Origin of the sequence: Bradyrhizobium sp. (assembly GCF_035935975.1) — a bacterium.
Classification (GTDB): domain Bacteria; phylum Pseudomonadota; class Alphaproteobacteria; order Rhizobiales; family Xanthobacteraceae; genus Bradyrhizobium.
Genome location: NZ_DASYWN010000063.1, coordinates 54,922 through 102,240 on the forward strand (window position 1 = coordinate 54,922; position 47,319 = coordinate 102,240).

A 47,319-nucleotide genomic window follows, 5' to 3' on the forward strand; every position below is an offset into this window, starting at 1 on the left:
TCGGATGCCATGATCGTGCTCGAGCACGACCGCGCGATGGACGCCAATGATGCCGACGCGCGGGGTGGGACGCTGCTCGCTCATCTGGTCGGCCCCGCGATCGCGCTGAACGCGCCGCAACCAGCCCGTCTGTCGCGGCTGCGGCAGCGGCGCGTGCTGCGTCTCGAGGTGCCCGATGCCTCCCTCGCCGCACAGCAAGCCGCGGCCCTGCAGGGCCTGCCCCGCGAACAGGCGACGGCCCTCGCAGCCGCACTGCGTCCGGCGCTGCGGCAATTCAATGTACCCCCGGCCGAGCTGCGCCTTGTGGTCACCAAAGCCCTGGCCGAGACGCGAGGTCAGCCGGCCCTGGTCGGCCCTGCTGTATGGCGGCTCTGCCGCGCCGCGGTGCGTGGCGGTCTCGACGCACTGGCGCAGCGGATCGACAGCCGCGTCGACTTCGACGATCTGGTCGCTCCGCCGGTCGTGATTGCGCAGCTCCGGGCCATCGCCGGCGAGTTGCAGCACCGTCCGCGTGTCCATGGCGACTGGGGCTTTGCCGCGCATAACGGCCGGGGCCTCGGTGCCGCAGCGCTGTTCGCCGGGGAATCCGGCACCGGCAAAACCTATGCCGCCGAGGCGATCGCCGGCGCCGCCGGGCTCGATCTCTATCGCATCGACCTTGCCAGCGTCGTCAGCAAATATATCGGCGAGACCGAGAAGAATTTGAGCCGCCTGTTCGAGGCCGCCGAGACCAGCGGCGCGATCCTGCTGTTCGACGAGGCCGACGCGCTGTTCGGCAAGCGCAGCGAGGTGCGCGACAGCCACGATCGCTTTGCCAATATCGAGATCGCCTATCTGTTGCAGCGGATCGAGACCTATCGCGGGCTCGTCATTCTCACCACCAACATGAAGAGCGCACTCGACCGCGCCTTCCTGCGCCGGATCCGCCATGTGATCCAGTTCCCCTACCCCGACGCCGTCGCGCGCGAAAAGCTGTGGCGGCTGCAGTTCCCGGCCGACGCGCCGCTCGGCGAGGTCGACTTTGCGGGTCTCGCCCGACTGCAACTGACCGGGGGCAACATCCGCGCGATCGCGCTCAACGCCGCCTTCCAGGCCGCGGCCGAGGGCGGACCGATCGGGCAGGATGCCATCAATGCCGCGGTGCGCGCCGAATTCTCCAAGCTGGAACGGCCCTGGGCGGGAGCCGCGCCATGAAACATGCCGGCATCGAGATCCGGATCGGACGGCTCGTCGTCGATGCGTCGCGACGCGCTGAAGTCGCGGGACTCTCCGACGCCATCGGTCAGGCGTTGCAGCATCGGCTCGCCGGGGCCGCCGACCAGGCTGGCGCGGCGCCCGGTGATGCCCCACGCATGGTAGCCGATAGCATTGCGACACGACTGACCACAACACCCGGTGCTGGACGTTCGCGAGGTCGGCCATGAACACACGGGCTGCTCCGACGGTGCTCCCGAAACACCCCTCGCCCGCGTGGGGGCCTTCGCTCGAGCTTCGTCCGGCCCGCGATCGTTTCGAGACCGAAGCCGAGCACGCGGCCGAAACCGCCATGCGACCCGCGAAGACCGCGGGGCCCGCTCCAGCGCTGTCACCTCTTCCGCGCACCACGCACACGGGTGGGCAAGCCGCGCCCGCCGCCGTCTCCGACGTGGTCGGATCGGCCGGCACTTCGCTCGGCGCTCCGACGCGACAGGCAATGGAGCGACAGTTCCGCTCCGACTTCAGCCGGGTGCGTATCCACACCGGCGCAGAGGCCGCTGCGTCAGCCCGCTCAATCCGCGCGACCGCCTATACCGCCGGCTCCCACATCGTGTTCGGCGACGGCGCCTACGATCCGCAAACCCCGCGCGGCCGCCACATTCTTGCGCACGAACTCGCCCATGTCGTGCAGCAGCGCGGCACGACCACGCCACCCGCCGCGGTGCAGCGGCTGGCCTGGTACGAATCGATCGCCGTTTTCTTCGGCGCCGAGGGCAATTTCAGCGACAAGGAATTGCTCAGCTATCTCGAGAAGATCGCCACGGCCAACGCATACGAAGGCAGCTTCGACAGCGACAACAAGGCGCGCGCGATCGTTCGGCGGTGGAAGGCGGGCCAGGCCGAGTTCAAGCTTGCCCCTCTGCAGAAGGCATTGTTGATCCAGGAGATGCAGGACGGCCCGACGCTCGATGACGACGAGAACGCCATCCTCGACCTGCTCGAACTCAGCGACATCGCGGCGCTGCGGATCATGTTCGGTGCAGGCAAACTCAGCGTCACCGATCTTGAATCCGATCTCGACGGCGACGAGTACAAGAGATTGAAGCGCTTCTTCGCCGCCCGCTTCCGGGGCGGACGCGACGCGCTTGCCAAGGGCGACGTGGAGCCACAAGGCGAGACTGGCAAGGGAGCGCCAACCTTCGCTTACGATGCCACGGATCTCAAGCTACGGCTTGCACTCGCCAGCAGCGACGAGGAACTCGACAACATCGCCGCGGAGCTGTTCGCGCTCGAAACGACCGTGCGCGAAACCGCGACGCAGGACCTCGGCCGCGAGCGCGCCAAGCTCGCGAGTCAGATCGATGATCTTGGCGAGCAGCTTGCCGCCGAATCGGATGCGAAAAACAAGACCGCGCTGAAAACGAAAATCAGCGCGACCAAGCATACGCTCCGCAAGTACGACGTCGTGCTACAGCAGGTGCTGCGCGATGTGACCCTCACGACCAACGCCGGCGACTTGTCGAAGACGACAGCACCGGACGCTGCGAAGAAGGCCGACATCGCCAAGGCGTTGAAGCCCGACGTCAAGGTCGATTCCAGCGGCATTGCATTGCCGTTCGATACCTCCGACGCGGGCAAGAAAGCCTATGACGACGCCATCCGCGCCATGATGCCGGATCTGATTCAGGGCTATTGGGACGCAATGGTCAAGGACAAGGGCCCCGCCGAACACGGCGATCCGGCCAAGGTGCATGAACTCGCCGAATTCGAGCGGATCGGCAAGGCCAGCAAGGATGAAACCGACAAGGTGTTCGGCGCTTACTACGATAAATCGAAACATCCCGAATTGAAGGCCGACACCGTCGCGAAGCGCGGCAGCATCCACGACCTGTTCGCCGACACCGAGGCGGACCTGGCGGGCATGGATAGCACCGCAAAGCGGAAAATGGCTAAGGCCCTCGTGCTCTATTTCTTCCAGTCCGACGACGACATACGCGCGGCCAACCGGAAATTCAACGCCTCGCCGAAGTTCGACTCGAGCAACAATCCTGTGGGCGACGAGGCGACCATCCTCGACACGATCGCAGACGACTTCACCAGTACGGATGCGCAGGTCGACAAGCTGAACGAGATCGATCGGGGCTGGGACGCGTCTGCAGGCTTCGGCGACATCAACATCCAGATCTTCAAGAAGGATGATCCCGACGAAGATCGGGATTTCCTGTGGGACATGTTCCAGACCTTGATCCACGAATACATTCACACGCTCCGGACCAAGGCCTACGACGACTTCGCCAACACGTTTGGCGACGGCTCCAACGAGAACAACACGCTGATCGAGGGTGTCGATTCGCTGTTTGACGAAATCGTCTGGGAGAACGTCGCGCCGAGGGCCAACGATTCGGAGCTCCGCGAGGCGGTCGAAGGCCCCGCCTACGCAAAACTGAAGCCCATCACGGTGAAGCCGGCCTCGCGCCGACGCTACCCCTCCTATGCCGAGGCCGTGAAGCTGGTCAACGTCGTCGGTATCCGCAACCTCTACGCCGCCTATTTCCAGGGCGACGTCGCGAAGATCGGGGGCTGAATCATGCATGCCAGCCCTACATCGACAGCCGCCCTGACAGCGCTACGGTCCTTCGCAAGCCGCGATCTGCGTGCGTTCACCGGCCTCTCCGAGCGGACGTCGCTCGACGACGTCGCAGTCCTGTTCGATCTCGATCGATCCTCGCCTGGCCTGGGCGTTCTCGGCAGTGCCATGCATCGGACCAACTGGTTCAATGCTGCTGCCGCAGGCTTCTCGCGCGGCATGCGGGTATGGGCCGACGGCGAGGTCGTCATGCTGATCGACGCAACCCACGTTGAACTCGTCGATTCGCTGTCCTCGCTGCTTGACGAGCTCGGTGAGCCGGAGGCGAGGCTCAACTCGTTTCAGGGAACGTTCGAGGTCGAGAGCAACGAATATGTCTACGCTGGGCGGGGGCTGACGCTGTATGTCGACCACGCAGCCGAAACGCCGCTTCGGATCGCGGCATTCGCGCCGTGCGAACTGCAACGCTATCAACGCGACCTTCGGCTCGATCTCCGTCAGAGGCGGTTGCCGCCATCGCGCAGTCCATCGCAGGACGATTCCCCATGACCGGCCTCACCGACTCTCCGAAACTCATCAAAGGCGGCCTCGTGGTGCTGGCGCCGGGCGGCGGCACGGTGCGGCGGCAGATCGCACTCCAGTACAATCCTGACACACTGAGCCGCAGCTACCAGGTTCAGGGCACGGGCGGCGACGGCACGGCCGGCGGGCGCGCGCAGCCGTTCCGGCTGAAGGGTCCGGCGATCGAGACCATCAAGCTCGACGCCGAGATCGATGCCACCGACCAGCTCGCCGATCCCGACGCGCATGCCAATGCGGTTGCCTTCGGCATCGCGCCGCAGCTCGCCGTGCTCGAGGCACTCGTCAATCCCAGCGTCGACGATCTGCTCGGGGTCGCGAACCAGGCCGACGGCGGCACGCTGGAGATCCTGCCGCCGGAAGCGCCGCTTACCTTGTTCGTCTGGAGCAAGAATCGCGTCGCGCCGGTGCGCGTCGCCGAATTCTCCATCGTCGAGGAAGCCTTCGACCCCGGGCTCAATCCGATCCGCGCAAAGGTCTCGCTCGGCCTTCACGTGATGAGCACCGACGATCTCGGCTTCTCGCATCGAGGCGGAACGATCTTCCTCAGCTACTTGCGAACCCGCGAAGCGCTCGCCGGCCTCACCGGCGGCGCCTCGCTGGCCTCGCTCGGCCTTACCAGCCTGCCCTGACGGAGCGCATGATGTCCTCGGATCCCGTCCAGATGCTGATCGATGCCGGAGCGTTTCCGGACAATACGTTTGCGCCGAACAGCCGCTACCACGGCGTGGCGATCGGCCGGTTGAAGCGCAGTGCCGACGATCCCGGCCTCGCCTATGTGCTGCGCCGCTTCATCCCGCAAGGCCGCGACATAGGTATCGCCGGCGAGCACATCGTCAATGCCGGCGAACGGCCCGACACGCTTGCGTCCAACACCCTCGGCGATCCCGAGCTGTACTGGCGTATCGCCGACGCCAATGTCGTGACCGATCCGTTCGATCTCACCGACACACCCGGCGAGCGCGTGCAGATCCCGCGTCCGAGCGGGACGTAAGGAGGCAACCGGCAATGATGCAAGGCGGCGTCCAGCTCTCGCTCCAGATCGGCCCGGCCCCCGTGCCGGCGCCGCGCGAGGTGCTGGAGACGCTGACCCACGCCAAGATCGAGATCGGATCGGGCGATGCACAGAGCGGCTTCGAGCTGACCTTCGACCTGCCGGTCCGCTCGCCGCTGCGCACGATCTTCCTGCTCGCCGGCGGCGGTGCGCTGCCGCCGCTGCTTCGTGTGGTGCTGATCGTCACCATCAACGGCACGGCAGAAAGCGTCATCGACGGCATGGTCACCAATGTCGAGACCCAGCCCGGCACCGGCGGGGTCGGCAAGCTCGTGATCAAGGGCAAGGACATGTCGGCGCTGATGGACATCATCGAGCTGCCCGGCCTGCCCTTCCCGGCGATGCCGCCGTCGGTGCGGGTGCTCGCGATCCTCGCCAAATACGCAGCCCTCGGCGTGATCCCGATGGTGATCCCGAGCGTGCTCGACATCCCGCCGATCCCGATCCAGCAGATCCCGCAGCAGACGGGCAGCGACTACGCCTACGTCAAGAAGCTCGCGGGCGAAGCCGGCTACGTCTTCTATCTCGAGGCCGGCCCGGCACCCGGTGCCTCGAAGGCCTATTGGGGACCGGAGATCCGCTTCGGCGCGCCGCAGCCGGCGCTCACCACCAACATGGATGCGCTCACCAATGTCGAGGAGATCTCGTTCAACTTCGACAAGGAACGCAAGATCATGCCGATCGTGTTCTTCCAGGAGAGCAACAGCAAGGCGCCGATTCCGGTTCCGATCCCCGACATCACACCGATGAGCCCGCCGCTTGGCCTGGTGCCGCCGCTGCCGCCGAAGATCGAGAAGCTCGCCAACACCGCGCATCTGTCCGCGCCGCAGGCGCTGATGGCGGGGCTCGCTTATGCCAGCCAGCACAGCGACAGCGTGTTCGGCAATGGCAAGCTTGACGTTGCCCGATATGGGCGTGTGCTGAAGTCGCGGCAACTGGTCGGCGTGCGCGGCGCGGGCCTGCCCTATGACGGGCTCTATTACGTCAAGAACGTCACCCACGAGATCGAACGCGGCTCCTACAAGCAGTCGTTCTCGCTCGCGCGCAACGCGCTGATCTCGACCGTTCCGCAGGTGCCGACATGAGCGATGCGCCCCTTTACGGAAAATATCGCGCGGTGGTGGTCAACAATGTCGACCCGCTGCAGATCGGCCGGATCCAGGTGATGGTGCCCGACGTCGGCGCCGTCATACCGACGAGCTGGGCGATGCCGTGCGTACCGACCGCAGGCATCAATGCCGGCTTCTTCACGGTGCCGATCATCGGTGCCGGCGTCTGGATCGAGTTCGAGCGCGGCGATCCGGACTATCCGATCTGGGTCGGGTGCTACTGGGGCAGCGCGGCCGAAGTACCGGTGCTGGCGCATGCGGTGCCGCCCGGCGTGCCCGGCATCACCCTGCAAACCCCGCTGAAGAACGGCCTCACCATCAGCGACGTGCCGGGACCGACCGGCGGCATCCTGATGCAGACCACCACCGGCGCGATGATCTCGGTCAGCGATGTCGGCATCACCATTTCCAACGGCAAGGGCGCGGTCATCACGATGACGGGGCCGACCGTCGACGTGAATCTCGGCGCACTCACGGTGATCTAGGAGGAACACATGCCCGCTCCCGTGCTGCATCTTGGCGCCACCGTGCTGTGCAGCCACGCCGGACAGGCGATGCCGATGTCGCCGTTCCCGCGCGTGATGCTGTCGGGCCAGCCCGCGGTCAATCTCACCAGTCCCTATGCGATCGCAGGCTGTTCGCTGACGGGCTCGGCGCCGCCCTGTGTGACTGGCCAGATGGTGATGGGCGCGGCGCGGGTGATGATCGGAGGCGCACCGGCCGCGACCATGATGGGGCAATCGGTCTGCACGCCCACGGGCACGCCGATGCTCCCGGTGGTCGCGCAGATGCGCGTCATGGCAACGTGAGGGGAGGACGATGTGAGCAACGAGCTCGATTTCCCCTATCATTTCGACGACCAGGGCCGCACGGCCACCACCGATCGCCTCGACCATATTCGCGACCTGATCGAGCAGGTGCTGTTCACCATGCAGGGCGAGCGGGTGATGCGGCCGGATTTCGGCGCCGGGCTGCTGTCGCTGGTGTTCGAGCCCAATTCGGTGACGCTCGCCGCGACCACGCAGATGCTGGCGCAGGCCGCGCTGCATCAGCATCTGTCGCATCTGATCGCCGTCACCTCGGTCGAGGTGATCAATGACGATGCGGTGCTGCGCGCCGAGATCCGCTACGTCGTGCTGGCGGACCGGACCAGCCAGCTTGCCAGCATCGCGCTTCCGGGAGGCGGGGCATGAAGCAACATTGCTGCGATCCGCGCCGGCTCGACGTGCTCAAGGCCAAGGGCAGCGCCAACGCCATCGAGTTCATCGAGGTGCTCGACCTCGCCTCTCCGCCCGGCGCGCCGCGGCAACAGACCCTGCTGGTTCGGCTGCTGCATTCCGGCTCCACGCTGTCGCCGGACAATCTGCGCATCACCGGCGGCGAGCGGATCGCGACCGTCGGCGTGGTCTGGTGCGCGCCGGCCGATGCGCTGCCTGCCGAAGCCGAGCCCGGTCTCGTCGACACCGTCGACGATCTTCCCCGTACCCTGGTGGTGCGCACCGACAGCAGCGGCGATTATTCGATCTATACGTTTGGCATCTTCGCCAATTCCGGCTCGCCCCTGCCGCCGGCGGGTTTCGATCCGAAGCTGTCGCTGATCGATTTCACCTTCAAGATCGAATGCCCCTCGGACTATGACTGCGCGGACACCACACCCTGCCCGCCGGTGCCGCGCCCGCGGCCCGATATCGACTATCTCGCGCGCGACTATCAAGGTTTTCGCCGGCTGATGCTGGACCGGCTGAGCCTGCTCGTGCCTGGATGGCAGGAGCGCTCGGCGGCCGATCTCGGCGTCACCCTGGTCGAACTGCTCGCCTATGCCGCCGACAATCTCGCCTACCGCCAGGATGCGATCGCCAACGAGGCCTATCTCGCCACCGCGCGCCAGCGCATCTCGGTGCGGCGCCACACGAGACTGGTGGACTATCACCTGCATGAAGGCTGCAACGCGCGCGCCTTCGTGCATTTCGACGTGAACGGGCAGGACATCGCTCTGGACAAGGGCACGCAATTGCTGACCCGCGTCCCCGGGCTCGACATGGTGCTGACGCCTGGCTCGCACGCCTTGACCGATGCGATCGATAGCGGCGCCGAGATGTTCGAGACCGTCGCGCCAGCCGTGCTCGACCAGCAACAGAACAGTCTCGCCTTCTATGCCTGGGGCAACAACGGCTGCTGCCTGCCGCGCGGCACCACGCGCGCGACCCTGCGCGGCCACATCGACACGCTTGCCGTCGGCGACATCCTGATCTTCGAGGAGGTCATCAGCCCGACGACCTTGTCCGCGGATGATGCAGACCCCAGGCATCGCTGGGCCGTGCGGCTGACCGAGGTCTCGCTCACGAACGATCCGTCCGGCGGGCTATTCGATGAGCCGGCGGTCGACGGCCCTGTCGACGTCACCGAGATCGCCTGGAGCGACGCGGACGCGCTGCCCTTCCCGCTCTGCCTCACGGTGGAAGATCGCCCTGAGCTTCCGATCAGCGTCGCCCGCGGCAACATCGTGCTGGTCGATCACGGCCGCACGCTGGCGCCCGAGCAGCTTGGCACGATGCCCCGCTCCAGGCTGAAGCAGGCATCATCCGCGCCGGGCAATTGCTGCACCTCGCCCCCCGAATTGATGCTGCCGCCGCGCTTCCGTCCGGTGCTGGCGAACAGCCCCTTGACGCAATCGTTCGATCTTGGCGCGCTGCTGGCCGTTCCCGTCAGCAAGGATCAGCCGTGGTGGGCGGCGAGTGCGCTCAGCCTGTTGTCGCCGCGCGATGCCACTCCCGCCATTGCCGATCTGATCGGACAGGTCGCCGGCATCACCGAGCACTGGCTGCCGCGGCGCGATCTCACGGGCAGTGCGGGCAACGCTCCGCATGTCGTGGTCGAGATCGACAATCACAACCGCGCTTTGCTGCGGTTCGGCGACGGCCTGCTCGGCAAGCGTCCGGCCGAGGACACCGCCTTCACGGTGACCTACCGGACCGGCAACGGCACGTCAGGCAATGTCGGCGCCGAAGCCATCGCGCATATCGTCAGCACGACGAACGGCGTGTTCACCGACATCCGCAATCCGCTGCCCGCATCCGGCGGCATCGAGCCCGAAGACATCGAGGCGGCCCGGCGCGACGCGCCACAGGCGTTCCGCACCCAGGAGCGCGCGGTGACCGCGGCCGACTATGCGGCCGCCGCCGAGCGGCGCGCGGACGTGCAGCGCGCCGCCGCAACCTTCCGCTGGACCGGAAGCTGGTACACCGTCTTCGTGACGCCAGACCGTTTTGGCGGCGGCGCGGTCGACGCCGCCTTCGCCGCGCAGCTCCGCAACCATCTCGAGCGGTTCAGGATGGCCGGCTACGATCTCGACGTGCGGCCGCCACGCTACGTGCCGCTCGACATCACGCTCCATGTCTGCGTCAAGCCGGACTATTTCCGCGCCGAGGTCGCGCAGGCGGTTCGCGCCGTGCTGTCGAGCTCGGTGCTGCCCGACGGTACGCTCGGCCTGTTCCATCCCGACAATTTCTCGTTCGGCGATCCCGTCTATCTCAGCCGCATCATCGCGGCTGCCCAAGCGGTCGAAGGCGTCGAGGCGGTGCAGGCGGAAAAATTCCAGCGGTTCATTTCGCCGCTGGCGACATCGCTGGATGACGAGGTGATCCCGATCGGCAGCCTCGAGATCGCGCAGCTCGCCAACAATCCGAGCTTCCGCGAGCGCGGCCGGCTCATCATCGAAGCGGGAGGCGGCAAATGACGCTACCAGTCCCGGTGATCAAGCCCACCGCCCTGCCCGCCGGCAGCGAGACCTGCGGCTGCTGCGCCGGTGTCGAAACCGAGACGCCGCAAGGCATTTTCAACCGCTACGGCCTCTCCGCCATCGCCTACCGGATCGGCGACTACGGCCAGTTCCGAGACAGCCTGCATGCCGCGCTGTCCTCCGCTTCATTCGCCCCGCTCGGCAAGCTGCAAAGCCGGAGCGACGACGATTTCACCATCGGACTGATCGACGCCTTCGCCTGCGCCGCCGACGTGCTCACCTTCTACCAGGAGCGCATCGCCAACGAATCCTATCTTCGCACCGCGCTGGAGCGCGTCTCGCTGCAGGAGATGGGCCGGCTGATCGGCTACCGCCTGCGGCCGGGCGTCGCCGCCGAGACCTGGCTCGCCTTCACGCTGGAAACGCCGCCTGCACCGCCGCCAAAGCTGTCGCCTGAACCGGGCAGCTTCGTCACCGGCGTACCCGCGCAGGTGTCGATCGAGATCGGCACCAGAGTGCAGAGCGTGCCGGGGCCGGACGAGAAGCCGCAGACCTTCGAGACCGTCGAGCGGCTCGACGCCGCGCGGCCGGCCTGGAATGCGATCCGCCCCTGGATGGCGGAGACGCGGCGGCCCGGCAAGGACGACACCGTCATGTATCTCGCCGGTCAGCGCAACAATCTGAAGCCGGGCGATGCGCTGCTGATCGCCGGCGATGCCTTCAATCCCGGCACGAACGACAGCAATTGCGATTTCCGCTTCATCGACAGCGTGGAGCTGCAATCGGATTTCGACCGCACCAAGGTCACCTGGCAGCTCGGTCTGTCCGGCGTCTCCTCCGCCCAGACGTCGAAGGTCTATGCCTTGCGCAAACGCGCGGCTCCTTTCGGCCACAACGCGCCGATGTGGGCGTCGATGTCGAGCGATTTCAGGAGCAACTATCCTGGCGGTTCCAGTGCGACGGACTGGCCCGATTACACGATTTCGCCGGCGGGTGCGACGCTAACCGGCGGCTTCATCGATCTCGACACCGTCTATTCCGAGGTCCGCGCCGGCGGCTACGTCGTGCTTACGATGGCGGCGATCCCTGCCATCGTGATCATCCTCGACGCGATCAAAAAGTCGGACGGCGTCTTCGATTTTGGCGCGCATCTCGACATCTTCAAGGTCACCGATGCGGACGAAATATCACGCGCGGAGTTCGCGCTCAGCGGCAAGGTCACACGGCTGCAATTGCAGGGCTCGAATTACAATCGCTATGCAGACCAGGTTCGCCGCTGTACCGCGTTCGTACAGTCGGAGGAACTCGCACTCGCCTCATATCCCGTCGACGACGCTGTGACCGGCGACAGCATCCCGGCGGCCATCAGCGTCGATGGCCTCATTCCCGGACGGCGGCTGATCCTGCGCGGCAATCAGGCTTCCGGCGGCCCGGCCGTCGCCGTGCAGGCACGGCTTGTGTCCGCCCAAGCGGTCGATGCCGGCCGCTGCATGCTTCAGATCGACCCACCGCTTGCCGGCGGTCTCGACCGCGGCAGCGTTGTCGTTCACGCAAACATCGTGCCGGCCTCGCACGGCGAGACGGTGACGCAGATTCTCGGCTCGGGCGACGCCGCCCAACCATTCCAACAATTCGAGCTGAAGCAGCTGCCGCTGACCTATCGGGCCGCCGGCAATGAGAGCGGTGCGGCCAGCGAGTTGACGCTGCGGATCGGCGAGATCGCATGGCATGAGCGCGCGACGCTGTATGGTGCAGCCGCGACCGAGCACGCCTTCACGCTCGACGTCGACGAACAGGGCCGCAATTTCGCGAAATTCGGCGACGGCGCCAGCGGCGCACGGCTGCCGAGCGGGCTCAACAACGTTCGCGCCACCTACCGCAAGGGAATCGGTGTCGCCGGAAACGTCCGCGCCGAGACGCTGAGCCAGCTCCTGTCGCGCCCGCTCGGACTCAAGGGCGTGAGCAACCCGCTGGCCGCCGAAGGCGGCAACGACCCGGAGCCGGCCGATGCGGCACGGCGCAGCATTCCGCTCGGCGCCCGGACGCTCGGACGCGTCGTATCCGTGCTCGACTATGAGGATTTTGCCCGTGCCTTCTCCGGCATTGCCAAGGCGCAGGCGCAGGTGCTGCAACTGCCGCGGGGCAAGACCGTCGCGATCACGATTGCGGGGCCGCCCGAAGCTCCCGTCAATTCCGCAAGTCCGGTGTGGACCAATCTGCTCGCGGCGCTCAAGGCCGGCGGCGATCCGCATGTCGCAGTGATGCTGTTGCCCTACCAGCCCTCCACGTTCCGGATCGGATTGAGGGTCAAGCGCGATCCCGACTTCGACGCCAAGACCGTGCTCGCCGCAGTCGAGGCAGCACTGCGCGCGCACTTCGCCTTCGACGCGCGCGAGCTCGGCCAGCCGGTGCAGCAGTCCGACGTGATCGCAGCCGCGCAGTCGGTGCCCGGCGTCGTCGCCGTCGACCTCGTCAAGCTCTATGGCGGCACGACGCCTTATGCCCAGACCATTCCCTCTCGCCAGGTCCGGCTGCTGGCGTCGCGGATGCATGTCGAGCAGGGCATGGCGAAGCCGAGCGAGCTCTTGACCCTGAACCCGGCGCCGTTCGCCTTGCTGGAGGAGATGGCATGAACAGCCTCACCCCGGAACGGCTCTACGCCCTGTTGCCGGCACTGCACCGGCTGCGCGACGCCGCGATTGCGGGCGATCCTGCCAAGGCCGGCCCGCTGCAAGCCCTGCTTGCAGCCTTCGCCCGCGAGTTCGCCACGCTGGAAGAGTCAATCGACCAGCTCTATGACGACCAGTTCATCGAGACCTGCGCCGAGTGGGTCACACCCTACATCGGCGACCTCATCGGCTACCGGCCACTGCGCGGGCTCGGAGGCGAGCTGGCCTCGCCGCGCGCGGAAGTCGCCGACACCATCGCCTTCCGCCGCCGCAAGGGCACCGCGCTGATGCTGGAGGAGCTCGCGCATGACGTGACCGGCTGGCCGGCCCATGCGGTCGAGTATTTCGAGCAGCTCACCACCACCCAATACATGAAGCATATCCGGCTGCACGCGCCGGCGACCTGCAATCTGCGCGACACCGCGGCGCTGTTCCGGCGCGACGGCGCCTTCAACAGCATCGCGCACACCGCGGAGATGCGGCGGCCGGAACACGGTGCCGGACGCTACAACATTCCCAACATCGGCATCTTCCTGTGGCGGCTATTGTCGCTGTCGCTCACCGCCGTACCGTTGACGCCGGATGCAGGCGACGCAAGTGGCCGGAAATTCCGTCTCAATCCGCTCGGCGCGGACATGCAGCTGTTCCGCTTCGCCCAGTCCGAGGCCGACATCTCGCATCTTGCCGAGCCCATCAACGTGCCGGAGCCGCTGTCGATACGGCTGATGGCGATGGCCGTGCGCGCGGCGCAAGCGACAGCCCAGCCTGACACGCAGCGCGAGGACGATTACGGCGATGGCGAGAGCCTGGTGTTCTTCACCCCGGGCAATCCGCCCGTCCCGGTGCCCACAGCCAAGGTGCGCGTCTGCGACCTCCGCGACATCCTCGACGGCGGCGGCAACGTGATCGGCTGGGCGCATGAGGCCCAGGTGATTGCGGGCACGATCGGCTTCGATCCCGAGCGCGGCCGCGTGCTGCTCGGCTCCGCCGCCGACGGGCCGCTGCTCGCAACCTTCCACTACGGCACGGCGCGCCAGATCGGCGGCGGCGAATATCCGCGCGTCCCAGCCGAGGGCGATATCGGCAATGAGCAAGCCGTCGACGCCGGTGGCGTGTTGCAGGGCAAACTTGATCTGATCAGAACCGGCGGTCGTCTCACGATCGGCGACAGCCTGACCTACTCGGAAACACCGATCTTCAAAGTCGACGACGTCCTCGGCAATGCCACGCCGCACCACGTCGTCGTCGCCGCGCATGACCAGACCCGCCCGCTGCTGGCGGCGAGCGGCGACATCACGCTCGATATCGGCGCGCGCGGCCGGCTCACGCTCGACGGACTCGTTATCTCCGGCGGCGCGCTCCGGCTCGCGGCCTTTGCCGATGTCGAGCCGCGGGAGCTGGTGCTGCGCGACTGCACGCTGGTGCCGGGCCTCGCATTGAACGGTGACGGCAGTCCGGTCTCGCCGGGCGTGCCGAGCCTGATCGTCGAGCATCCCTTCGCCAAGGTGACCCTGGAGCGCTGCATCACCGGCCCGATCCAGGCCGTCACCGACGCCGAGGTGACGCTGACCGTCTGCATCATCGATGCCGGCGCGCCGGAGAGCGTCGCCTTCGCCGCTGATGACGCGGGCGGCCCCGGCGCCGAATTGACCCTCGCCCAATGCACCGTGATCGGCAAGGTCCACACAAAACTGTTGAAGCTCGCCTCCAACACCATCTTCTTCGCCGGGCTCGGAACAAAGCCCGCGGAAAAATGGATCGCGCCCCTGCTGGTCCAGCGCCGCCAGGAAGGCTGCGTCCGCTTCTGCTACGTACCGCCGGGCTCGATCACGCCGCGCAAATTCCATTGCGTCCCAAATGATACTGCGCTCACGGCGCTGCCGCTGTTCACATCGCTCCATTACGGCGATCCCGGCTATGCGCAGCTGCGCCGCACCACCAGCCTCGCGATCCGCGCCGGCGGCGACAATGACAGCGAGATCGGCGTGCTCAACGCATTATTCCAGCCGCAGCGCGAGGCCAATCTCAGGCTGCGTCTCGACGAATATCTACGTTTCGGGCTGCACGCGGGCCTGTTCTTCGCGAGTTGACCGAGTGCATCGGAGGCTATCATGGGTGCCGACTTCTCACGCGTTCGTCTCGACCCGCTGCTCGACTTCGCCGGCCTGGAGCTGAAGCAAGGTGCCGTTCTGCTCGACGGCGACGCCAACGAGCTGATGGCGATCCTCGATCGCAGGCTGCGGGCACTCGCCAGCGACGTGCTCGGCCGTGCCACGGTGTCCGCGACCACGCCGGATGCATTCAAGCTCGGCGTTGCCGGCAGTACGCTGGAGATCGGCAAGGGGCGGCTCTATGTCGACGGCCTGCTCGCGGAGAATCACGGCCTTGCCGATCTCGACAAGCGCCTCTTCGACGACCTGATGGCCGAGACCGTCTTCACCGACAAGCTCACCTACGAGACGCAACCCTACCTGCCGGCCAAGGTGCGGCCGCCGTTGCCGACCGCAGGCCGCCATCTCGTCTATCTCGACGTCTGGAATCGCGAGCTGACCTATTTGGAGCGTCCCGAGCTGGTCGAGATCGCCGTCGGCGTCGAGACCAGTTCGCGGCTCCAGACGGTGTGGCAGGTCCGCGTGCTCGACACCGATGCCGGCGACAACACCGATTGCGCGACGCCGGACGAGGATATGCCGGGCTGGAATGCGGTGATCGCACCGTCGACCGGCGTGCTCACGACAGGCACGTTCGACGCAGCGCCGACCACCGACCCTTGCGAGCTGCCGCCGACCGGCGGCTTCCGCGGCCTCGAGAACCAGCTCTACCGGGTCGAGATTCAGGACCCCGGCCAACCCGGCGGCAACGCGACCTTCAAATGGTCGCGCGAGAACGCCAGCATCGGCTCGCGCGTCGCCAGCATAATCTCGGCCAGCGAGCTCGAGCTCGACAGCCTCGGTCGTGATGACGTGCTTCGCTTCAACACCGGCGACTGGGTCGAGATCGTCGACGACGCCAGGGAGTTTTCACAAGCCGCCGGCGAGATGCGCCGCATCACCGTCACCGAGGCAACCCGCCGCATCACCTTCACACCGGCGCTTCCGGCCCCGATGCTGCCGCCGAACTTCCCCAACAGCGACTGGCCGAAGCAGACCAATTTGCGGGTGCGGCGCTGGGACCAGAAGGGAAAGGTGTTTCGGACCGATGCCAGCGGCACGCCGGTGCAGATCGGCGATCTCGACGCCGCCGGATCAACCGGTGTGATCAAGGTGCCCGCCGCTGGCACGACCATCCTGCTCGAGGACGGCGTCACCGTGAGCTTCGATTCGACGGGACCTGCGGGCTTTCGCGCCGGCGACTGGTGGGCCTTCGCCGCGCGCACGGCGGATGCCAGCGTCGAGTTGCTCGACCGCGCGCCGCCGCGCGGCATCCACCACCATTATGCAAGGCTCGGCATCTGGGATGTCGGTGCCAAGAGCGTCACCGACTGCCGTCACCCGTGGCCACCGGAAGGCGGAGGCCACGACTGCGCCTGCACGGCCTGCGTCACGGTCGAGCAGCACGAGAGCGGCAGCTTCACGATCCAGGACGCCGTCAACAAGCTGCGCGAGACCGGCGGCACGATCTGCCTCGGACCGGGCCAATATGTGCTGCGGGCGGCCGTCACGATCAACCAGGCGAAATCGATCCGTATCGTCGGCAAGGGCCCGGCGACGCTGCTGGTGGCGCCGGCCGGCGCCTTCGCGATCCAGGACTCCTTTGCAATCGCGATCGAAGACCTCGCGATCATCTCGCTGGCGCGCGATCCGACCATCGACGTCTCGACCTGCATCGGCCTCGGCCTGACCCGGCTCGCCATCGCGGCCCTCGGCACCGAGAACGCGCAGCTCCCGGCGGTGGTGCTGCGCGGCCTGGTTGCCGCTGCGAAGCTCTCCGAGAACGCGATCTTCGCGCCGGTTGCGATTGCGGGCGGCGGGATCAAGGGTACCGAAGGCGGAGCCGAATTCCTGCTGGCGGCGGCTGTTGCCATCGAGGAGAACGTCCTGCTGTGCCAGCGTGGCGCCATCGCCTTCGCCGACGAGGTGCTGCATCTGCTCGCCACACGGATCGCACACAACGAGATCCTCGGCTGCAGCGACACGGCCGTCGCCGCCCAGGGACTGGCGCTGCCCGGTGCCTCGCTCGCGATCGACGGCAACAGCTTCAACATCAACGCCCACGGCATCGCCTGCGCGGCGGCAGGTCTCTGGATCGAGCGCAACCAGCTGCGCAACTGGTCGCCCGGCGACCATGTCGGGATCGGGCTGATCCCCGGGCTCGACCGCCGCGGCACGGCCGTCGCGCACATCCTCGCCAACCAGATCCACGGCTTCGGCACCGCCGGCATCAAGGTGATCGCGGCATCGCAGGATCTGATCATCAAGCTCAATGCCATCGACACCTGCGGTGCCGGGATCATGCTCGGTGGCGCCACCGACGCAGCCGCAGTCTCGATCGAGAACAACCACATTCGCAACATCGGCCCCGCGACCGAGAGCGACAACGGCAGCGTGGTCGGGATCGAGGTGATCCGCGCCGAGAGCGCGACCATCGCCGGAAATCTGGTTCGCGCTATCGGTGTTGCGGCGGTGAAGTCGGCGCTACGCGCCGGCGTCCTCACCTTCGGCGTCAACCGTCCGCGCGTGAGCGGCAACGAGATCGTCGAGATCGCACCCGCCAAGGGCTTCGTCGGCACCAGCGCCGGCATCATGCTCCGTGCGCCGCAGACCCAGATCGAGGTCAACCATAATACGGTGCAGCGCGACCTTGCGCCCGTTGCCGACGACTCCACCGGCAACTGGCTCGCGCTGACGACGGCCGAAGTCAATCCGAGAACACCATTCGGACAGGCCGGTGAGAAGGTTACCATCCGGCTCGGTGACGGACGTATCCTGGCGCTCGGCGCCGATTATGCATTCGTCAAGGCCAGCCTCGCCGCCAACGACACCGAGGGGGCGCGGGCCGGCATCATCGGCAACACGCTCTCCGCCCGCGGGCCTGCCCCCGCCGTGCTGGTTGTCGCCGGTCAGGAATGCCTGTTCAACGACAATCGGGTCGAAGCCAGCAACAAGAGCATCGCCGTAGCGCTGGAGAGCGCGATCGCCATCATCAGCACGAACCGCGTGCGCGGCGGCGAAAGCTCGATCCGCCTCGCCAATGCGCGGGCCATGACCGTGCTCGGCAACATCACCACCGGCAACATCATCATCCCCGGCGGCATCGCCAACACGCCGTGGGCACCGCTCAACGTGATAGGCTGACCTTAGGGAGATCATGCGATGCGCACCTTCATCGTCGGCGAAGAGACCAAGCTCAAGGCGGTCAGCGAGAAGCTGCTGCATGCCAATCTCAGCCATGTTCGCAGCGAGGCTGCGCTCAAGGCCTTGCAGGAAGCCAATCCGCATGCCGACCTCAGCAAGCTCGCGCGTGGCACCGTGCTGTTCGTGCCGGACACGCCGGGGTTCAAGGTCAGCACGACCAGTTCGGCCACCGAAGGCCCGCTCGAGGCCCTGAAGGAGCTGCTGGACCAGGCGCTTCGCCAGGCGCTCGATGAGACCTCAGCCGGCAACAGCGCGCGCCTCGCGGATCAGGAGCAGACCGTGAAAGCGTTCGACGACAGCGCTGTGAAGAAGGCGATCGGTGACCCCACGATCGGCGGCCAGATCCGCGACAGCGTCAATGCCGTCAGGAAGGGTTTTGAGGCCGACCGCGAACTGGCCGCACGCGCGGAGAAGAACATCACCGAAGTCGGCAAGGCCGCGATTGCCAAGCTCAACGAGCTCGGCAAGACCCTTGGGTGATCTTTCCGCGCACGGCCCCTCTTAATCGGGCCTTCACACCGCGCAGTAGCGCTCCTGGATGTCCTTGTCCGCGAGCAACGCGGCAGCACTGCTCTCGTGCACGACCTCGCCCTGGTCGATGATCACGGCGCGGTCGGCGAGCCGCAGCGCCCATTCGACGTTCTGCTCGACCAGAAGCAGCGTCTTGCCCTCGTCTCGCAGGCGGCGGAACAGCACGCCCATCTCCTCAACCAGGACAGGCATGATGCCCTCCGAGGGCTCGTCGAGCAGGATCATCTTGGGATCGGCGATCAGCGCGCGCGCAATCGCCAGCATCTGCTGCTCGCCGCCGGAGAGCGTCACGCCCTCCTGGTCGAGGCGCTCCTTCAGGCGCGGAAACGTCTCGGCGATCTCATCGATCGCGACCCGCTCCTCGATCTCGCGGCCGGCGGCGACGAGGCCAAGCCGAAGGTTCTCGCGCACAGAGAGGCCGGGGACGATGCGGCGCTCCTCGGGCACATAGGCCAGGCCAAGATGAAACCGCTGATGGGCGCGGAGCGGCAACAGCTCCTTGCCCGCAAAGCGCACACGGCCGGTCGCCTTTGGCATCAAGCCCATCATCGCGCGCAAGGTCGTGGTCTTGCCGGCGCCGTTGCGGCCGACCAGCGCGACCACCTCGCCCTGCTTCACGTGCAGCGAGATGCCGTGCAGGATGTGGCTGGCGCCATACCAGGCGTGGAGATCGTTGATTTCGAGCAGCGCGGTCTCAGCCATAACCTTCACTCTGTCCGAGATAGACCCGGCGGACTTCCGGGTTGCTCCTGATCTCGTCGGGCGCGCCGTCCGCCAAGAGGCGACCGTGATGCAACACCACCACGCGCTTGGAGAGGCCCAGCACCATCTTCATCTTGTGCTCGACGAGGAGCACCGTGCGCTTCTCAGCCAGACGTTCGAGCAGCGCGACCATGTCCTTGGTCTCTTCCGGCCCCATGCCGGCTGTCGGCTCATCCAGCAGCAACAGCTCCGGTTCCGAGACCAGCGCGATCGCGATCTCCAGCGCCCGCTGCTGGCCATGCGACAGGAATTTTGCCAGCTCGTTCCGCTTGCCGAGCAGGCCGACTGCGTCGAGCGCGGCATCGGCCTTCGCGTTCAGCTCCGGCAGCCGCGCACGGTTGCGCCAGATGTCGTAGCTCACGGTCAGCGCCTGCGCCGCCACACGGACGTTCTCGTGCACGGTGAGGTCCGGGAAGATGTTCGTGATCTGGTAGGAGCGCGAAATGCCCTGATGCACGAAGCGGTGCTGCGGCAGGCCGTTCAGCTCGCGTCCCCGGAAATGCAGTTTTCCAGACGTCGGCGTCAGCGCCCCGGAGAGGATGTTGAAGAAGGTGCTTTTGCCGGCGCCGTTCGGCCCGATGATCGAGGTGAGCTGTCCCGCTGCAAAGGACACGGTGATGTCTTCGAGCGCGACAAAGCCGCCAAAATGCTTGCCGATGCCCTCGGCGCGGAGCAGTTCGCCGCTCATGGCCGCGCCTTTCCGACGCCGAGCGCGTCCAGCAACGTGCCCCAAATGCCCTTGGGCAGAAACAGCACGAACAGCACGAAGATCGCGCCGACAAAGATCTGCCAATGCGGCGTCCAGACCGAGATGACGTCCTCCAGGATCAGGAACGTGGCCGCGCCGACGAACGGCCCGAAGAAGCTGCGGGCGCCGCCGAGCAGCACCATCATCACGATCATGCCCGATGTCTGGTAGTGCAGGATATCCAGCGGCACGATCGACAGATGCAGCGCCAGCATGCAGCCGCCGAGCGAGGAGATCGCCCCCGACAGCATGAACACGATCAGCTTGCTGCGCTCGACATTGTAGCCGCAGGCGCGCGCCCGCTGCTCGTTCTCGCGAATCGCCTCGATCACCGCGCCGAACGGCGAGTTCAGGATGCGCGACTGGAACCACATGGCGAGCGCGGCGAGCGCCATCAGCACGTAATATTTGTTGACGGGGTCGAGGAAGTTGACCGAGAGCCCGAACAGGCTGATGCGGTCGACGGTGAAGCCGCGCAGGCCGTTCTCGCCGCCGGTGAAGGACGAAGCCTGCAGCGCGACGTAATAGACGAGCTGCGCCAGCGCGAGCGTCACCATGGAGAAATAGATGCCGCGGGTGCGCGTCGAGACGATGCCGATCGCGGCGGCAAGGCAGGTGCTGAGCAGCATGGCAATCGCGACCGCCGCGAACCAGGGTACGCCGTAGCGGCCGATCGCGATTCCCGTGAAATAGGCGCCGGCGCCGAAAAACGCGGCCTGGCCGAACGACAGCAGCCCGGTGTAGCCGAACAGCAGATTGTAGCCCATCACCACGACGCCGTAGATCAGGACGTTGACGGCGAGCGCCTGCGACGGCAGCAGCCAGGGCAGCACGGCCAGCACCGCGATCGACAGCAGCACGCGCTGCTCGAGAAGCCAGCCGAGCCCAGCGAGACTAGGTTTGGCGACCGCTTCGCCACTCGATGGTGACATCACGCGGTCCTCCCTCTCACGCCGAACAGGCCCTGCGGGCGGATCAGCAGCACCACCGCCATCAACGCGAACATGACGATGGTCGCCATTTCAGGCGCGAACAGCGCCACCAGGCTGATGGAAATACCGACCATGAGGCCCGCCACGACCGCGCCGACGATCGAGCCAAGGCCGCCGATCACCGTCACCACAAAGGCCTCAGCCAGCACCAGCGAGCCCATCTCCGGATTAACGCTGCGCATGGGGCCAGCGAGCACGCCGCCGAGCGCAGCAAGCCCGACGCCGAGACCGAAGATCGCGAGCCAGACGCGGCCGATGTCGACGCCGAGCACCTGCATGATCATGGGATCGCGTGCTCCCGCACGGACGATCAGGCCGATACGGGTTTTCTCCAACGTCAGCCACAGCACCAGCAGCACCACCGCTACCAGCGCGATGACGAACAGGCGGTAGCGCGGGAAGAAGCCGATCCCGAGGTCGAGCACGCCGATCAGCTGCGGCGGGGTCGGAAACGGAATGCCGTCGCTGCCGAACACGATGCGCACGCCTTCAACCAGGATGTAGCTGAGGCCGAAGGTGAGCAGCAGCGGATCGTCGATCGAGCGTCCATAGAGCCTGCGGATCAGGACGAACTCGATCAGCATGCCGAAGGCGCCGATCAGGATGGGCGCGAGCAGCAATCCCCACCAAAAACTTCCGGTGAGCGATGCCAGATACAGCCCCGCATAGGCCCCGATCATGAACAGCGCGCCGTGGGCGAAATTGACCACCCCGAGCATGCCGAACACGATCGTCAGTCCAAGCGCAGTGATCACCAGGACCGCCCCAAGGGCGATCCCGGAGAGAAGCTGCATGATGATCAGCGACAGGTCCATCGTACCGGGTCTTAGGTCGCGTGGCCGAGCTCGCTGCAGCTGCGCAGCATGTCGTCGGAGCCTGCGTCGTTGGCGAGGATGGCGAACAGATCGTTGTCGCCGGTCATCGCCGACTTCTTCTTGGATTCCAGCACCAGCACCGACTGCACCGACTGATGGTCGCATTTGCGGTAGTGCTGCGGGCCCTTGGTCAGATCGTATTGCAGCTTCTCCAGGGCGTCGACCACCTTGTCGGTGTCGGTGCCGCCCGCGGCCTGCATCGCGGCCAGCAGCGATCCGACGCCGGAATAGCCGTAGGCGCCGTAATCGGTCGGGATCGCGCCGCCATTGGCGGCCTTGAATGCCGCGTTGAAAGCGGCTGCCGACTTGCTCTGCGCCTCCAGGCCCCAGTAATAGTTGGCACCGCCGACCACGCCCTCGAACACGTCAGGGCCGACCGCCAAGCGCTGGTTGTGCAGGATGACAGGCACGACGATCTTCATCTGCTGCTTGACGCCGAAATCCACGGCCTGCTTGATCGCATTGGCCTGGTCGCGGCCGAAATTGGAGATGCAGAGCACGTCCGGCCGCATCGACATCAGGCGCGGCATGAAGGTGGAGTAATCGGCCGCACCGAACGGATGCAGGATCTCGCCGACATTGTCCGCGCCGATCGCAGTCTGCGCACGCTTGAAGCCGCGCAGCATTTCATGGCCGTAGGCGTAATCGGCAACGAGATGCGCGACCTTCATGCCCTTCTTCAGGGTCTGCCGCGCCACGGCGGCCGTCGTCATGTGCGGGTTCAGCGCCTCATGGAAGGTGAACTTGCTGAAATCCTTGGCCTCGTTGATGGTGTCGGACTGGCTGATCGAGACATAGATCACGCCGCGGGCGCGGGTCACCTCGTTGACCGCGAGCTGCACCGCGCTGGAGAGCGCGCCGACCACGGCGTGCACCTTGTCCTTCTCGATCAGCTCCAGCGTACGGGTCGCGGCTTCGCCGGCGTTGAGCTTGTCGTCGCGCACCAAGAGCTCGACCTTGCGGCCGCCGATGCCGCCCTTGTCGTTGACGAGCTTGACCGCGAGCTCGGCGCATTTGACCTGATCGCGCGCCTCCGCGGCGAACGGGCCGGTCAACGGGGTCGGGAAGCCGATGCGGATCGTCTCATCTGCGGCGCGGCCGAGCCGGGGCATGGCAAGCAGCGCCGCGCTGGCCGAGAGACCGGCGAGCGCGGTGCGGCGGGTTATCTTCGGGGTCGAACCGGATTTTGGCATGATTTCCTCCAGGGTCTTTTTTCTAGAAACGCTTCAGGGCTTTCAGGACTTTTGTCGGCGTGATCGGGATCGAATTGATGGTGGCATCGAACGGCGTGAGCGCATCGTTGACGGCATTGAGCACGCAAGCGGACGCCGCCGCTGTGCCGGCCTCGCCGACGCCCTTGGCGCCGAGCTCGGTATCGGCGGTCGGCGTCTCGACATGCGCGATCATGATATCAGGCATTTCCATCGGCATCGGCACGAGATAGTCGGCCAGCGAGCCGTTCATGAGCTGGCCGGTGTCGCTGTAGCGGCATTCCTCGAACAGGGCTGCACCGAGCCCCTGCACGATGCCGCCGCGAAGCTGCTCGTCCACCAGCATCGGATTGATGACGCGGCCGCAATCCTCGACGATGAAGTGCTTCAGCACCTTGATGAAGCCGGTCTCGACATCGACCTCCAACGAGCAGCCCTGGATGCCGTTGGTGAAGGCGAAGGGATAGCCCTGCGGCGCGAAATGGTGGCTGACCGTGAGCTGCGCCTGGGTGCCCGGCGGCAGCGTGTCGGAACGGAAATAGGCGATACGCGCGATCTCGGCGATCGGCATCCGCTGGTTCCGCGTCGCCGCGTCCACCACCTGGCCGTCGACGATGTCGAACGCCGACGGTTGCTCCTGAAGGATGAGCGCAGCGATCTCCAGAATGTTCCGCTTGAGCGCGCGCGTGGCCTGCAGCGCGGTCTCGCCGCCGATGCCGGCGCCGCGGCAGGCCCAGGTGGCGCCGCCATGCGGTGTCACTTCCGTATCGCCGGTGATGACCTTGACGTGCTCCTGCGCAAGACCGAGCTGGTCGGCAACGATCTGGCTGATGATCGCCTCGGTGCCCTGCCCCTGCTCGGTGACGGAGATCAGGCAGCGCACCTCGCCCGATGGCGTCAGGCTGAGAATGGCGCCGTCCTGCGAGGAGATGCGCGCACCGCCGACGCCGTAGAAGGCCGGGCTCGGATTGGTGATCTCGATGAAGGTCGCAATCCCGATGCCGCGATAGATGCCGCGCTTGCGCAAATCGGCCTGCTCGGCGCGGAGCGCATCGTAGTCCATCATCTCGTGCAGGCGCTTCAGGCAGGCCTGATGCGACAGCGCCTCGAAACGGTAGCCGGTCGGCGAGGTCTGCGGATAGGCATCGTCGGGGATCACGTTCTGCGCGCGGATCGCAAAGGGATCGAGACCGACCTTGCTTGCTGCCATGTCGACCAGCCGCTCGGTGACGGCGCAGGCGACGGGATGGCCGACGGCGCGATACTGGCTGGTCTGCACCTTGTTCTGGAACAGCACTTCCAGCGTGGCCCGATAATTCTTGAAGCGATAGGGACCGCCCATCAGGCGGATCACCTGATTGCCCTCGACCACGCTGGTGCGTGGATAGGTCGAGAACGCGCCGATCGCGGTCAGATCAAGCACGTCCATCGCCAGAATCTCGCCTTTGGCATCAAGCGCCATGCGCGCGCGGACGCGATGATCGCGGGCGTGGATGTCGGAGACGAAGGACTCGATTCGGTCGGCGACGTATTTGACAGGGCGGCCAAGCAGGATCGAGAGACCGACCACCGCCATGTCCTCGTGATAGACATGCAGCTTCATCCCGAAAGAGCCGCCGATGTCCGTCGCGATGACGCGAACGCGCGCCTCTGGGATACCGAAGTGTCGCGAATAGAGATCCTGGAACTGATACGGCGTCTGCGTCGCGTGATGGACAGTGAGCAGCCTGGCCGACGGATCGTAATCGGCGACGATCGCGCGCGGCTCCAGCGTCACTGCCGTGTGGCGGCCGAACGAAAATTCCTCTTCCACCACATGCGCAGCGTTCGCGAAGGCATCGTCGACGGCACCGCTGTCGAGCTGACTGCGGAAGCAGACATTGCTGGCGCTGCCGGGATTGATCAGGGGGCCGCCGGCTTCTCGCGCTGCGTCGATATCGACGACCAGCGGAAGGTCCTCATAGTCGACCTCAATCAGCTCCAGCGCGTCCTCGGCAATCGCCCGGCTCTCGGCAACGACCGCGACTACCGCCTGCCCGGCCCAGACCACGCGGTCGAGCGGCAGCGGCCACTGCGGCGACGAGGTCATGCCCTTGAAATGGTCGAGCGTGCCGATCCAGGGCGTGCAGATTTTTGCGAGATCGGCACCGGTTGCGACAAGATGCACGCCTTCGAGCGCGCAGGCCTCGTCGGTATTGATCGCGATGATCTTCGCATGCGCATGCGGGCTGCGCAGGAACGCGGCATAGAGCATGCGCGGCAGCTTGAGATCGCTGATATAGCGCCCGCGTCCCGCCAGCAGCCGCTTGGCGTTCGGCCGCGGCACCGAGCGGCCGATATAGGAGTTCGGGCGGTCGAGCGAGGTCAGCGGTGCGCTCATGCTGCGCCTCCGCCTGTGCTGCGTGCCTTGGCCACGGCGTCGATCGCATCGACGATCGCCTCATAGCCGGTGCAGCGGCAGTAGTTACCCGACAGCGCGTCGCGGATTTGCTCGCGGCTCGGCTGCGCGACCTGCGACAGCAGCTCCTGCGCGCTGACCAGCATGCCCGGCGTGCAGAAGCCGCATTGCAGCGCGTTGCGGCGGTGGAATTCGGCCTGGAGGTCGGCGATAGCGCCGCTCTCGGTGAGTCCCTCGATCGTGTTGATGGTCGCACCATCGGCCTGCACCGCGAACATCAGGCACGAATGCACGGCGCGGCCATCGAGCTGCACGAGGCAGGCACCACAGGCGCCCATCTCACATCCGGCGTGGGTGCCGGTCAGCTCGAGCTCATTGCGCAGGCAATCGACCAGCGTCTCGCGTGGTGCGACCTCGCAGGCGACCTTGCGGCGGTTGACGACGAACCGGACCCGCACGGTTTCGTCAGCCTCGTCCAGCAGAGTTTCGTCAAAGCCGCTCATGCGCCGTCCCTCAAACGTCCGAGCAGGCGCCCCAGCAGCACGCGGGCGAGATGCAGCCGCATCGCCGGCGGCACCTCGTCGCCCTCGGGCGGCGCGAGATCGCCTTCGAGAGCGGCTTGTGCGGCGGCAATACGCTCCGCATCGAGATTCGAGCCGATCAGGGTCGCTTCCGCGCCCTTCACACGCATCGGCGTGTTGCCGACCGAGAAGAAGGAGATGCGGATGTCGTCGATGCGGTCGGCGGTGCAGGTCGCAAGCAGGCCGCAACCGACCAGCGCGTAGTCGCCGCGCCGGCGCGCCAATTCGTCGAAGGCAAAGCGCTGGTCGGCCTTGAACAGGGGAACATGGACTGCGGTGATCAGCTCGCCCGGCTGCAACGCGGTCTCGAACAGGTCGAGGAAGAAGTCGTCGGCCTTGACGCGCCGGCTGCCCGTGGCGCCCGCGATCTCGATCTCCGCGTCGAGCGCCAACGTCATCGCGGGAAATTCGGATGCGGGATCAGCGAGCGCGACACTGCCGCCAAAGGTGCCGCGGTTGCGGATCGCGGGATGGGCGACGAAGGGCGCGGCGGCATGCAGCAGCGGCGCGAACTCCGCGATCAACGGCTCGCTCAGCATCTCGCAGTGGCGCGTCAGCGCGCCGATGCGCAGATAGCCGCCTTCGCGCCTGACGCCGCGCAGCTCGTTAATATGGGTGATGTCGATCAGGAGCCGCGGCGCCTGCAGCCGCAACGAGAGCGCCGGCACGAGGCTTTGCCCCCCGGCAATGAAGCGCGCGTCATCGCCGGCGCGTGCGTGAGCATCAAGCGCCTGGTCGATCGTCGCAGCACGAAAATAGCTGAAAGCCCTCGCCTTCACCGCCGTTTCCTCGAGATCCGTCGGCTCATCAGCCGGGATGCCAGATTTGTAACCATCTGGTCTCAAAATCCTGACACGCCGCCGGAGGGCGGTCAACAGGAAATGACCATTTGGTCACAAATGCACCTTTAGGCTAAGAAGGCGGAAGAGATCGCGATTCACGGTAAAATGGCGAAAAAGACGCAGAAGATTGCGAAGCGACCGCGGCGGCGGAGCGAGACGCGCGAGGCAGCCGCGCCAAAGCGCCGCAACATGCGCGCCGCCGACCGCGAGCGCGCGATCGTGGACGAGGCGATCCGCTTCTTTGCCGAGCGTGGCTTCGAGGGCCAGACCCGCGAGCTTGCCAAGCGCATGGGCATCACCCATTCGGCGATCTATCGCCATTTCCCGAGCAAGGAAGCGCTGATCGAGCGCGTCTACCAGGAGGTCTATCTCAGCCGCTGGTCGCCCGACTGGGGCCCGCTGATCCGCGACCGCTCGCTGTCGCTGGAGGCACGGCTGACGCGGTTCTATCTCGACTATGTCGAACGCGTGTTCGAGTACAATTGGGTGCGGATCTTCGTTTCATCAGGGATGAAGTCGTTCGGCATCACCGGCCGCTATCTCGACATCGTCCGCCGCGAGATCATCGAGCCGGCAGCCGCCGAGATACGGCACGATCTGAAATTGCCCGATGCGAAAGCCCATCCGCTGAGCGAACGCGAGACCGAGCTGTTCTGGGGCCTGCACGGCCGCATCTTCTATCTGGCAATCCGCAAGTTCATCTACGAGACGCCGATCCCGTCCGATCTCGACGCCATCGTCCGCGACGCCGTCCAGACCTTCATGGACGGCGCGAAGACGACGATGCCGAAGCTGCTGGCGAACAGCTAGCTATTTCGCCAGGCTCGGCAGATCGAGGCCCTTGTCACGGGCGCAGTCGATCGCAATGTCGTAGCCCGCATCCGCATGGCGCATGACGCCGCTGGCGGGATCGTTCCAGAGCACGCGCTCGATCCGCCTGGCCGCCTCCGGCGTGCCGTCGGCGACGATCACCATGCCGGCATGCTGGGAATAACCGATGCCGACGCCGCCGCCATGGTGCAGCGACACCCAGGTCGCGCCGCTGGCGCAATTGAGCAGCGCGTTGAGCAAGGGCCAGTCGGACACGGCGTCCGATCCGTCCTTCATCGCCTCGGTCTCGCGGTTGGGGCTCGCCACCGAGCCGCTGTCGAGATGATCGCGACCGATCACGATCGGCGCCTTCAATTCGCCGCGCGCCACCATCTCGTTGAAGGCAAGGCCGAGCCGATGGCGATCGCCGAGACCGACCCAGCAGATTCGCGCCGGCAGGCCCTGGAACTTGATGCGCTCCTTGGCCATGTCGAGCCAGTTGTGCAGATGCTTGTCGTCAGGCATCAGCTCCTTGACCTTGGCGTCGGTCTTGAAAATGTCCTCGGGATCGCCCGACAGCGCGGCCCAGCGGAACGGCCCGACGCCGCGGCAGAACAGCGGGCGGATATAAGCGGGCACGAAGCCGGGGAAATCGAAGGCGTTCTTCAAACCCATGTCCTGCGCCATCTGGCGGATGTTGTTGCCGTAGTCGAGCGTCGGGATGCCCTGCGCGTGGAAGTCGAGCATGGCCTGGACATGCTCGACCATCGAGGTCTTCGAGGCGCGCTCCACCGCCTTCGGATCGGACGCGCGCTTGGCTTCCCAGTCGACGAGCGTCCAGCCCTTCGGCAAATAACCGTTGATCGGGTCATGCGCGCTGGTCTGGTCGGTGACGATGTCGGGCTTGACGCCGCGGCGCACCAGTTCGGGAAAGATCTCCGCGGCGTTGCCGAGCAGGCCGACCGAGATCGCCTTCTTGGTCATCGCAGCGTCGGCCATGATCGCCAGCGCTTCGTCGAGCGTTGCGGCCTGCTGATCGAGATAGCCGGTGCGCAAGCGCATCTCGATACGGCTCGGCTGGCATTCGACCGCGAGCATCGAGGCCCCTGCCATGGTCGCCGCCAGCGGCTGCGCGCCGCCCATGCCGCCGAGGCCAGCGGTCAAAATCCATTTTCCCGCGAGGCTGCCGCCGTAGTGACGACGGCCGACCTCGACAAAGGTCTCGTAGGTCCCCTGCACGATGCCCTGGCTGCCGATATAGATCCAGGAGCCCGCGGTCATCTGGCCGTACATCATCAGACCCTGGCGATCGAGCTCGTTGAAATGATCGAGCGTCGCCCAATGCGGCACGATGTTGGAGTTCGCGATCAGCACGCGCGGCGCATCGGCATGGGTACGGAACACGCCGACCGGCTTGCCGGACTGGACCAGCAGGGTCTGGTCGTTCTCGAGCTTGCGCAACGCCGCCGTGATCCGGTCAAAGCTCTCCCAGTCGCGCGCGGCGCGGCCGATGCCGCCGTAGACGACGAGCTCGCTCGGGCGCTCCGCGACATCAGGGTCGAGATTGTTCATGAGCATGCGCAGCGGCGCTTCCGTCAGCCAGCTCTTGGCGCTGATGTCGCTGCCGCGGGGGGCGCGGATGGTGCGGTCATTGTCCAGTCGGCGGTTCATGCGGAAACCTCTTCAGACGAGTCTCGTTCAGTCAAATTTCGGAAACGGGTCAGCCGGGAGCTTGGCAAGGGCCGCAACCGGCAACGCGCCGGCTTCAATCAGCGCGGCGGCCTTGGCGAGATCGCCCGCCATGTAGCGGTCAGCGCCGAGCGCGGGCACCTGCTCGCGAAGCTTCGCGATGACGGCGACGAGCGGCGCGCTGGTCGCATGCGGCGCGCGCAGCGTGATGCCTTGGGCGGCGACCAGAAGCTCGATGCCCAAGATGGCGGCGAGATTGTCGGCCATGTCGGACAGGCGCCGCGCGGCATGCGCGGCCATCGAGACATGGTCTTCCTGGTTGGCGCTGGTCGGCGTCGAGTCGATCGAGCAGGCCAACGCGCGCTGTTTGTTCTCGGCATAGAGCGCCGCCGCCGTCACCTCGGCGATCATGAAGCCGGAATTGATGCCGGGATCCGGTGTCAGGAACGGCGGCAGACCGAAATTGAGCGCGGGATCGACCAGCGTGGCGATGCGCCGCTCGCTGATCGCTCCGATCTCCGAGAGCGCCAGTGCGATCGCATCGGCGGCAAAGGCGACCGGCTCGGCGTGGAAATTGCCGCCGGAGACGATCTCGCCGGTCTCAACCAGCACCAGCGGGTTGTCGGTGACGGCATTGGCCTCGACAATCAACGTGCGCGCGGCCTGCATGATCAGGTCGAGCGCGGCGCCCGCAACCTGCGGCTGGCAACGCAGGCAATAGGGATCCTGCACGCGCTCGTCGCCTTCGAGATGCGACAGACGGATGTCGCTGCCGTCGAGCAGCGCGGTCAGCGTCGCGGCCGCGGCGATCTGGCCGGGATGACCGCGCAGCGCCTGAATTTCGGGACGGAACGGCGCCGTCGACGCCATCGCCGCATCCACCGACAGCGCGCCGGTCACGAGCGCGGCACGTGCCAGGCCGAATGCGCGCAGCACACCGGAGACGGCGTAAGCGGTCGAGAATTGCGTGCCGTTGATCAGCGCGAGCCCCTCCTTGGGGCCAAGCGTCAGCGGCGCAAGGCCGACTGCCGCGAGCGCCTCAGCGCCGGGCACGGTTTTCCCATCGAGGATCGCCTGCCCCTCGCCGATCATGACCGCTGTCATATGCGCGAGCGGCGCGAGATCGCCGGAAGCGCCGACCGAGCCCTGCTGCGGCACCAGCGGTGAGATGCCCCGCGCGAGCAGGGCCTGCAGCTGCTCGATCACCTCGCGGCGGACGCCGGAGGCTCCGCGCCCGAGCGAGACGATTTTCAGCGCCATCATCAGCCGCACGATCGGCTCGGGCGTCGCAGGACCTACGCCGCAACAATGCGAGACGATGAGATTGCGCTGGAGCAGCGCGGTCTGATCCGGCGGAATGCGCTTCGACGCCAGCTTTCCAAAGCCGGTGTTGATGCCATAGACGGGCACTGCGGCCTGCGCGGCCCTTGCGACGATCTCCGCAGCCGCCTCGACGCGCGGCCAGAACGCGGGATCGAGCACGACGGGCGCACCAGCCAGCACGCGCGCGAGATCGTCGAGGTTGACCGTTCCCGGCTTGACGATGATCGCTGCGCCCGGCTCCGTCACTGGCCCCTCCAGACGCGGCGATGCAGCGGATTGAAGCCGATGCGGTAGACCAGCTCAGCGGGACGCTCGATATTCCAGATCGCGAGGTCACACCATTTGCCGGCCTCCAGCGTGCCGGTTTCGTCGAGCACGCCGAGCGCCCGTGCACCTTCGCGGGTAACACCAGCGAGGCATTCGGCGACGTTCATCCGGAACAATGTCGCACCCATGTTCATCGCGAGCAGCAGCGAGGTCAGCGGTGAGCTGCCGGGATTGCTGTCGGTCGCAAGCGCCATGTGCACGCCATGCTTGCGGAACGCCTCGACCGGCGGCTTCTGCGTCTCGCGGATGAAGTAGAAGGCACCGGGCAGCAGCACGGCGACCGTACCTGCCTTGGCCATCGCGGCGGCGCCGGCTTCGTCCGTGTGCTCGAGGTGATCGGCGGAGAGCGCCGAGAATTTCGCGGCAAGCGCGGCACCGCCGAGATTCGAGAGCTGATCGGCATGCAGCTTGACCGGCAAGCCCAGCCCCCTCGCCGCCTCGAACACCCGCGCGGTCTGCTCGGCCGAGAACGCGATGCCCTCCATGAAGGCGTCGACGGCATCAGCCAGGCCGGCCTTCGCGACGGCGGGCAACATCTCCTTGCAGACGAGATCGATGTAGCGGTCCTTGTCGCCGTCGGCCTCGACCGGCAGCGCATGCGCGCCGAGGAAAGAGGTGCGGATCGCAACCGGCCGCTGACGATCGAGGCTGCGCGCGGCGGAGAGCTGCCGCATCTCGGTCTCGGCATCGAGGCCGTAGCCGGACTTGATCTCGACCGTAGTGGCGCCCTCGCCGATCAGCGCGTCGAGCCGCGGCAATGCGCTCGCGACCAGCTCGGCCTCGCTCGCCTTGCGCGTCGCGGCCACCGTCGAGACGATGCCGCCGCCGGCGCGCGCGATCTCCTCGTAGCTCGCGCCCTTCAGGCGCAGCTCGAATTCGTGCGCGCGGTTCCCGCCATAGACGAGATGCGTGTGGCAGTCGACGAGGCCCGGCGTGATCCAGCGTCCTTCGCAATCGATCCGTTGGATAGCGTCGGCATCAACAGGGAAATCCGCCGCTGCGCCTGCATAGACAATATGGCCGCCGCGGATGGCGATCACGCCATGCTCGATCTCGCCGAGATCGGGACGGTCGGCCCGCATCGTGGCGAGCCGGGCGTTATGCCAGATCCGGTCGAAGCGCTCTGCCATGCAACGGTCCCTTCGCGAAGTCCCTGCGCCCTGGGATGCTTGACTTATATGTCTAGACATATAATCGTAAGACGGTTCTGTCCAGCCGGCGTGTCATCATGTCCCGACTGCATTTTGCCTCCGCGCTCCTGCCCTCGGGCTGGGCCAATGACGTGCAGGTGGTGATCACCGCCGGCGCGATCGCGGAGGTGACGCCGGGCGTTGCGCCAAGTGCCGGCGACGAGCGCCACGCCATCGCGCTTCCCGGGCTTGCGAGCCTGCACAGCCACGCGTTCCAGCGCGGCATGGCGGGACTTGCAGAGCTGCGCGGCGACTCGACCGATACTTTCTGGACCTGGCGCGAGACGATGTACCGCTTCGCGCTGGCGATGACGCCGGATGACGTTACCGCCGTTGCCACGTTGCTTTATGTCGAGATGCTGGAGCAGGGTTTTACCCGCGTCGGTGAATTCCACTATCTGCATCACGATCGCGACGGCGCGCACTATTCCGACATCGGCGAGATGGCCGCGCGCATCGCACAGGCTGCCGAAGCGTCAGGCATCGCGCTGACGCTGCTGCCGAGTTTTTATGCGCATGGCTCCTTCGGCGGCGCGCCGCCGCATGACGGCCAGCGCCGCTTCATCTGCACGGTCGATCAGTTCGCCGCGCTGATGGCTGCGTCGCGCAACGCGATCGCAACCTTGCCCGGCGCCAATATCGGCATTGCGCCGCACAGCCTGCGCGCGGTTGCGCCGGGCGAGCTCGCGGCGATCATTCCGCTTGCGGATGGCGGCCCGGTCCACATTCATGCCGCCGAGCAGGTGAAGGAAGTCGAGGATTGCGTGGCCTGGTCGGGGCAGCGTCCGGTGCAATGGTTGCTGGAGCACGCGCCGCTCGATCGGCGCTGGTGCCTCATCCACGCAACTCACATGACTGATACGGAGGTCAGCGCATTCGCGAAGACCGGCGCGGTGGCGGGCCTCTGCCCCATCACCGAAGCGAGCCTCGGCGATGGCATCTTTCCCGCGCGCGAGTTTCTCGCTGCCGGCGGCGCGTTCGGCGTGGGCACCGATTCCAACGTGCTGGTCGGCGTCGCCGACGAGCTGCGTCAGCTCGAATACGGCCAGCGCCTCAAGCATCGCCAGCGCAACGTGCTCTCCAGCGGCGCGGGCCGCTCGACGGGACGCACGCTATTCGACTGCGCGCTCACGGGCGGTGCACAGGCGCTGGCACAAACGACAGTTGGCCTCGTCCCCGGTGCGCGCGCTGATATCGTAACGCTAGACAATGCTCATCCGTCCTTGGCAGGGCGCACAGACGACGCCGCCATCGACGGCTGGATCTTTGCCGCGGGCAACGGCGCGATCGATTGCGTCTGGGCCGGCGGCCACAAGGTGGTCGAAGACGGCCGGCACAAGCTGCGCCGGGTTGCGCGCGAGCGCTTCAACGCGGCGGTGCGGAGGCTCGTCGCATGAGCCTCGCCACCGACGCGGCCGACAAGCCGACGCTCTACAAGCGCATCCGCGCCGACATCGAAAAGCGCATCCTGACCGGCGAATGGCCGCCCGGCCATCGCATTCCCTTCGAGCACGAGCTGGTCGCCCGCTACGGCTGCTCGCGCATGACCGTGAACAAGGCGCTGTCGGAACTCGCCCAGGCCGATCTGATCGAGCGGCGGCGCCGCGCCGGATCGTTCGTGCGGCGGCCGCAGCATCAGTCGGCGGTGCTCAAGATCGCCGACATCCGCGCCGAGATCACGGCGCTCGGCCGCACTTACGGTTATGAGCTGATCGGCCGCAAGCTGCGCGCGGCGACCGCTGCCGACCGCGACCGTCTCGGCGTGAAGAAGGCCGGCAAGGTGGTCGCGATCGCCTGCCGGCACAGCGCCGACAACGTCCCCTTTGCCGTCGAGGACCGGTTGATCGATCTCGCCTCCGTGCCGGACGCAGCGAAAGCCGATTTCTCGCGCGAGCCGCCCGGTTCCTGGCTGCTTCATCATGTCCCATGGACAGAAGCCGAGCATACGATCAGCGCCATCGTTGCGGATGATCGCACGGCGGAAGCGCTCGACATCGCCATCGGCGCGCCCTGCCTCGTGATCGACCGTTATACATGGCGCAGCGCGCGCACGATCACCGCGGTGCGCCTGCTCTATCCCGGTGACTCTCACCGCCTTGTCGCCCGATTCAAGGGAGGCTGAGATGACGATGTCGGCACAAATCGTGCAACGCTTCGGGCAACGGTCCATAGGGGCCGACAGAGATCAACAGGACGTCAATCCATCGATCGGCAAGAGGACGACAATCATGCGTAGTTCAAAGGTATTTGCGACAATCATTGCCCTCGCGGCCTCCACTCCGGTGCTGGCCGACGACGTCAAGGTCGGCGTCGGCATCTCCGGGTGGACCGGATTCGCGCCGCTGACGCTGGCGAAGGAGGCCGGCATCTTCAAGAAGAACGGCCTCGACGTCACGATCAAGAAGATCCCGCAGAAGGACCGCCACCTCGCGATTGCCTCCGGCGATATCCAGTGCGCAGCGACCACGGTCGAAACCTGGATCTCCTGGAATGCCAACGGCGTTGCGACCAAGCAGATCTTCCAGCTCGACAAGAGCTATGGCGCCGACGGCATGGCCGTGCGCAACGACGTCGCCGCGATCAAGGATCTGAAAGGCAAGACGGTCGCGGCGTCCGCGCCGGGCACCTCGCCCTATTTCGCGCTGGCCTGGATGCTCAAGAAGAACGGCCTCACCACCAAGGACGTCACCGTCGTGAACCTCGAGCCCGCCGCTGCCGCGCAGGCCTTCGTCTCCGGCCAGAACGACGCTGCGATGACCTATGAGCCGTATCTGTCGACCGTGCGCGCCGCGCCCGACAAGGGCAAGATCATTGCGACCACGCTGGACTATCCGATCGTCATGGACACGTTCGGCTGCACGCCGAAGTTCTTGAGCGAGAATCCCAAAGCCGCCAAGGCGCTCGCCGACAGCTATTTCGAGTCGCTCGAGATGATCGCCAAGGACCAGGCCAAGGCCTATGAGATCATGGGCGCCGACGTGAAGCAGACCGGCGAGCAGTTCGGCAACTCGGCAAAGTATCTGCGCTGGCAGGACAAGGCCGCGAACCAGAAGTTCTTCGCGGGCGACTTCCTGACCTTCAACAAGGATGCTGCCGAACTCCTGCTCGAGGTCGGCATCATCAAGGCGACGCCGAAGGTCGAGGACCTCTACGACGCGAGCTTCATCAAGTAAGCTTCAACGAATTGCCGGTCCCGCCGCAAGGCGAGACCGGCGCCTGATCGACCATTCGGATAGACAGTTTGATGCGTCCCCTGGATCCCGTGACATCGAGGCAGCGCGTGGCCTTCGGCCTTGCGTTCTTCGTGCTGTTCGTTGCCCTCTGGTCCTGGGCGACCTTCGGCGGCCACGTATCGAAGACCTTTCTCGCCAACCCGCTGACCATGGTGCAGGAAGGTTATGACCTCCTCGCCAAGCAGGGCTTCATCTACGACATCGGCATGACGATCTGGCGCGTGGTCGGCGGCTTCGCGCTCGCCGCGATCATCGCAGTGCCGCTCGGCGTGCTGATGGGCGCCTACAAGCCGGTCGAGGCCTTCCTCGAACCGTTCGTGTCCTTTGCACGCTATCTGCCCGCCTCCGCGTTCATTCCGCTGCTGATCCTGTGGGCCGGCATCGGCGAGCTGCAGAAGCTGCTCGTCATCTTCATCGGCTCGGTGTTCCAGGTCATCCTGATGGTCGCCGTGACCGTCGGCGCGACGCGGCGCGATCTGGTGGAGGCCGCCTATACGCTCGGGGCCAGCGACCGCGGCATCATCCGCCGCGTGCTGCTGCCCTCTTCCGCGCCCGAGATTGCAGAAATCCTGCGGCTGGTACTGGGCTGGGCCTGGACCTACGTCATCGTCGCCGAGCTGATCGGCTCGTCCTCGGGCATCGGTCACATGATCACCGACAGCCAGGCGCTGCTCAACACCGGCCAGATCATCTTCGGCATCATCGTGATCGGGCTGATCGGCCTCCTCTCGGACTTCATGTTCAAGGCGTTCAACGCCTGGCTGTTTCCGTGGAGGCTCGCATGACCACGCTGAAGATCGAGCAGGTCTCGCGCACCTTCCCGGCACGCCACGGCAATGCGCCGACGCGGGCGCTGGAGCCGACCGACCTCACCATCGGCAACAACGACTTCGTCACCATCCTCGGCCCTTCGGGCTGCGGCAAGTCCACGCTGCTGCGTATCGTCGCCGGTCTCGACCGTCCGAGCAGCGGCCGCGTCACGCTCGATGGGCGCGAGGTCACCGGCCCCGGCGCAGATCGCGGCATGGTGTTCCAGTCCTACACGCTGTTCCCCTGGCTGACCGTGCGCGAGAACATCGCCTTCGGCCTGCGCGAGCGCGGCGTGTCCGAGGCGGAGCGCCACAAGATCGCCGATGCCTTGATCCGCCAGGTCGGATTGTCCGGCTTCGAGAACCACTGGCCCAAACAGCTCTCCGGCGGCATGCAACAGCGCACGGCGATCGCCCGTGCGCTCGCCAACGACCCAAAGATCCTGCTGCTCGACGAGCCCTTCGGCGCGCTGGACAACCAGACGCGTGCCCTGATGCAGGAGATGCTGCTCGGCATCTGGGAGCGCGACCAGAAGACCGTGCTGTTCGTGACCCACGACATCGAGGAAGCGATCTTCCTCGGCAGCCGCGTCATCGTCATGAGCGCGCGCCCCGGCCGGATCAAGGCCGAGATCAATGTGGACCTGCCGCATCCGCGCTCCTACAAGATCAAGACCACGCCGGAATTCGTCCAGCTCAAGGAGCGGCTGGTCGAGGAAATCCGCACCGAGGCGCTGAAGGTTGCCGAACATGCCTGACCATCGTCCTTCCGTTGACGGCGCACGCGTCCTCGCCGACCTCAATGCGCTCCGCGCGATCGGCGCCTACAAGACCGGCGTGCACAAGCCGACCTTCTCCGAGCCGCACAAGCTGTCGCTCGAATGGCTCGTGCGAAAGCTGCCCGGCGCCGGCCTTGCCGCGACGACCGACGGCATCGGCAACGTGTTCGGCACCAGCGCAACGCCGGGGCCGAAGCTCCTGGCCGGCTCGCACCTGGAAAGCCAGAACTACGCCGGCTGGCTCGACGGCCCGCTCGGCGTCGTCTACGCGCTCGAAGCCGCGCGGGTTCTCAATATCGATCCCGGCGTCAAAGGCGCCGTCGAAGTGGCCGCCTGGTGCGACGAGGAGGGGCATTTCGGCAGCTTCCTCGGCTCGCGCTCCTATATCGGGCAGGTCACCGAGGCCGAGATCGACGCCGCGCGCGACCGCACCAGCGGCCGCACCATGCGCGATGCGCTCGCCGACATGGGGCTTGCGGGACGCGCGCGCGTCGCCGTCGAGCCGGGACGGCACGTCGGATATCTGGAGGCACATATCGAGCAGGGCGACACTCTCGAGAGCGGCAAGCTCGCGATCGGCGTCGTCACATCCATCGTCGGCATCTGGCAATACAAGATCAATTTCATCGGCGAGCAGAATCACGCCGGCACCACCCGCATGGCCGTGCGCAAGGATGCCGGATTGGCCCTGGCCAAATTCTGCGTCGCGATCGACGAACGGTTTCCGGGCGCCTGCGGTCCCCGCACGGTCTGGACCACCGGCCGCATCACCCTCGATCCCGGCGCGCCGAGCATCATCCCCGGCGGCGCCGAAATGCTGTTCCAGATCCGCGACGACAACCCGGCCGTGATCGCGCGCCTGGAGGAGCTGTTGCAGACCATGGCGGCTGAGGCCAGCGCCAAGGGCCCCTGCACTGTCAACGTGGAGAAAATCCGCACCGGCGCGCCCGCGATGATGAACCCGGGCATTCAGGACGCGATCGAGGCCGCCAGCAAGGCCTTTGCCGACGGACGCTCCATCCGCATGCCCAGCGGCGCGGGCCACGACGCGCAGATGCTCGCGACCGTCATGCCGGCCGGCATGCTGTTCGTGCCATCGATCGGCGGCATCAGCCATCACTGGACCGAAAACACCGCCGACGCCGACATCGTCACCGGCGCGCAGGTCTTCGTCGACGCCTGCCGGCGCATTCTCGCCGGTTAGACATCCAATGCCTGCATCATGAGCGCGAGCGACAGCTATACGGAAGCCACCACCGGCTATTGGCAGGAGCTGACGCCGGACATCCCCACGCGCTTTTCGCCGACGCCGCCCTATCGCTTCGGCTATCCCGTCACCCTGCCCTGCGGCCGCATCCTCGTTCTGCCACTGCGCCAACTGCCTGATGGCGATCGCGCGGTCGCCTCGCTCATCGCCAACCAGGCGTCACACCTCGTCGTCGCGGCGCTGGCAGACCACATGGCGACGCAAGCGCGCGCCTTCGATGCCGAGATCATCGTGGGTTTGCCGACCCTCGGTCTTGCCTTCGCATCCGAGGTTGCCGAACGACTCGGACAGCCGCGCTATGTCCCGCTCGGCTACTCCCGCAAATTCTGGTACGACGACGCGCTGTCCGAGCCCGTCAGTTCAATCACCAGCCCGGATGCCGGTAAGAGGCTGCGGCTGGATCCGAACCTGTTGCCTTTCATCGGAGGCCGCAGGGTGGTGCTGGTGGACGATGCGATCTCGACCGGCGCGACCGCGATCGCCGCCGTGCGCCTGTTGCAGACGATCGGCGCCGAGATCGCCGGCATGGTCGTCGCGATGAAGCAGACCAACCGCTGGCAGGCCTCGACGGCGCCGCTTCCGGTTCGGGCTGTCTACGGCTGCCCGCTGTTCCAGCGTAGCGAGGACGGCTGGGTGCCGCTGACGGAGACGCAGCCGACCATTCCCTGATAGGTAGGCACTTGTCTTGAGCCGGATCGGGCAAAACCCGATCGCTTTGGGAAAGACCGCGGGCCCGTAGCGCGACTAGAATCTCGCTCGCACACGCGAGAGATCAATTCCTGCCATGTCCGATAGCCCGAAGGGCACCGCAACGCCTGCCTCCATCGTCGACGCCCTCAAGGCCGTTGCCGGCAATCCGCCAAAGGTCCGCGCGAGCTTCGCCAAGGGCTGGTGCGTTCGCGGCACCTATACTCCATCGGACCGGGCCGGAGAGATCACGCGATCCCTGAGCTTCACGAAGCCGTCGCGCGTGCTGGCGCGCTTCTCGGTCGGCGGCGGCAATCCCGGTGTTGCCGACACCAACAATCTGGTGCTGCGCGGCTTCAGCTTCAAGCTCGGCGACGACGATCACCGTTCGGATATTCTCGTCGAGAGCGCGCCCGTGCATTTCGCGCGAACACTCGACCAGATGCAGGCCTTCCTCGAAGCCCGCATTCCGGGGCCGGACGGCAAGCCTGATATGGCGAAGGTGAAAGCCTTCTCGGCGGCCAATCCTGAAACGCTCAATCAGGCCAATTACATCGCCGCGCGGCAGCTGCCCGGAAGTCTTGCCGGCACGATGTATTGGGGCGTGCACGCCTTTCCGGCCACGAACGAGCAAGGCGAGACGCGTTTCATCAAGTTCAAGGTCGTTCCGGCCGGCGGCGAGATCACACTCAGCGAGGACGAGGCCAAGGCGAAGCCGGCCGATTTCCTGCACGACGATCTTGGGAAGCGAATTGCCGCCGGCCATGTCCGCTTCAACGTCATGGCCCTGCTCGACCGCCCCGGTGATCCCACCATGGACGTCACCATGCGCTGGCCGGACGAGGACAATCGCGACGAGGTGCGCCTCGGCACCATCGTGATCACGGCCTTTGAGCCCGATCCGGCCTGCGACGCCTCGATCTTCAATCCGGCCAATCTGGCCGATGGCATCGGTCATCCCCCGGACGAGATCTTCGCCGCGCGCCGCGCCGCCTATACCATCTCGCTCGCCAGGCGCCGCTGAGGATGCCGCTTTACGCCTCGCCGCTCGGGGCGCCCAGTGCCTCGCGGCGCCATGCGGCGGGGCTGAGGCCGACGATCGCGGAAAACACCCGCGTGAAGTGGCTCTGGTTGGCGAACCCGGCCGACATCGCGATCTCCGACAGCGGCAGGTCGCGAACGCTCATCAACTGCTTGGCGGCCTTCACGCGCTGATGCAGCAGCCATTGATGCGGCGGCAGGCCGACGGAGATCCGGAACGCGCGCGAGAAGTGACTGACCGACAGATCGAGCTCGGCCGCCACCTTCTGCAGCGAGAGCTTGCCACCGAGATCCGATTCGAGCCGCTCGCAGGCGCGCTTGGCCTGCCACGGTGCAAGACCGCCGCGCGCGGGCGCAGAGGTGCGCTGAAGCCCGCCATAGGTCCGGGCGACATGGGCGGTGAGCCCGAGCATCATGTGGTCGATGAAAAGCTGATTGGCCTCGTCCGGCCGACGCAGGCTCTCCTGCAGCGAGGCGCCAATGTGGCGGATGATGCCATCGTCATGCCCGACGCCGATCTGGCAGTCGAGCTCGTCGATCCGCGGCGCATTGCTTTGCTCGGCGATGCTGTCCAGCGCCGAGCGTGGAATGTAGAAAAACAGCGAGTGGAACGGCTTGTCGATCACGTAGCGCGGGTCGCGCTTGAGGTCGTAGAGATAGGTCGTGCCGGCGTGAACGTCGGCCGTCATGACTGATTTGCCGCGCTCCCAGAGCTCGCAATCCGGATAGTCGTGCAGCTTCAGGCTGACCAGAAACGCATCTTCGGCGGCCAGCGACCCGGACAGGCCGGGAACGGGCCGGTCATTCCGGGTCTCGGTGACCGCAAGCTCGGCGCTGCGCAGCGAGCGCACGACCAAAGCGGGCGGCGCATCCTTCAAACGCAGGAACTGGCCAAGCCTCTCCCCGTAGGCGCCTGCCTGTGTCATGTGGATTGTCCTTCTGTGGGAGCGCAAGTGCAGGCCACAGGGTCCTGCAGATTGCAGGGCCATTATCGGACATCCGCCGATGGCTGTCCACGCGCGGGCACGCGGACCCCATCACGGATTTTCACAAATGCACGACGACTGCCGCGACGTCGCCCCGCAGCTCCGCCTCCTAGAATGAGGTGCCGCCTCCGAACCTGAACTCCTGGACGATGTCGTATTTGCCCTTCGTGATCGGCACCGCGTAGTCGAAGCGCAGCGGGCCGAACGGCGAGGCCCAGATCAGGCCGACACCGACGGACGAGCGCACCGTGTTGCCGTCGTCATATTGCAATCCGCAGGTCGGACAGGCCTTGGTGTTGACCTCGCCCGTGGCTGCCCACGACGTCGGCCCCTGGTAACCCCAGAGCGAGCCGGCATCGGCATAGACCGCGCCCTTGAGGCCGACTTCCTTCGGCAGGAACCAGAACGGCATCTGCAGCTCCATCGACGCGCCCCAGTATTTCGTTCCGCCGAGCGCATCGCCGGCCGCGCCGTAATTGTAGTAGCTGATATCGCGTGGACCGATGCCGTTGGAGGCGAAGCCGCGCACGAGGTTCGGTCCCATCTGGAAATGATCCAGCATGCGCAAATCGTTGTTGCCGATCTTGTTGAGGATGCCGCCCTGAAGGTGGATCACGTTGACGATCTCGGACACCAGCGACGTGTAGTACTTGGTGTCCAGCGCGGTCTTCAGATAGGTCACGTCGCCGCCGACGCCGGCGAAATCCTGCCGGAAGTCGACCAGTAGTCCGTCGGTCGGGTTCTTGGTGTTGTCGAGCGTATTGTAGTTCAGCGTGTAGCCGATCGCCGACGTCCAGGTCGCGCCGTTCGCGAGTTCCTTTCGGACCGGCAGGCTCGATTCGCCGTCGCCATAGCAGCCATAGCCATAGACGCCCGAATCCGTGGCGTTGGTCGGATCCACGCCGCCGAGCACGTTCTTGATGTAGGCCGGTGTCGGGTTGAAGGCCAGCGAGCTGTTCGACGCGTTGTTGTTACAGTTGTTGTAGGCGCTCGCGAGCGTGATGCTCTGCTGATACAGCGAATAGCGGAGCTGGAGCGTGGTATCCTCCCGCAGCGCAAGGCCGATGCGCGGGGAGAAGCCCAGCGTCGTCACGCCATAGCTCGTATAGCTGTTCGACAATTGCTGGCGCCAATAGGTGTCGAATCCGAGGGCCAGCCGGTAGTCGAGCAAGTAAGGCTCGACGAAGGACAGCGATATGCCGCGCGAATACTGGCCGTAGCTGACCGACGCCTTGCCGTAGAGCCCCTTGCCCAGCAGATTGCGCTCGGAGATCGAGACCTCCGCAAGCGCGCCGTCGGTGGTGGAATAGCCGCCCGAGATCGAAAAGTCGCCGGTCGATTTCTCTTCCATGTCGACGATCAGGATGACGCGGTCGCTGGAGGAGCCCGGCTCCGTGGTGATCTTGACGCTCTTGAAGTAGTCGAGGTTCTTCAGGCGGCGCTCGGCACGGTCGACCAGCGCGCGGTTGTAGGCATCGCCTTCCGAGATGTCGAACTCGCGGCGGATCACGTAATCGCGGGTGCGGGTGTTGCCGCGCAGATTGATGCGTTCGATATAGGAGCGCGGCCCCTCGTCGACGTTGAACACGACGGAGACGGTGTGGGCCTCGAAGTTGCGATCCCCGCTCGGCCGCACCACGGCGAAGGAATAGCCGCGGCGTGACGCCTCGATCTGCATCTCTTCGGTCGACTTCTCGACCGATTCCACGTTGTAGAGCGAACCGACCCCGACGCGCGAATAGGAGCGCAGCGAGGCCGCGTCGAAATTGGCAATGCTGGAGCGGAAGTCGACTGAACCGACGCGGTATTGCTGGCCTTCCTCGATCTTGAAGGTGACGAGGAAGCCCTTCTTGTCCGGATCGTATTCGGTGAGCGCGGCCACGACCTGGACGTCGGCGAAGCCGTTCTTGAGGTAGAAGCGCCGGATCAGATCACGATCGGCCTCAACCCGATCGGGGTCGTAGATGTCATTGTTGCCGAGGAAGCTGAGCAAATTGCTCTCATGCGTCTTGATCACGTCGCGCAGCCGCGCGGCCGAATAGGCGCTGTTGCCGATGAACTCGACCGACTTGACGCCGGTCTTGACGCCCTCCTCGATCGTGAAGATGAGATCGACGCGATTGCTGGGCTGCTCGATGATCTCGGGCGTGACGCGCACGTCATAGCGGCCGGACCGGCGATAGATCTCGGCGATCCGCAGCGTATCGGACTGCACCAGCGCCCGCGAGAAGGTCCCGCGCGCCTTGGACTGGATCTCGGCCGTGAGCTGCTCGTCCTTGATCTTCTTGTTGCCCTCGAAGGCGATGCGGCCGATCACGGCGTTCTCCACCACCGACACGACGATGCGGCCGCCGGCCTGGTTGATCTTGACGTCCTGGAACAGGCCGGTCCCGATCAGCGCCTTGAGGCCGTCGTCGATCGCCGGCTGATCGAGGCGACCGCCGGGACCAGGCCTGAAATAGGAGCGGACCGTCTCGGCCTCGACGCGGCGATTGCCCTCGACGACGATCGTCTCCACGGTCTGCGCGGCGGCCGGCTGCGGCAGCAGCGCCAAGGGAAACGAACTCGCAACCGGTACGCCACTCAGCACCGCCACGATCAGCCAGGCCCGCAACAACGACATTCCACACCTCGAGAGTACCCTGCCTGTTCTCAAACGAGAGAGCTGTGGCCGCGATGTGGCTTTGAAGTTGCCGCATGTTTCTGCGCGTTGAATTTCATTCGCGCGGTCAATCGCATCGCGCGGCACGGGCGCGGCCGCGCCGGCGATCACGGGCATGCATCGGCGTCGAACGAGACCGCACGCGTTCCCACGCCGCCAACGTTCAGCAACATTGAGCAATGCCCGGACTCTTTATTCCGATCTCCTGGTGAGTCGCCTGCCGTCACACTGAACGTGGCCTCGATGAGTGAGACCGCCAGCGACATGCTGTCGCATTCAGCGACATCTCGTCGATCGAATGTTGGCATCGCGCGCCAACGCATGATGTGGGCGTGCAGGAATTTGCCGCGCACCATCACGCACTCCTCGAACGCAACTTGAATCATTCCAAACTCGCTCACCGCACGTTCAAGCAATTCTATTTTGCGCGTGTGGAATTCGGCACGCGTCACCAATAGAAGTCCGCATCGCTCTGCGCGCGTCAGCACACCGCTGCACGCGTGCGAGTGAATCATGTCGACGAAAATTGGGGATCATCATCGGTGGGCGTTGCTTTGTTGGAGAGGAAACATCGTTGGTTTGGCAGCGCAGCTGCAATCAACGCGACGATGTTGGGTTCGGTCGTATTCGTATCTGTTGAAGCATTGCCGTCCCGGGCGCAGGCGCAGAGCAGCAACCTGCCGCCGGTCACAGTCGAGGCGCCGAGTGCGCCGAAGCCGCGCAGCACGGCGGCAGCGTCCAGTCAGCGCACCCGATCGTCTCGCGCTGCTTCGACGAACCGGCGCGCCAATTTGACGGCCAGCCAGGAGCGCGCTTCGCAAGCGGCCGGCGGCGCAGCCGGTGCACCGGTTGGCTATGTCGCGACCACCAGTTCCGCCGGCACCAAGACCAACACGCCGCTGCTCGAGACGCCGCAATCGCTCTCGGTGGTGACCAAGAAGGAGCTCGAGGATCGCAACGTCCAGACGCTCAAGGACGCCGTCAACTACACGCCCGGCGTCACCACCACCGCGTTCGGCTACGATCCGCGCTTCGATGCCTTTTCCATGCGTGGCTTCGACGTAACGTATACCGGCATCTATCGCGACGGCCTGCGCCAGGGCGGCGGCAACTTCGCCATTCCCAAGATCGAGCCCTATGGTCTCGAAAGCGTGCAGATTCTGCGCGGGCCCGCCTCCGGTCTCTACGGCCTCGGCTCTCCCGGCGGCATCGTCGATGTCACGACGAAGCGGCCGACGCAGACGCCGTTCGGCGAGGTGCAATTGCAGGCCGGCAATTACGATCGCTACCAGGGCAGCTTCGACGTCGGCGGCCCGGTGCCCGGCAGCGATCAGCTTTACTACCGGCTGACGGGCTTGCTGCGCGACGCCAAGACCTGGTTTCCCGGCAATGACGACGACCGCGCCTATATTGCCCCTGCCCTGACCTGGAAGCCCGACCTCGACACGACCTTCACGATCCTCAGCGAATATCAGAGCAGCCGCACTGCTGCGAGCATCGGAAACGCCCGGACGGCGGACGGGAAGCTGACCAACATCTACTCGAACGATCCGGCGTTCAGCGCGATGGACCAGAAGCAGTTCCGCATCGGCTATGCGTTCGAGCACAATATCAACGACACCTGGACCGTGCGGCAGAATTTCCGGTTCTATCAGGTCGGCGTGGACGCGAAATACACCCAGATCGATTCGCTCGACACCGCGACCCAGACCGCCTCGCGGTCCGCCTGGCGTATCGTGGACAATCTCAAGACCGCCACCCTCGACAACCAGGCCGAAGCCAAGTTCTCGCTCGGCGCGATCAGGAACACCGTGCTGTTCGGCGTCGACTACAGTCAGTCCCGCTACGATGACAAGATCGGGTACGGGTCGGCGCCCGACCTCAATCTTGCGACCATGAACTACGGCGCCCAGGCGATCGCCTCGCCGGCATTTTCGATCTTCACCAAGCAATCGACCAACGAGGTCGGGATCTACGCGCAGGAGCAGGCCAGGCTCGGCGGATTCATCCTGACGCTCAATGGCCGCCAGAGCTGGGTCTCGCAGAGCACGACGACGACGCTGGACGGAACGCCGCAAACCTCCAAGCCTTCCGCGTTCACCGGCCGCGCCGGCCTCAGCTATCTCTTCGACAACGGCATTGCGCCCTATGTCAGCTACGCCACCTCGTTCAGCCCGCAGACCGGCGTTGACGTGACGGGGGCCACGTTCAAGCCGACCACCGGCGAGCAGACGGAAGTGGGCGTCAAATACCAGATGCCGAACGTTCCGCTGCTGCTCACCGCCGCCTTGTTCGACATCAAGCAGGACAATGTCCTGCGCACCAACCCCGACGACATCGCGTTCCAGGCGGCGACCGGACAGGTCGAATCCAAGGGCCTCGAACTCGAGGCCAAGCTGGCGCTCAAGCCGGGCTTCGATCTCACCGCGGCCTATACTCATCTCAACGTCATGATCACGCGCGGCAATACCGATACGACCGGCAATGAATATTCCGGCATCCCCAGGGATTCGTTCGCAGCGTTCGGCAAATACACGTTCCAGTCGGGCACGCCGGTCGAAGGGTTGGGACTGGGCCTCGGCGTGCGCTATATCGGCGCCAATTTCGGCAACGACCAGAATACGTTCGAGAATGCGGCGCAGACCCTGTTCGACGCCGTGATCGACTACGATCTCGGCAAGCTCGACCGGAGTTTCCGCGGCGCCTATATGCGCGTGAACGCCACCAATCTGTTCGACAGGCAGTATGCGACCTGCCAGGCCGGCTATTGCTACGCCGGCGAGCGGCGTCAGGTGATCGGCACGTTGAGCTATCGGTGGTAGGGCGGCGGCGTTCGAAGCGTGCTCGGATCTCGTGTCCCGGACGCGCTGCAACGCGTAAGCGTTGCTGCGCAGAGCCGGAACCCAGAAGGTGGCACGGTACGATGCAGATACATGGGCCCCGGCTCTGCAGCGCACCGTCGAAGTGACGCTGCGCTGCGTCCGGGGCACGAGAGCGGAAGTGGCGCACCGCTGTCCCCACATCGTCGTGGGATGGGTAGAGCGAAGCGAAACCCATCGCGCATCGTCCTCGCGGAAGCATGATGGGTTTCGCTTCGCTCTACCCATCCTACGGTCTTGCAGACACGCCTTCGCATTCTCGCGGCTTAATTCACCCGAGCTTTGTTTGATCTCTTCACCCTCTTTCCCAGGAGGGCGCAGGGAAGGCCGGGTGCCGGCTGGCACCCACGGTCCGCTGTGCGACAGCACACGCAGAAGAACTGCACAGCGGCATACAGGTGAAGCCGCA

The 47,319-nt window shown here is 65.8% G+C and carries 40 protein-coding genes (1 of these 40 only partly in view); 25 read left to right on the forward strand and 15 right to left on the reverse strand.

Translation table 11 applies throughout. From position 1 onward, the window contains the following. The 15 genes in view from VGR99_RS38960 to VGR99_RS39030 are tightly spaced (at most 21 nt apart) and all read left to right on the forward strand, a layout consistent with a single transcriptional unit that may run on beyond the window. Positions 1-1,194, forward strand: the 3' portion of a protein-coding gene (locus tag VGR99_RS38960; RefSeq protein ID WP_326905253.1) for an ATP-binding protein. The gene continues 780 nt to the left of window position 1, outside the view; the window shows 1,194 of its 1,974 coding nt (coding positions 781-1,974); the start codon falls outside the window, past its left edge; it ends in the stop codon at positions 1,192-1,194. Beyond that, positions 1,191-1,424, forward strand: coding sequence for a hypothetical protein (locus tag VGR99_RS38965; RefSeq protein WP_326905254.1), 234 nt, complete (start codon positions 1,191-1,193; stop codon positions 1,422-1,424). The genes VGR99_RS38960 and VGR99_RS38965 overlap by 4 nt, the downstream gene beginning before the upstream one ends. Continuing rightward, the gene (locus tag VGR99_RS38970; RefSeq protein ID WP_326905255.1) at positions 1,421-3,781 is read left to right on the forward strand and encodes a DUF4157 domain-containing protein; all 2,361 of its coding nucleotides are present in this window, start codon (positions 1,421-1,423) and stop codon (positions 3,779-3,781) included. Before VGR99_RS38965 ends, VGR99_RS38970 begins: the two co-directional genes overlap by 4 nt. Before the next feature lie 3 nt (positions 3,782-3,784). Beyond that, entirely contained in the window at positions 3,785-4,333 is a 549-nt protein-coding gene (locus VGR99_RS38975) for a hypothetical protein (protein ID WP_326905256.1), read from the forward strand. Further along, a complete protein-coding gene (locus VGR99_RS38980; RefSeq protein ID WP_326905257.1) occupies positions 4,330-4,995 on the forward strand; it encodes a hypothetical protein in 666 nt (221 codons plus the stop codon). Before VGR99_RS38975 ends, VGR99_RS38980 begins: the two co-directional genes overlap by 4 nt. Before the next feature lie 8 nt (positions 4,996-5,003). Continuing rightward, positions 5,004-5,357, forward strand: coding sequence for a Base plate wedge protein 53 (locus tag VGR99_RS38985; RefSeq protein WP_326905258.1), 354 nt, complete (start codon positions 5,004-5,006; stop codon positions 5,355-5,357). Positions 5,358-5,371: 14 nt separating this feature from the next. Beyond that, entirely contained in the window at positions 5,372-6,502 is a 1,131-nt protein-coding gene (locus VGR99_RS38990; RefSeq protein ID WP_326905259.1) for a hypothetical protein, read from the forward strand. After that, on the forward strand, positions 6,499-7,011 hold the full coding sequence (locus tag VGR99_RS38995) for a phage baseplate assembly protein V (RefSeq protein WP_326905260.1): 513 nt from the start codon (positions 6,499-6,501) through the stop codon (positions 7,009-7,011). Before VGR99_RS38990 ends, VGR99_RS38995 begins: the two co-directional genes overlap by 4 nt. 9 nt (positions 7,012-7,020) lie before the next feature. Next, positions 7,021-7,335: a hypothetical protein gene (locus VGR99_RS39000; RefSeq protein WP_326905261.1), complete on the forward strand. Its 315-nt coding sequence runs from the start codon at positions 7,021-7,023 to the stop codon at positions 7,333-7,335. Between the two features lie 12 nt (positions 7,336-7,347). Further along, positions 7,348-7,719 (forward strand): GPW/gp25 family protein, encoded by a 372-nt coding sequence (locus tag VGR99_RS39005; protein WP_326905262.1) that lies wholly within the window; start codon positions 7,348-7,350, stop codon positions 7,717-7,719. Further along, a complete protein-coding gene (locus tag VGR99_RS39010; RefSeq protein WP_326905263.1) occupies positions 7,716-10,262 on the forward strand; it encodes a putative baseplate assembly protein in 2,547 nt (848 codons plus the stop codon). The genes VGR99_RS39005 and VGR99_RS39010 overlap by 4 nt, the downstream gene beginning before the upstream one ends. After that, positions 10,259-12,898 carry a putative baseplate assembly protein gene (locus tag VGR99_RS39015; RefSeq protein ID WP_326905264.1) on the forward strand — a complete coding sequence of 880 codons (2,640 nt, stop codon included), beginning with the start codon at positions 10,259-10,261 and terminating at the stop codon, positions 12,896-12,898. The genes VGR99_RS39010 and VGR99_RS39015 overlap by 4 nt, the downstream gene beginning before the upstream one ends. Then, on the forward strand, positions 12,895-15,024 hold the full coding sequence (locus VGR99_RS39020) for a hypothetical protein (RefSeq protein WP_326905265.1): 2,130 nt from the start codon (positions 12,895-12,897) through the stop codon (positions 15,022-15,024). The genes VGR99_RS39015 and VGR99_RS39020 overlap by 4 nt, the downstream gene beginning before the upstream one ends. 21 nt (positions 15,025-15,045) lie before the next feature. Next, entirely contained in the window at positions 15,046-18,228 is a 3,183-nt protein-coding gene (locus VGR99_RS39025) for a DUF6519 domain-containing protein (RefSeq protein WP_326905266.1), read from the forward strand. 18 nt (positions 18,229-18,246) lie between these two features. After that, complete coding sequence (locus tag VGR99_RS39030) at positions 18,247-18,768, forward strand: hypothetical protein (RefSeq protein ID WP_326905267.1); 522 nt, start codon at positions 18,247-18,249, stop codon at positions 18,766-18,768. A gap of 33 nt (positions 18,769-18,801) precedes the next feature. On the opposite strand, the gene VGR99_RS39035 is transcribed toward VGR99_RS39030, so the two are convergent. From VGR99_RS39035 to VGR99_RS39070, 8 genes are read right to left on the reverse strand one after another with little or no spacing between them, the layout of a single operon-like run. Next, positions 18,802-19,521 (reverse strand): ABC transporter ATP-binding protein, encoded by a 720-nt coding sequence (locus VGR99_RS39035; protein WP_326905268.1) that lies wholly within the window; start codon positions 19,519-19,521, stop codon positions 18,802-18,804. Next, the gene (locus VGR99_RS39040) at positions 19,514-20,269 is read right to left on the reverse strand and encodes an ABC transporter ATP-binding protein (protein ID WP_326905269.1); all 756 of its coding nucleotides are present in this window, start codon (positions 20,267-20,269) and stop codon (positions 19,514-19,516) included. The genes VGR99_RS39035 and VGR99_RS39040 overlap by 8 nt, the downstream gene beginning before the upstream one ends. Then, positions 20,266-21,261: a branched-chain amino acid ABC transporter permease gene (locus tag VGR99_RS39045; protein ID WP_414645223.1), complete on the reverse strand. Its 996-nt coding sequence runs from the start codon at positions 21,259-21,261 to the stop codon at positions 20,266-20,268. The genes VGR99_RS39040 and VGR99_RS39045 overlap by 4 nt, the downstream gene beginning before the upstream one ends. Next, positions 21,261-22,136 (reverse strand): branched-chain amino acid ABC transporter permease, encoded by an 876-nt coding sequence (locus VGR99_RS39050; protein WP_326905271.1) that lies wholly within the window; start codon positions 22,134-22,136, stop codon positions 21,261-21,263. The genes VGR99_RS39045 and VGR99_RS39050 overlap by 1 nt, the downstream gene beginning before the upstream one ends. Positions 22,137-22,147: 11 nt before the next feature. Continuing rightward, positions 22,148-23,389 (reverse strand): ABC transporter substrate-binding protein, encoded by a 1,242-nt coding sequence (locus VGR99_RS39055; protein WP_326905272.1) that lies wholly within the window; start codon positions 23,387-23,389, stop codon positions 22,148-22,150. 22 nt (positions 23,390-23,411) lie between these two features. Next, positions 23,412-25,787 carry a xanthine dehydrogenase family protein molybdopterin-binding subunit gene (locus tag VGR99_RS39060; protein WP_326905273.1) on the reverse strand — a complete coding sequence of 792 codons (2,376 nt, stop codon included), beginning with the start codon at positions 25,785-25,787 and terminating at the stop codon, positions 23,412-23,414. Next, positions 25,784-26,308, reverse strand: a complete 525-nt coding sequence (locus VGR99_RS39065; RefSeq protein WP_326905274.1) for a (2Fe-2S)-binding protein — start codon at positions 26,306-26,308, stop codon at positions 25,784-25,786. The genes VGR99_RS39060 and VGR99_RS39065 overlap by 4 nt, the downstream gene beginning before the upstream one ends. Then, positions 26,305-27,165, reverse strand: a complete 861-nt coding sequence (locus VGR99_RS39070) for a xanthine dehydrogenase family protein subunit M (RefSeq protein ID WP_326905275.1) — start codon at positions 27,163-27,165, stop codon at positions 26,305-26,307. Before VGR99_RS39070 ends, VGR99_RS39065 begins: the two co-directional genes overlap by 4 nt. 252 nt (positions 27,166-27,417) lie before the next feature. Between VGR99_RS39070 and VGR99_RS39075 the strand changes: the two genes are divergently transcribed. Beyond that, positions 27,418-28,038 (forward strand): TetR/AcrR family transcriptional regulator, encoded by a 621-nt coding sequence (locus tag VGR99_RS39075; RefSeq protein ID WP_326905293.1) that lies wholly within the window; start codon positions 27,418-27,420, stop codon positions 28,036-28,038. Here the strand turns inward: VGR99_RS39075 and hutU are convergent, their stop codons facing one another. From hutU to hutI, 3 genes are read right to left on the reverse strand one after another with little or no spacing between them, the layout of a single operon-like run. Next, positions 28,039-29,709, reverse strand: a complete 1,671-nt coding sequence (gene hutU / locus VGR99_RS39080; RefSeq protein WP_326905276.1) for a urocanate hydratase — start codon at positions 29,707-29,709, stop codon at positions 28,039-28,041. Positions 29,710-29,736: 27 nt separating this feature from the next. Further along, positions 29,737-31,296 carry a histidine ammonia-lyase gene (gene hutH / locus VGR99_RS39085; protein ID WP_326905277.1) on the reverse strand — a complete coding sequence of 520 codons (1,560 nt, stop codon included), beginning with the start codon at positions 31,294-31,296 and terminating at the stop codon, positions 29,737-29,739. Beyond that, positions 31,293-32,507 carry an imidazolonepropionase gene (gene hutI, locus VGR99_RS39090; RefSeq protein ID WP_326905278.1) on the reverse strand — a complete coding sequence of 405 codons (1,215 nt, stop codon included), beginning with the start codon at positions 32,505-32,507 and terminating at the stop codon, positions 31,293-31,295. The genes hutH and hutI overlap by 4 nt, the downstream gene beginning before the upstream one ends. A 98-nt stretch (positions 32,508-32,605) precedes the next feature. On the opposite strand from hutI, the gene VGR99_RS39095 reads away from it, so the two are divergent. The 8 genes from VGR99_RS39095 to VGR99_RS39130 all read left to right on the forward strand — a co-directional run bounded on the left by VGR99_RS39095 (position 32,606) and on the right by VGR99_RS39130 (position 40,366). Further along, positions 32,606-33,964, forward strand: a complete 1,359-nt coding sequence (locus tag VGR99_RS39095) for a formimidoylglutamate deiminase (protein ID WP_326905279.1) — start codon at positions 32,606-32,608, stop codon at positions 33,962-33,964. Further along, positions 33,961-34,689: a histidine utilization repressor gene (hutC, locus tag VGR99_RS39100; RefSeq protein ID WP_326905280.1), complete on the forward strand. Its 729-nt coding sequence runs from the start codon at positions 33,961-33,963 to the stop codon at positions 34,687-34,689. Before VGR99_RS39095 ends, hutC begins: the two co-directional genes overlap by 4 nt. 106 nt (positions 34,690-34,795) lie before the next feature. Beyond that, complete coding sequence (locus tag VGR99_RS39105; protein WP_326905281.1) at positions 34,796-35,740, forward strand: ABC transporter substrate-binding protein; 945 nt, start codon at positions 34,796-34,798, stop codon at positions 35,738-35,740. Between the two features lie 71 nt (positions 35,741-35,811). After that, positions 35,812-36,585 (forward strand): ABC transporter permease, encoded by a 774-nt coding sequence (locus tag VGR99_RS39110; RefSeq protein WP_326905294.1) that lies wholly within the window; start codon positions 35,812-35,814, stop codon positions 36,583-36,585. Further along, positions 36,582-37,367 carry an ABC transporter ATP-binding protein gene (locus VGR99_RS39115; RefSeq protein ID WP_326905282.1) on the forward strand — a complete coding sequence of 262 codons (786 nt, stop codon included), beginning with the start codon at positions 36,582-36,584 and terminating at the stop codon, positions 37,365-37,367. Before VGR99_RS39110 ends, VGR99_RS39115 begins: the two co-directional genes overlap by 4 nt. Continuing rightward, entirely contained in the window at positions 37,360-38,592 is a 1,233-nt protein-coding gene (locus VGR99_RS39120) for a Zn-dependent hydrolase (RefSeq protein WP_326905283.1), read from the forward strand. Before VGR99_RS39115 ends, VGR99_RS39120 begins: the two co-directional genes overlap by 8 nt. A gap of 18 nt (positions 38,593-38,610) precedes the next feature. Further along, on the forward strand, positions 38,611-39,324 hold the full coding sequence (locus tag VGR99_RS39125; protein ID WP_326905284.1) for a phosphoribosyltransferase: 714 nt from the start codon (positions 38,611-38,613) through the stop codon (positions 39,322-39,324). A gap of 115 nt (positions 39,325-39,439) precedes the next feature. After that, positions 39,440-40,366, forward strand: a complete 927-nt coding sequence (locus VGR99_RS39130; RefSeq protein WP_326905285.1) for a catalase family peroxidase — start codon at positions 39,440-39,442, stop codon at positions 40,364-40,366. A 10-nt stretch (positions 40,367-40,376) separates the two neighbouring features. On the opposite strand, the gene VGR99_RS39135 is transcribed toward VGR99_RS39130, so the two are convergent. The 4 genes from VGR99_RS39135 to VGR99_RS39150 form a co-directional block, all read right to left on the reverse strand. Next, complete coding sequence (locus VGR99_RS39135) at positions 40,377-41,309, reverse strand: AraC family transcriptional regulator (RefSeq protein WP_326905286.1); 933 nt, start codon at positions 41,307-41,309, stop codon at positions 40,377-40,379. A 169-nt stretch (positions 41,310-41,478) separates the two neighbouring features. Continuing rightward, entirely contained in the window at positions 41,479-43,992 is a 2,514-nt protein-coding gene (gene bamA, locus VGR99_RS39140) for an outer membrane protein assembly factor BamA (protein WP_326905287.1), read from the reverse strand. Positions 43,993-44,138: 146 nt separating this feature from the next. Continuing rightward, entirely contained in the window at positions 44,139-44,483 is a 345-nt protein-coding gene (locus tag VGR99_RS39145; RefSeq protein WP_326905288.1) for a hypothetical protein, read from the reverse strand. 59 nt (positions 44,484-44,542) lie between these two features. Further along, positions 44,543-44,758, reverse strand: coding sequence for a hypothetical protein (locus VGR99_RS39150; RefSeq protein WP_326905289.1), 216 nt, complete (start codon positions 44,756-44,758; stop codon positions 44,543-44,545). A gap of 64 nt (positions 44,759-44,822) precedes the next feature. Here VGR99_RS39150 and VGR99_RS39155 point away from each other — a divergent pair, with 64 nt between their 5' ends. Further along, positions 44,823-46,853, forward strand: coding sequence for a TonB-dependent siderophore receptor (locus VGR99_RS39155; protein ID WP_326905290.1), 2,031 nt, complete (start codon positions 44,823-44,825; stop codon positions 46,851-46,853). Positions 46,854-47,319 lie beyond the last annotated feature (466 nt).

What these genes read in the sequence shown, in the direction of transcription:
- VGR99_RS38965 (WP_326905254.1), top strand. Translation starts at nt 1,191, where the DNA reads ATGAAACATGCCGGCATCGAGATCCGGATCGGACGGCTCGTCGTCGAT.
- VGR99_RS38970 (WP_326905255.1), top strand. Translation starts at nt 1,421, where the DNA reads ATGAACACACGGGCTGCTCCGACGGTGCTCCCGAAACACCCCTCGCCC.
- VGR99_RS38975 (WP_326905256.1), top strand. Translation starts at nt 3,785, where the DNA reads ATGCATGCCAGCCCTACATCGACAGCCGCCCTGACAGCGCTACGGTCC.
- VGR99_RS38980 (WP_326905257.1), top strand. Translation starts at nt 4,330, where the DNA reads ATGACCGGCCTCACCGACTCTCCGAAACTCATCAAAGGCGGCCTCGTG.
- VGR99_RS38985 (WP_326905258.1), top strand. Translation starts at nt 5,004, where the DNA reads ATGATGTCCTCGGATCCCGTCCAGATGCTGATCGATGCCGGAGCGTTT.
- VGR99_RS38990 (WP_326905259.1), top strand. Translation starts at nt 5,372, where the DNA reads ATGATGCAAGGCGGCGTCCAGCTCTCGCTCCAGATCGGCCCGGCCCCC.
- VGR99_RS38995 (WP_326905260.1), top strand. Translation starts at nt 6,499, where the DNA reads ATGAGCGATGCGCCCCTTTACGGAAAATATCGCGCGGTGGTGGTCAAC.
- VGR99_RS39000 (WP_326905261.1), top strand. Translation starts at nt 7,021, where the DNA reads ATGCCCGCTCCCGTGCTGCATCTTGGCGCCACCGTGCTGTGCAGCCAC.
- VGR99_RS39010 (WP_326905263.1), top strand. Translation starts at nt 7,716, where the DNA reads ATGAAGCAACATTGCTGCGATCCGCGCCGGCTCGACGTGCTCAAGGCC.
- VGR99_RS39015 (WP_326905264.1), top strand. Translation starts at nt 10,259, where the DNA reads ATGACGCTACCAGTCCCGGTGATCAAGCCCACCGCCCTGCCCGCCGGC.
- VGR99_RS39020 (WP_326905265.1), top strand. Translation starts at nt 12,895, where the DNA reads ATGAACAGCCTCACCCCGGAACGGCTCTACGCCCTGTTGCCGGCACTG.
- VGR99_RS39025 (WP_326905266.1), top strand. Translation starts at nt 15,046, where the DNA reads ATGGGTGCCGACTTCTCACGCGTTCGTCTCGACCCGCTGCTCGACTTC.
- VGR99_RS39030 (WP_326905267.1), top strand. Translation starts at nt 18,247, where the DNA reads ATGCGCACCTTCATCGTCGGCGAAGAGACCAAGCTCAAGGCGGTCAGC.
- VGR99_RS39035 (WP_326905268.1), bottom strand. Translation starts at nt 19,521, where the DNA reads ATGGCTGAGACCGCGCTGCTCGAAATCAACGATCTCCACGCCTGGTAT.
- VGR99_RS39040 (WP_326905269.1), bottom strand. Translation starts at nt 20,269, where the DNA reads ATGAGCGGCGAACTGCTCCGCGCCGAGGGCATCGGCAAGCATTTTGGC.
- VGR99_RS39045 (WP_414645223.1), bottom strand. Translation starts at nt 21,261, where the DNA reads ATGTCACCATCGAGTGGCGAAGCGGTCGCCAAACCTAGTCTCGCTGGG.
- VGR99_RS39050 (WP_326905271.1), bottom strand. Translation starts at nt 22,136, where the DNA reads ATGGACCTGTCGCTGATCATCATGCAGCTTCTCTCCGGGATCGCCCTT.
- VGR99_RS39055 (WP_326905272.1), bottom strand. Translation starts at nt 23,389, where the DNA reads ATGCCAAAATCCGGTTCGACCCCGAAGATAACCCGCCGCACCGCGCTC.
- VGR99_RS39060 (WP_326905273.1), bottom strand. Translation starts at nt 25,787, where the DNA reads ATGAGCGCACCGCTGACCTCGCTCGACCGCCCGAACTCCTATATCGGC.
- VGR99_RS39065 (WP_326905274.1), bottom strand. Translation starts at nt 26,308, where the DNA reads ATGAGCGGCTTTGACGAAACTCTGCTGGACGAGGCTGACGAAACCGTG.
- VGR99_RS39075 (WP_326905293.1), top strand. Translation starts at nt 27,418, where the DNA reads ATGCGCGCCGCCGACCGCGAGCGCGCGATCGTGGACGAGGCGATCCGC.
- hutU (WP_326905276.1), bottom strand. Translation starts at nt 29,709, where the DNA reads ATGAACCGCCGACTGGACAATGACCGCACCATCCGCGCCCCCCGCGGC.
- hutI (WP_326905278.1), bottom strand. Translation starts at nt 32,507, where the DNA reads ATGGCAGAGCGCTTCGACCGGATCTGGCATAACGCCCGGCTCGCCACG.
- VGR99_RS39095 (WP_326905279.1), top strand. Translation starts at nt 32,606, where the DNA reads ATGTCCCGACTGCATTTTGCCTCCGCGCTCCTGCCCTCGGGCTGGGCC.
- hutC (WP_326905280.1), top strand. Translation starts at nt 33,961, where the DNA reads ATGAGCCTCGCCACCGACGCGGCCGACAAGCCGACGCTCTACAAGCGC.
- VGR99_RS39105 (WP_326905281.1), top strand. Translation starts at nt 34,796, where the DNA reads ATGCGTAGTTCAAAGGTATTTGCGACAATCATTGCCCTCGCGGCCTCC.
- VGR99_RS39110 (WP_326905294.1), top strand. Translation starts at nt 35,812, where the DNA reads ATGCGTCCCCTGGATCCCGTGACATCGAGGCAGCGCGTGGCCTTCGGC.
- VGR99_RS39115 (WP_326905282.1), top strand. Translation starts at nt 36,582, where the DNA reads ATGACCACGCTGAAGATCGAGCAGGTCTCGCGCACCTTCCCGGCACGC.
- VGR99_RS39120 (WP_326905283.1), top strand. Translation starts at nt 37,360, where the DNA reads ATGCCTGACCATCGTCCTTCCGTTGACGGCGCACGCGTCCTCGCCGAC.
- VGR99_RS39125 (WP_326905284.1), top strand. Translation starts at nt 38,611, where the DNA reads ATGAGCGCGAGCGACAGCTATACGGAAGCCACCACCGGCTATTGGCAG.
- VGR99_RS39130 (WP_326905285.1), top strand. Translation starts at nt 39,440, where the DNA reads ATGTCCGATAGCCCGAAGGGCACCGCAACGCCTGCCTCCATCGTCGAC.
- VGR99_RS39135 (WP_326905286.1), bottom strand. Translation starts at nt 41,309, where the DNA reads ATGACACAGGCAGGCGCCTACGGGGAGAGGCTTGGCCAGTTCCTGCGT.
- bamA (WP_326905287.1), bottom strand. Translation starts at nt 43,992, where the DNA reads ATGTCGTTGTTGCGGGCCTGGCTGATCGTGGCGGTGCTGAGTGGCGTA.